The 57,671-nt window shown below is 39.5% G+C and carries 56 protein-coding genes and 1 pseudogene; 28 read left to right on the top strand and 29 right to left on the bottom strand.

Annotated elements, in window-relative coordinates; translation table 11 throughout:
- Positions 1-1,334: 1,334 nt before the first annotated feature.
- The 15 genes from F7731_RS17980 (at position 1,335) to F7731_RS18040 (ending at position 16,569) form a co-directional block, all read left to right on the top strand.
- Entirely contained in the window at positions 1,335-1,766 is a 432-nt protein-coding gene (locus F7731_RS17980) for a DUF4395 domain-containing protein (protein WP_151536188.1), read from the top strand.
- 293 nt (positions 1,767-2,059) lie between these two features.
- Positions 2,060-2,548 (top strand): DinB family protein, encoded by a 489-nt coding sequence (locus F7731_RS17985; protein ID WP_151536189.1) that lies wholly within the window; start codon positions 2,060-2,062, stop codon positions 2,546-2,548.
- A gap of 153 nt (positions 2,549-2,701) precedes the next feature.
- The gene (locus F7731_RS26565) at positions 2,702-2,848 is read left to right on the top strand and encodes a hypothetical protein (RefSeq protein WP_170289742.1); all 147 of its coding nucleotides are present in this window, start codon (positions 2,702-2,704) and stop codon (positions 2,846-2,848) included.
- A gap of 251 nt (positions 2,849-3,099) precedes the next feature.
- Complete coding sequence (locus F7731_RS17990) at positions 3,100-3,282, top strand: hypothetical protein (protein WP_151536190.1); 183 nt, start codon at positions 3,100-3,102, stop codon at positions 3,280-3,282.
- A 136-nt stretch (positions 3,283-3,418) separates the two neighbouring features.
- Positions 3,419-3,562 (top strand): hypothetical protein, encoded by a 144-nt coding sequence (locus F7731_RS26570; RefSeq protein ID WP_170289743.1) that lies wholly within the window; start codon positions 3,419-3,421, stop codon positions 3,560-3,562.
- Between the two features lie 723 nt (positions 3,563-4,285).
- Positions 4,286-5,455, top strand: a complete 1,170-nt coding sequence (locus F7731_RS17995) for a M20/M25/M40 family metallo-hydrolase (RefSeq protein ID WP_151536191.1) — start codon at positions 4,286-4,288, stop codon at positions 5,453-5,455.
- Positions 5,456-5,513: 58 nt separating this feature from the next.
- Entirely contained in the window at positions 5,514-7,088 is a 1,575-nt protein-coding gene (locus F7731_RS18000) for an ABC transporter substrate-binding protein (protein WP_151536192.1), read from the top strand.
- Between the two features lie 198 nt (positions 7,089-7,286).
- A complete protein-coding gene (locus tag F7731_RS18005) occupies positions 7,287-7,805 on the top strand; it encodes an aspartate dehydrogenase domain-containing protein (RefSeq protein WP_246197286.1) in 519 nt (172 codons plus the stop codon).
- A 556-nt stretch (positions 7,806-8,361) separates the two neighbouring features.
- Positions 8,362-10,998, top strand: a complete 2,637-nt coding sequence (locus F7731_RS18010; protein WP_151536194.1) for a M14 family zinc carboxypeptidase — start codon at positions 8,362-8,364, stop codon at positions 10,996-10,998.
- A 1,224-nt stretch (positions 10,999-12,222) separates the two neighbouring features.
- Positions 12,223-13,152 carry an ABC transporter ATP-binding protein gene (locus F7731_RS18015; protein ID WP_151536195.1) on the top strand — a complete coding sequence of 310 codons (930 nt, stop codon included), beginning with the start codon at positions 12,223-12,225 and terminating at the stop codon, positions 13,150-13,152.
- The gene (locus F7731_RS18020; RefSeq protein WP_151536294.1) at positions 13,152-14,252 is read left to right on the top strand and encodes an ABC transporter permease; all 1,101 of its coding nucleotides are present in this window, start codon (positions 13,152-13,154) and stop codon (positions 14,250-14,252) included. Before F7731_RS18015 ends, F7731_RS18020 begins: the two co-directional genes overlap by 1 nt.
- A gap of 53 nt (positions 14,253-14,305) precedes the next feature.
- Positions 14,306-14,740, top strand: a complete 435-nt coding sequence (locus F7731_RS18025) for a DUF6526 family protein (protein ID WP_151536196.1) — start codon at positions 14,306-14,308, stop codon at positions 14,738-14,740.
- 225 nt (positions 14,741-14,965) lie between these two features.
- Positions 14,966-15,241 carry a hypothetical protein gene (locus F7731_RS18030; RefSeq protein WP_151536197.1) on the top strand — a complete coding sequence of 92 codons (276 nt, stop codon included), beginning with the start codon at positions 14,966-14,968 and terminating at the stop codon, positions 15,239-15,241.
- Between the two features lie 152 nt (positions 15,242-15,393).
- Entirely contained in the window at positions 15,394-15,993 is a 600-nt protein-coding gene (locus F7731_RS18035) for a hypothetical protein (protein WP_151536198.1), read from the top strand.
- A gap of 390 nt (positions 15,994-16,383) precedes the next feature.
- Positions 16,384-16,569, top strand: coding sequence for a hypothetical protein (locus F7731_RS18040; RefSeq protein ID WP_151536199.1), 186 nt, complete (start codon positions 16,384-16,386; stop codon positions 16,567-16,569).
- 29 nt (positions 16,570-16,598) lie between these two features.
- On the opposite strand, the gene F7731_RS18045 is transcribed toward F7731_RS18040, so the two are convergent.
- The 5 genes and pseudogenes from F7731_RS18045 to F7731_RS18060 all read right to left on the bottom strand — a co-directional run bounded on the left by F7731_RS18045 (position 16,599) and on the right by F7731_RS18060 (position 20,397).
- Positions 16,599-17,549 carry a tyrosine-type recombinase/integrase gene (locus F7731_RS18045; protein ID WP_151536200.1) on the bottom strand — a complete coding sequence of 317 codons (951 nt, stop codon included), beginning with the start codon at positions 17,547-17,549 and terminating at the stop codon, positions 16,599-16,601.
- Positions 17,550-18,114: 565 nt separating this feature from the next.
- A complete protein-coding gene (locus F7731_RS27105; protein WP_281352569.1) occupies positions 18,115-18,246 on the bottom strand; it encodes a hypothetical protein in 132 nt (43 codons plus the stop codon).
- 65 nt (positions 18,247-18,311) lie between these two features.
- Entirely contained in the window at positions 18,312-19,082 is a 771-nt protein-coding gene (locus F7731_RS18050) for a hypothetical protein (protein WP_151536201.1), read from the bottom strand.
- 134 nt (positions 19,083-19,216) lie between these two features.
- Positions 19,217-19,480 (bottom strand): annotated as a pseudogene (locus tag F7731_RS18055) (alanine:cation symporter family protein); the annotation flags it as partial.
- Between the two features lie 65 nt (positions 19,481-19,545).
- Positions 19,546-20,397 (bottom strand): hypothetical protein, encoded by an 852-nt coding sequence (locus F7731_RS18060; protein ID WP_151536203.1) that lies wholly within the window; start codon positions 20,395-20,397, stop codon positions 19,546-19,548.
- Positions 20,398-20,448: 51 nt separating this feature from the next.
- On the opposite strand from F7731_RS18060, the gene F7731_RS18065 reads away from it, so the two are divergent.
- A complete protein-coding gene (locus F7731_RS18065) occupies positions 20,449-20,673 on the top strand; it encodes a hypothetical protein (RefSeq protein WP_151536204.1) in 225 nt (74 codons plus the stop codon).
- Position 20,674: 1 nt separating this feature from the next.
- Here F7731_RS18065 and F7731_RS18070 read toward each other — a convergent pair whose 3' ends face one another.
- The gene (locus F7731_RS18070) at positions 20,675-21,172 is read right to left on the bottom strand and encodes an Hsp20/alpha crystallin family protein (protein WP_151536205.1); all 498 of its coding nucleotides are present in this window, start codon (positions 21,170-21,172) and stop codon (positions 20,675-20,677) included.
- A gap of 72 nt (positions 21,173-21,244) precedes the next feature.
- Between F7731_RS18070 and F7731_RS18075 the strand changes: the two genes are divergently transcribed.
- Together F7731_RS18075 and F7731_RS18080 are read left to right on the top strand one after the other, a co-directional pair.
- Complete coding sequence (locus F7731_RS18075; RefSeq protein WP_151536206.1) at positions 21,245-21,484, top strand: hypothetical protein; 240 nt, start codon at positions 21,245-21,247, stop codon at positions 21,482-21,484.
- Positions 21,485-21,503: 19 nt separating this feature from the next.
- Positions 21,504-21,740: a hypothetical protein gene (locus F7731_RS18080; RefSeq protein ID WP_151536207.1), complete on the top strand. Its 237-nt coding sequence runs from the start codon at positions 21,504-21,506 to the stop codon at positions 21,738-21,740.
- A 56-nt stretch (positions 21,741-21,796) separates the two neighbouring features.
- On the opposite strand, the gene parC is transcribed toward F7731_RS18080, so the two are convergent.
- The 20 genes from parC to F7731_RS18180 form a co-directional block, all read right to left on the bottom strand.
- Positions 21,797-24,244: a DNA topoisomerase IV subunit A gene (gene parC / locus F7731_RS18085; protein ID WP_151536208.1), complete on the bottom strand. Its 2,448-nt coding sequence runs from the start codon at positions 24,242-24,244 to the stop codon at positions 21,797-21,799.
- Complete coding sequence (parE, locus tag F7731_RS18090) at positions 24,244-26,220, bottom strand: DNA topoisomerase IV subunit B (protein WP_151536209.1); 1,977 nt, start codon at positions 26,218-26,220, stop codon at positions 24,244-24,246. Before parE ends, parC begins: the two co-directional genes overlap by 1 nt.
- A gap of 302 nt (positions 26,221-26,522) precedes the next feature.
- Positions 26,523-26,936: a CoA-binding protein gene (locus F7731_RS18095; protein WP_151536210.1), complete on the bottom strand. Its 414-nt coding sequence runs from the start codon at positions 26,934-26,936 to the stop codon at positions 26,523-26,525.
- Positions 26,937-27,147: 211 nt separating this feature from the next.
- Positions 27,148-28,485, bottom strand: coding sequence for a 5'-deoxyadenosine deaminase (locus F7731_RS18100; RefSeq protein WP_151536211.1), 1,338 nt, complete (start codon positions 28,483-28,485; stop codon positions 27,148-27,150).
- Positions 28,482-29,651 carry a M20 family metallopeptidase gene (locus F7731_RS18105; RefSeq protein WP_151536212.1) on the bottom strand — a complete coding sequence of 390 codons (1,170 nt, stop codon included), beginning with the start codon at positions 29,649-29,651 and terminating at the stop codon, positions 28,482-28,484. Before F7731_RS18105 ends, F7731_RS18100 begins: the two co-directional genes overlap by 4 nt.
- Positions 29,651-30,274 carry a DUF1989 domain-containing protein gene (locus tag F7731_RS18110; protein WP_151536213.1) on the bottom strand — a complete coding sequence of 208 codons (624 nt, stop codon included), beginning with the start codon at positions 30,272-30,274 and terminating at the stop codon, positions 29,651-29,653. The genes F7731_RS18105 and F7731_RS18110 overlap by 1 nt, the downstream gene beginning before the upstream one ends.
- Before the next feature lie 17 nt (positions 30,275-30,291).
- The gene (locus tag F7731_RS18115) at positions 30,292-30,975 is read right to left on the bottom strand and encodes a cyclase family protein (protein ID WP_151536214.1); all 684 of its coding nucleotides are present in this window, start codon (positions 30,973-30,975) and stop codon (positions 30,292-30,294) included.
- A 22-nt stretch (positions 30,976-30,997) separates the two neighbouring features.
- A complete protein-coding gene (locus F7731_RS18120) occupies positions 30,998-32,806 on the bottom strand; it encodes an adenine deaminase (RefSeq protein ID WP_151536215.1) in 1,809 nt (602 codons plus the stop codon).
- A 3-nt stretch (positions 32,807-32,809) separates the two neighbouring features.
- The gene (locus F7731_RS18125; RefSeq protein ID WP_151536216.1) at positions 32,810-33,088 is read right to left on the bottom strand and encodes a EutN/CcmL family microcompartment protein; all 279 of its coding nucleotides are present in this window, start codon (positions 33,086-33,088) and stop codon (positions 32,810-32,812) included.
- A 14-nt stretch (positions 33,089-33,102) separates the two neighbouring features.
- The gene (locus F7731_RS18130) at positions 33,103-33,837 is read right to left on the bottom strand and encodes a hypothetical protein (protein WP_151536217.1); all 735 of its coding nucleotides are present in this window, start codon (positions 33,835-33,837) and stop codon (positions 33,103-33,105) included.
- Positions 33,838-33,839: 2 nt separating this feature from the next.
- Positions 33,840-34,127, bottom strand: coding sequence for a BMC domain-containing protein (locus tag F7731_RS18135; RefSeq protein ID WP_246197287.1), 288 nt, complete (start codon positions 34,125-34,127; stop codon positions 33,840-33,842).
- A gap of 21 nt (positions 34,128-34,148) precedes the next feature.
- Complete coding sequence (locus tag F7731_RS18140; protein ID WP_151536218.1) at positions 34,149-34,523, bottom strand: BMC domain-containing protein; 375 nt, start codon at positions 34,521-34,523, stop codon at positions 34,149-34,151.
- Positions 34,524-34,673: 150 nt separating this feature from the next.
- Positions 34,674-35,702 carry a hypothetical protein gene (locus F7731_RS18145; RefSeq protein ID WP_151536219.1) on the bottom strand — a complete coding sequence of 343 codons (1,029 nt, stop codon included), beginning with the start codon at positions 35,700-35,702 and terminating at the stop codon, positions 34,674-34,676.
- Between the two features lie 13 nt (positions 35,703-35,715).
- Positions 35,716-35,979 carry a BMC domain-containing protein gene (locus F7731_RS18150; RefSeq protein ID WP_151536220.1) on the bottom strand — a complete coding sequence of 88 codons (264 nt, stop codon included), beginning with the start codon at positions 35,977-35,979 and terminating at the stop codon, positions 35,716-35,718.
- Positions 35,980-36,012: 33 nt separating this feature from the next.
- On the bottom strand, positions 36,013-37,350 hold the full coding sequence (locus tag F7731_RS18155) for a UbiD family decarboxylase (RefSeq protein ID WP_151536221.1): 1,338 nt from the start codon (positions 37,348-37,350) through the stop codon (positions 36,013-36,015).
- Positions 37,347-37,937, bottom strand: coding sequence for a UbiX family flavin prenyltransferase (locus tag F7731_RS18160; protein ID WP_246197289.1), 591 nt, complete (start codon positions 37,935-37,937; stop codon positions 37,347-37,349). Before F7731_RS18160 ends, F7731_RS18155 begins: the two co-directional genes overlap by 4 nt.
- On the bottom strand, positions 37,930-38,520 hold the full coding sequence (locus tag F7731_RS18165; RefSeq protein WP_151536222.1) for a cysteine hydrolase family protein: 591 nt from the start codon (positions 38,518-38,520) through the stop codon (positions 37,930-37,932). Before F7731_RS18165 ends, F7731_RS18160 begins: the two co-directional genes overlap by 8 nt.
- A gap of 215 nt (positions 38,521-38,735) precedes the next feature.
- Positions 38,736-40,199: an allantoinase AllB gene (gene allB, locus F7731_RS18170; protein ID WP_151536223.1), complete on the bottom strand. Its 1,464-nt coding sequence runs from the start codon at positions 40,197-40,199 to the stop codon at positions 38,736-38,738.
- Positions 40,200-40,440: 241 nt separating this feature from the next.
- Positions 40,441-41,769, bottom strand: a complete 1,329-nt coding sequence (locus F7731_RS18175; protein ID WP_151536224.1) for a nucleobase:cation symporter-2 family protein — start codon at positions 41,767-41,769, stop codon at positions 40,441-40,443.
- A gap of 240 nt (positions 41,770-42,009) precedes the next feature.
- Positions 42,010-42,363: a Na-translocating system protein MpsC family protein gene (locus F7731_RS18180; RefSeq protein WP_151536225.1), complete on the bottom strand. Its 354-nt coding sequence runs from the start codon at positions 42,361-42,363 to the stop codon at positions 42,010-42,012.
- Positions 42,364-42,461: 98 nt separating this feature from the next.
- On the opposite strand from F7731_RS18180, the gene F7731_RS18185 reads away from it, so the two are divergent.
- The 8 genes from F7731_RS18185 (at position 42,462) to ade (ending at position 51,323) form a co-directional block, all read left to right on the top strand.
- On the top strand, positions 42,462-42,950 hold the full coding sequence (locus F7731_RS18185) for a (2Fe-2S)-binding protein (RefSeq protein WP_151536226.1): 489 nt from the start codon (positions 42,462-42,464) through the stop codon (positions 42,948-42,950).
- On the top strand, positions 42,947-43,585 hold the full coding sequence (locus tag F7731_RS18190; protein ID WP_151536227.1) for a nucleotidyltransferase family protein: 639 nt from the start codon (positions 42,947-42,949) through the stop codon (positions 43,583-43,585). The genes F7731_RS18185 and F7731_RS18190 overlap by 4 nt, the downstream gene beginning before the upstream one ends.
- Positions 43,572-44,447, top strand: a complete 876-nt coding sequence (locus tag F7731_RS18195; protein WP_151536228.1) for an FAD binding domain-containing protein — start codon at positions 43,572-43,574, stop codon at positions 44,445-44,447. Before F7731_RS18190 ends, F7731_RS18195 begins: the two co-directional genes overlap by 14 nt.
- Positions 44,444-46,753, top strand: coding sequence for a xanthine dehydrogenase family protein molybdopterin-binding subunit (locus F7731_RS18200; protein ID WP_151536229.1), 2,310 nt, complete (start codon positions 44,444-44,446; stop codon positions 46,751-46,753). The genes F7731_RS18195 and F7731_RS18200 overlap by 4 nt, the downstream gene beginning before the upstream one ends.
- 8 nt (positions 46,754-46,761) lie before the next feature.
- Positions 46,762-47,574 (top strand): XdhC family protein, encoded by an 813-nt coding sequence (locus F7731_RS18205; protein WP_151536230.1) that lies wholly within the window; start codon positions 46,762-46,764, stop codon positions 47,572-47,574.
- Positions 47,571-47,885 carry an XdhC family protein gene (locus tag F7731_RS18210; protein ID WP_151536231.1) on the top strand — a complete coding sequence of 105 codons (315 nt, stop codon included), beginning with the start codon at positions 47,571-47,573 and terminating at the stop codon, positions 47,883-47,885. The genes F7731_RS18205 and F7731_RS18210 overlap by 4 nt, the downstream gene beginning before the upstream one ends.
- Before the next feature lie 167 nt (positions 47,886-48,052).
- Positions 48,053-49,417, top strand: a complete 1,365-nt coding sequence (locus tag F7731_RS18215) for an NCS2 family permease (RefSeq protein WP_151536232.1) — start codon at positions 48,053-48,055, stop codon at positions 49,415-49,417.
- 160 nt (positions 49,418-49,577) lie between these two features.
- A complete protein-coding gene (ade, locus tag F7731_RS18220) occupies positions 49,578-51,323 on the top strand; it encodes an adenine deaminase (RefSeq protein ID WP_151536233.1) in 1,746 nt (581 codons plus the stop codon).
- Between the two features lie 40 nt (positions 51,324-51,363).
- Here the strand turns inward: ade and F7731_RS18225 are convergent, their stop codons facing one another.
- Positions 51,364-53,085 carry a glycosyl hydrolase family 18 protein gene (locus F7731_RS18225; RefSeq protein ID WP_151536234.1) on the bottom strand — a complete coding sequence of 574 codons (1,722 nt, stop codon included), beginning with the start codon at positions 53,083-53,085 and terminating at the stop codon, positions 51,364-51,366.
- 184 nt (positions 53,086-53,269) lie between these two features.
- On the opposite strand from F7731_RS18225, the gene plsY reads away from it, so the two are divergent.
- Both plsY and F7731_RS18235 read left to right on the top strand, forming a co-directional pair.
- Positions 53,270-53,854, top strand: coding sequence for a glycerol-3-phosphate 1-O-acyltransferase PlsY (plsY, locus tag F7731_RS18230; RefSeq protein ID WP_151536235.1), 585 nt, complete (start codon positions 53,270-53,272; stop codon positions 53,852-53,854).
- Between the two features lie 122 nt (positions 53,855-53,976).
- A complete protein-coding gene (locus F7731_RS18235) occupies positions 53,977-54,705 on the top strand; it encodes a sensor histidine kinase (protein ID WP_151536236.1) in 729 nt (242 codons plus the stop codon).
- A 479-nt stretch (positions 54,706-55,184) separates the two neighbouring features.
- Here F7731_RS18235 and F7731_RS18240 read toward each other — a convergent pair whose 3' ends face one another.
- Together F7731_RS18240 and F7731_RS18245 are read right to left on the bottom strand one after the other, a co-directional pair.
- Positions 55,185-56,123, bottom strand: coding sequence for an ATP-grasp domain-containing protein (locus tag F7731_RS18240; protein WP_151536237.1), 939 nt, complete (start codon positions 56,121-56,123; stop codon positions 55,185-55,187).
- 609 nt (positions 56,124-56,732) lie between these two features.
- Positions 56,733-57,170, bottom strand: a complete 438-nt coding sequence (locus F7731_RS18245; protein WP_151536238.1) for a GNAT family N-acetyltransferase — start codon at positions 57,168-57,170, stop codon at positions 56,733-56,735.
- Positions 57,171-57,671: the final 501 nt, after the last annotated feature.

The following is a 57,671-nucleotide window of genomic DNA, read 5'->3' on the forward strand; positions in this document are numbered from 1 at the left end:
AAGAAGAACATCGGAAAGCCGTATGAGGGAAAACTTCACGTACGGTTTGATGAGGGGAAACTGAAAGTAAAAGAGATAGCGTAAGCTATCCCTATGAAATCAGTTTTCTACTCTACTAACGAGCAGCATAGTGCAAGAAGGAGTATGAAATAAAGGATTAAATTTTCGTTTGCAAAAAATGCTGGATATAGTAGAGTACATTTGTTCAAATTAAAGAAAAAAGTTAGCGGATTAGAGTGAGATTATTGTTAAAAATTATAACTATTGGAATAATTTTAGTTGCATTAGCAGTTTACAGTTTCAGAACAGGATATCAATCTCCTTATGATATGTTATTTGGAATAGTTGTGGTGTTTTTATGGTTCGGGCTCGTTAGACTGTCACAAAAGAGTAAACTGTTCATGTTTTTTCAATTTATGATAGCGTGCATACTTTTTGTTTTTCTTGTAGGAGTTTTTATTTTAGTGACAATTAATTCTATCCGACATTCCAACATTTTAGGAATTATCGTTGGCATTTTGTTCGCCATCGTATTTGGTGTTTTGGGACGAGCCTTAATTGTGGAGCTATGGGTTAAATGGAGAAGTATGTGATTTTCGGTTCAGTAATTTGTTACGAAAGTTCTCAATAGAATCGGTCTAATGCCAAATTCTTTTTATGCTAAATGGCGCAAGAGTTAAAGATTGAGATCGCTGCGGCGATCTATTTGCTTGTTGTAATAACGGTGCAGTTTAGTTTAATAAAAATTTTTATGAAAAGATAAAATTATTCTTGCAGTATCTGTGATTACGAAGTTTTGAGAGAGGGTATTAATTAGTGTACAAAAAAAGAATATATCCAAACGATTAGTGCTTTGATGAAAATTTTAAAGCCAAATTTGAGTTTTACCATTTTTATTACACTTAGTTTATTAGGACCTCCCTTAAATCTTTTCCTTTTGCTATTTGGAAAGAAAAACTCATCATCCATTCCTTTTAATGCTTCTACCTGTTGTTTTTGTTTTCATCATTACTTGGATATGGATTGATTACGCGAAGGGTGTAGCACATTATGCTTTGATAACTGGCAAAACAGGAACAGTAATTCCTTATGTATTGTTTTTCAAGGGTTTGTAATTAATGCCAAACTGAAATGATAGAAGATTGCAAAGTAAATGTAGACGGCCGGATGTACGGAATTAAGGTTAGTCAAAAGGGTAAAGGAATCTTCAATAGTGTTTCTGCAAAACCTAAAGCACCAGCCCCGTCTTTATTATCTTTTTTTCTTAATAAAATAGAAAAATAGGAGTAAAATCAAAGTAAATCATACAAAAACGATAAAGGAAGGTTGAGTTGATGGAGAGTCAAGTACGTTCAGTTCCTCGTCCCCTTGTTCGAACAAACCAATGGTTTATTGTGGTGTTTGTCTTGCTTACTTGGATAACTAAGCAAGACTGGATCCTTGCAATCCCTTTATTAGCAGGTTTAATGAGCTTACTTTTTGGGTTTAATCCTGTGATGCGTTTAGCTAAGCTGTTTTTTAGAAAGCACCCATCACAATATATTCCTGAGGAATGGGATCAGCAGCAATTTAATCAAACGATTTCCGTCATTTGTCTCGCAGGAGGATTAATAAGCTTTCTATTAAATTGGAACATATTAGGTTATGTATTTACCATTATGGTTGCTGCAGCAGCATTTATTGCAATTTTGGGATTTTGCGTTGGCTGCTTTATAAGATATCAATGGAAACAATACCAATATAAAAGATCTCTGAGAAAATATTAAAATAGATGGAAATGGTTGAGGGCAGGAAATAAGATTCATTTCCTGTTCTTTTATATATTCGATAATACATAAACAATATGTAATTATAAATGACAATAAAGATGTTACTTTTACAATAAAGTTGTTTAAAAAATATGAGTCATTCTATTCAACAATCGGGCCAGATTGTGGAGTAAGGGAGGTAATCAGATGGTTCATCTCGAAATTGTAAGTTATGCAAAACAACACGCCGCAAATGAATATTGACCAAAGGGATTATCTATTAAAAGGGATAAGATTGGAGGGAATAGAAAATGGATGTAAGGACACTTTTGTTACAACAATGGGCAAGCTGCTTAGATAAAGAAGACTGGTTTCCACCACTTGAAAAAGTACTAGAGAATATTACTTTGGAACAGGCAATTTGGAAACCAGTTGAGGGGGCACATTCCATTTGGGAATTAGTTTGTCATTTACTTTTCTTTGAAAAGAGAATTCTGTTACGCTTTCTTGGTGAAACAGCAAATGAACCAAAGGCAGAAAATAATGACGCTACATATCGATTACCAACTGAGACCTTTCAAAATTGGAAGGAAACAAAACAAGAATACTTTTCTGTTCATCGTGAACTTGAAAAAATACTAGCAAAATCAGATCTAGAAGATTTGTATAGACCGATTCCTGATGACAATCCATTAGTGCTTGAACTGAAGAGTTTAGCAATGCACGACGCATATCATATTGGGCAAATTGTATTCCTAAGTAAAATGCAAGGAGCTTGGCCAGGGAAACGCAGCTTCTAAAAAAGCCTTTTTAGCTTTACAGTTATTCCTTTATAGGGCGCTTTTCTGAAATAAGGAAAGCGTCTTTCTTCAATAAAGGGCCATATTGAAGAATAACAAGTTGAGGTAATCGTAACGGTTTAAAATAATTGTATTGAAGAAGGAGGGATATGTATGTTCTTAAAAAGGTTTAACCGAACAGGAAAAATATTAGCCTTCATAGGAGTATGGGTTGCTGCTATTGGAATTACATTTAATAAGACGATAGGGGTTCCAAACAAAACATTCCAGAACTACTTGCGCCATTTTCAGTCCCTTTGATTGTAACAGGTATATTATTATTAATCGTATCGAATTTCTTCAAGGGAAAGTAAAGGCCAAACATAAAAGTCCTAATACCTTGTTCCAAAATCGGGCGCTTTTCTGTAATAAGGAAGGCGTCTTTCTTCATGAAAAGGGCCATTTAACGGAGTAATCTATTGTGAATAAAATGGAATTTTGAAATAATCGGTATAGAGTACAAGGACAGGTTAAACCAAAAATATCTTCTATAAAAGGGGGTAAGGATAAATATGGAATCATCAGCTTTAATGATAACGTTAATTTCTTCATTTATTCCATTTTTATTTTTAATAGCAATAATTGTTATTATTGGGTGGATATTTACGTTAAAAAAGACAAGTCAGAAACAGGTTGAACAAAATAATGAAATAATTGAGTTATTAAAGAAGATAAACGATAAACTTGAGGATTAATGACATTCAATTAAAGGGCGCAATTCTTGAAGAGGAATTGTGCCTTTTTCAGTAATCGGGCCAGATAATTGAATAACACTTGGTAATTAAATGGGATTTTAATTTAAATAAATATTGAGTTATTGGGAGTTAGAAGATGAAAAAGAAAAGAGAAAGACAGAACGGCTTTTTTAAAGAAATCCTAATTGAACTTAGGGAATCAATCTTATTTGAAGTGGCATGGAACATCTTAATGTTTATACCAAGAATGCTGCTTCGCTTAATAAAGAACATTTGGTGAATGGTTAGCCAAAATAGAGCTAACGGGTAGCTTTAGTTCAATAACGATCTTCAACAATCGGGCGCAATTCTTGAAGAGGAATTGTGCCTTTTAGACGCTTAGACTTGTAGTTAGTAATATAGCTGTACAGGGTACCAATATATATTTTAATCAGAATTTTGTTGATTCGTTAGAGGAAAAAGTAATAGTAATATTGTATTATTATTATTCATCCAACGGAGCTCATAGAATTTCTGTGAATTTAGACGAAGAATATTTTATTAATTTTACGGACAAAGAAAAAATGGAGTTATATATCAATCTATATTTAAAATTCGTGCTTTCTTCTATATGTAGAATCAATGTTTATAAAATGCTTTTAATCAAACTTTATTCCAAAGCTACACTTCTCTAACCAGGAGTCTGACAACAAAAAAGTATAAAAATTCAATGTATCAGAATAGCATTGAAGGAATTCGTTAGATGTGTAAAATATAATAATTTATATCTTTTGAATTGACACAATAATTAAATAGTTCTATATTTTAAGATGATATGGATTTTGGGCATGTTAATTTCGTAGAAAAATGTTTCTAGGTTCTTTTAAGAGTAAATAGTACTAGATTGATATATTGGTTTTAAAATAGCTCTTAAATGGTGAAAAACTATGGATGGCTGCGAGCTTCTTACCCAGATTGAGCACGAAACTAGACATTTGCTGAAATAAGAAAGGGGCGAGTTTCAATGACAGAGGCAAAAATTCTTATGGATTATATGGAGGAACATACAAACGAGTTTTTAGAAGTGTTAAAAGGAGCGGTGCTTCTAGAAACACCTACAGAGGGAGACAAGGAAGATCTAAAAAAATACCGAGATTATTTTGCAAAGATTTTCTCCGATATAGGTTTTAAGTGCAGTGTCATCCCAAGCAACGACAGCCGCTATGGCGACCATTTGTTAATGGAATTAGGCAATGGAGATGAGCAGGTGCTGTTTGTAGGTCATTACGATACTGTTTATGAAAAGGGTGCATTTGGTGAGCTGTGGAGGCATGAGGGAACAAAGGTATGGGGCCCGGGTGTTCTTGATATGAAGGGCGGAGATGTTCAAGTCTATTTGGTAGCCAAAGCCCTCAAAGAGATGAATCTGCTTCCTAAAAACAAAAAAATTGTCTTTTTCCTAAATTCGGATGAAGAGGCTGGAAGTTATTCATCACATATGCACTATAAAGAGCTTGCAAAAAAGAGTAAGGCTGCATTTGTGATGGAGAGCACAAGAGGCGATTATGTAGGTGGCTTAAAAATTGGCCGCTATGGCAGAGGCAACTATACATTTGTTGCGGAAGGAAAACCAGCGCATTCCGGTCAGGAGCCTGAAAATGCTGAAAGCGGTTTAAAGGAGCTTGCGCAGCAGGCAGTTTATCTAGAAGGTCTTACAGACTTGGATAAGGGCGTGACTGTTGCTTGCACATGTTTAAAAAGCGGCAATGCTGGCTGGCCAACGGTTCCCTGCGATGGAGAACTTACAATAGATGCAAGATTTTCATCAGTAGAGATGGCCGAAGAATATGACAAGCTTTTTAAAAATCTTAGGCCATTTAACCCTAAGGTGAAAATTACGACAAAGGGCGGCATAGAAAAACCGCCTTTTGATGAAAATGACCCTAAACACAGAGCTCTTTATGAAATGGCAAAAAAAGTAGGAAACGAGTTTGGTATGGATATGAGGGGTATTATTACAAGAGGCGGCAGCGATGGTAATTTTACAGCATCTGTTGGCTGCCCTACACTTGACGGCTTAGGAATGAGCGGAGATTTTGTACATCAGCCTGGCAAGGAATATATAAATACAGACCATATTGCCATCCGAAGCGCTTTTGTTGCACGCATGGTTCTTGAGGTTTTAAGAGATTAAAAATTAAACGTGCTACGATTAAAAAGAAAGAGTATGTAAGAAAAAGGGAGGAAAAAGAATGGGTAAGAAAAATTGGGGCTTTCTTGCAATGGTTTCATTGCTGATGATCTTGGCATTAGCCGGATGCAGTGGCCGTGAAAGCGGAAATGAAGAAAAGGCAAGCACAGAGCCAAAATTAAGCAAGGAATTAAAAGTGGCATTTAACGCCCAGCCGGCGACACTAGATAATCATATTAACTCTAATACAGCCACACTAGAGGTTTCACGGAATATTTTTGAAAAGCTTTTTGAATTTGATTCAAAGTATAAAGTTGTACCGATGCTCGCGGAATCAGCAGAGGAAAGTGAAGATGGAAAAACGGTCACTTTCCACTTAAGAAAAGGAGTCAAGTTTCATAACGGTAAGGAAATGAAGGCTGAAGATGTAGTAGCTTCATTAAATAGATGGCAGAGTGTTTCCAGTAAGGGGAAGACAATCCTTAAGGATGCAAAGTTTTCGGAAATTGATGAGTATACTGTTGAATTAAAACTGCCAAATAGAATATATGGTTTGCTATCAATGTTTGCGGATGTGACACAATCGGCGATCATCATGCCTAAGGAAATTGCCGAAGAAGCTGGAACAAACGCTGTAACCGAGTACATTGGAACAGGACCATTTAAATTTGAGGAATGGGTGAAAGATCAATACATTCATCTGACAAAGTTTGAGGATTATACTCCAATGGATCTGCCTTCAGATGGATTATCTGGAAAAAAAGAAGCATTAGTGAATGATGTTTATTTTTACATCGTGCCAGATAGTACAACAAGAATTGCAGGTTTGCAGACGGGAGAATACGATATAGGAACCGAGATTCCTCGTGAAGCTTATGATCAAATTGCAAACGCGCCAAATTTGGAATATGATAATCCAATTAAAGGTGCTGTAAATATGATCATGAATAAGAAAGAGGGCGTATTCTCAAATATTAAAATTAGACAGGCTGTTAATGCAGCTCTTGATTTGGATAGTATTTTAATGGGGGCATACAGCAACGAAAAATTTTACCGTTTGGAAAGCAGTTGGATGCTTAAAGAACAAGCGGAATGGTACTCTGAGGCAGGTAAGGAAAAATATAACTTAAAGGATCCTGAACTGGCAAAGAGCCTTTTGAAAGAGGCAGGCTATGACGGAACTCCTGTCAGATTATTGACGAGCCGAGACTATGATTATATGTATAATTCAGCAATCATTATAGCTGAGCAACTGAAAAATATTGGTATGGTAGTAGATTTACAGGTTTATGAATGGGCGACAATCGTTGAAAAACGGGGGAAACCTGAAGGCTGGGATGCATTTGTTGCAGCAGCGCCTTCTTTCCCAACGCCAACTCAAATATTATGGCTAGGATCCGATTGGCCTGGATGGACAGATGATCCAAAAATTGAGGATTTAATGGGTAAAATCGATGGTGCCGCAACTCAAGAAGAAGCCTTTGCTGCTTGGGATGAACTACAAGGCTATTTATATGAGTATCTTCCAACGATTAAAATTGGTGACACCTATCTTTTTGTCGCTTATTCAGATAAGGTTAAGAATTTTAGGAATCAGGATGGGATCATCCTGTGGAATACTTCAAAAGAAGAATAAATGATCTATTGTAAAATCATAACTACCTGTATTCATTCACGGGTGGTTATGATTTTATTAGTTATTGCTGAAACAGAATTGAAAAACAGATAAATGGTTTATAATCATTCAGATTTTCAAAAGTTCTTCCAACATTGAGTATATTGGATTTCCGTTAAGAACCCTGATAAAGTAAACCGAAATAAGGAAAAATATTGGTTGTCGGAGTCTAACTTTGGTGTGAAATTGTTTACTGACCTCAACGAATTTCTTGATTCAAAGATCGATATTGTTGTAGAGACAGCGAACATAGATGCAGTGAAAACTTTATTGCCATCTGTGATTAAGAAAAAGGATACAGTGTTAATCAGTGTTGGTGCACTTGCAGATGAAGCACTGCTGACAGAAATAAGTCATCTTTTTAATGAGTATAAGAATGCTGTTCACTTGCCGTCTGGTGCAATAGGCGGTTTGGACTTATTGCAAAATGCACACGCCCTTGGCACAGTTACAAGTGTTTCGTTGACAACTCGGAAACCTGCTAGTCCGCTCATTGAGGAAGCTATCGATGAAGCGAAGGTTGTATTTGAAGGGGAAGCGATTGATGCCATTAAGCAATTTCCTAAAAACATGAATGTCTCTATAATAGAGATAAGTAAGGTAAACACTACTACATCAATGTGTCTGCGATCACCACTCAAACCACGTGGAGAGTGTGGCGAGGATAGAGAGAAATAGGCTGAAATCAAAGAGTTTGAAGGGTTTTAAGTAAATATTGATGTGTGTTTTATGTTCCCTCAGTCTGAATAGTTTGAGGGAGCTTTCCTTTAGGAGGTCTAACTATTCCATGAAATTGACAGAATATTTACAAGAGTTAAATAATACAGTATACTGTCCTTATTCTGCTAAAAGTTTGTCTACTATACAATTCGGGTTATACGGGATATGTGTAAGAAATCATCTTTTAGTAGTAAAAAAGATTAGGAGTTGGTGTTATTAGGATAATTAATGATAATTCATAGCAAAAGGATATTGCCTGAGTAATCCCTTGAATTCGAACATCTCGTCCTTCTCATCATTCGCCTCCCTTAAAGTTTATTGCTTTAAGGGTGTTAATTTGTTGGCCTGTCAAGTGACCAGATGACTCCGTTCCACTGGCCCGATGTTTCCGGAATGCTGTCCGGATGTTGTTGGAATAAATTTCTCAGGGGGTGATGGTATAAAGCGATGCTCCTAAATAAATATGTAGCCGTAAACCACTAAGCAAGAAAGTTAATTCAGGAGGTGGAGTATTTTGAAGGGATTCAGTAAAAACACGAAACTAAAAGTATTTTTAACCTCTCTATTGATTATTTCGTTGGCCTTCCCCACAGTGTTTGCAACTGCTAATAATACTACCGCAGAGCAAGTACCTTTTGTTAAAACGCCAGGGACTTTTCCCATCGTTGAGGTAACGGTTACGGGATTGGAAGCGCTGGAAGCTTTGTTCGCCGAGGAACTTGATCTTGACATCTTGGGTTATGACAATGACGGCGACGAATTTACAGCGACAATTCAGATTCACAAGAATGAGTTGGAGTATTTTGAAGCCAACAATATTTCCTATGAGGTTGTTGATGACGGGACATGGATATTTGAAAAACCGGTATCCAAAGGCAGTAAGAGTGCGAAGAGCGTTATGAGCGCTAGTCCGGAAGGGCAGCCGATTCCGGGTCTTCCGGAAAGGGCAAACGCAAGCCCTACTGTGAATTCCCCTCTTCCTCTGCCGATCACCACCACCATTGAACCTGATGCTGTGTTCAATCCGACAGGCGTCTCGTTTAATAAACGGTGGGGCTTCCCGGATCGCCTCGGCTACCGGACGGTGACTGAGTTCTATGCTGAAATGAACTATCTGGCCGCGAAGTATCCGGAGCTTGTTAAACTGCATAAGTATGGCGTGTCGTTTGAAGGGGTGCCACTAATGGCGCTGGAAATCAGCAATAATCCCGGCGGCAATGATGGAAGGCCTGCCACGCTGCATCAAGCCGGCAACCACGCCAGGGAGTATAACACTAGTGAGCTTGCTATGAATCTTGGCTGGTATCTCCTTACCAAGTATGGTGAATCAGGGCATGAGGAAGTAACAAAAATTCTCGACACGACCTCCGTCTGGATTTTGCCTATGACAAACCCGGACGGTGTCCATTGGGATATGCGCAATAGCCCGGGATCCTGGCGCTACAATAGGAACAATTATGCGGGAACCGAACACAACCCGGATGGCACAATAATCGGCGGCGTTGATCTGAACAGAAACTATGCTTACGGTTGGGGCAGCATCAACGGTTCGCAAAGCTTTTTCGGGCAGGGGAACTTCCGCGGCGGGGCGCCTTTGAGCGAGCCTGAAATAATGGCCGTCAGCGAAGTTTTAAGATCTAATATGGTTGTCTCATCCCTCAGCGGGCACTCTTTCCCGAATGGGAATGGGCAGCTAGTCGTCTACCCATGGGCCTTCGTCCTCAACACTCATAGCTATGAAGATACCCGGGAGCTGCCTATTCAAATTACCGATACGGTTAGTGTTAAAGATTTAGGGCGCAGGCAAGGCAACTATAATCTTTATTCCGATGAATTCACGAACGGAATGTACGCCTACAGCGGTGAAAGCTTGGATTATAAGTTAGGCGCCTTAAGAACTTTGGGTTTCCTGTATGAGTTCGGCAGGACCCTTTTGCCGAAATACACCGGCGCGGACCAGTATTATGCCGTAGCGCCATATAAGGATGAATATTTCGATGAGCCAAGAGAATTCCTGCTAACTTATCCTACAGAGGCTAATGCGGCAGGAGCAGGCGCTCCCTCAACCGATATCAGTGCTCAACCCGTCTTTTTGAATGCGCCGTACGACGGAGGTTATGGCAGGAGCCGTTATACCACGGTTGAGCAAGTCAATGCGCTCGGCGCCGAGTTGGACGGTAAAATTCTGGTGACCACGAGAGCGAACGCAAACAATGATAATGCCGCGATAGCCATAGCCGCACAGAACCTCGGTGCGGTTGGTGTCATCATGGTTGATGAAAATGCTTTCCCGCATGGTTACGGATACCGCCATTATAATCCGAACCTCGGCAACGGCACGACGGCTGGCGTCAATCGGCCCGCTGATGTAAGGATTCCGGTCGCGGGCACTTCCAAGCCGTATGTTAGGGAACTGAACGAAAGGATAGGTTCCGGCAAATTGACGATTAAAAGCACTACGACTAACCAGGAGTCCATGGTATGGACGTTTGAAAGAAATATCGGCGCCTTTATGGAAAATATGTCCTTTGCGGAAGAATTTTCCTCCCATATCAAAGGCAAGATAACCGACAAAGCTGGCCGACTGGTTCCGGAAGCTACTCTTAAACTGGAAAAGGAAGTAGTCAGCCCACTTATCGAAGGCAATACCGGCCTCAATGAGGAGGCAACGCGGGATCGTATAACTCAAAGCGGCGAATTTAGGCAACAACAGACGGCTGTTTACGAAGTAAAAGGCGGTGTATACGACTGGTCGGTCACGCCTTCCAAGCAGTTAGACAATCCGCTGCTACATGGAACGCCAATCGTTGACGAAGGATATACCATTACCGTCTCCGCCCCCGGCAAAAAAAGCATCACAAAAGAAAATGTAAAAATTGCATCCTATCAGTCGACCATTGAATTAGATTTCGAATTGCAGAGTTTGCCGAAAGAGACGGGAGCATCGGCTTTCGTAACGAAACTCAAGGGCAATCAGAACGACCTAACGATAACCGTTACGGAAAAATATACCGATGGCCATGTAAATGTTATTGAAGAAACCATCAGAATCAACAACAACGCGGCTGGTACTTATGAAGTCGGCGATAACCTGGTCTATGTGGACACCAAGGGCGATACCCAGATTCGCGCCTGTTACGTGGTTAAATAGATTTAGTGCAAAGCAATGCGAAACATTTTTTGCAGGGGCGGGTGGGCCGGCCTGTCGGAAAACAGAAGAGTCTAGGCGGCCCGACGCTTCCCCTAAGTAATGCCTTTAACTTGGTAAACAAGCACATGTCCATTTTCAAATAGAACCCAAACTTTGACACACATCCAAAGGCCGTTGTTATCAGCGGTCTTTGGTATTTTTTATGCCCCAAAATATAATGATCAGGCTAAATTTTATGTCACTTAATATCCCAGTAAAAGATCCATTGTGAAATGTTACACTTAAACTAACGAAGCAGGTTAGTTGTGCGAAATGTTTCTAGCTTAAATTGAGGATGGTTACATCACTCTGGTAAAGGCTAGACAGTTCCTCTCGGAACTGAAGGGTTATATCGAAGAATCAAATGATAGGGTAACGTCTTGAAGGGTTCTCTCTTAGTCGAATAGCACAGGATTTAGTAAGAAAAATAGTGTTATAAGCTCGGCAAAAAGGCGTGAGAATTTACCGTAACAGGTTAAGCTGACGAAAGCCTACCCGATGGGGTGGTGTAAATCATGATGCTTGAGTTGAATGAATATGGTGAGAATGCAAATAAACCTATAATAAAAGGTTAAGCTGACGAACTTCCGAATGTACGGGTCTAAACCTGCAATACATAGAAATGTGTATATCACCAAATTGTGAGGTTAGATGTGGATGAGTAAAAATAGCTAATATGAAAATCCATGATACGTTACAGGCGTATGAATGCTAACAGGCTTACAGGAAGCACCTAAGTTCATTCTACAATAGATATAATTCAACGTTGTAAGCTGATAACGTGGAGGACTTACTTCCGATGAACCGTTGGCAAGGAAAGCATTAATGAGAATAGTTACTGTATAACTTGCCTTAATATCAGTGAAAGTGGTGGCACAGTACCAATGAAATGTTTAACCCACATGGAGGGATAGCCACTAGACTAATTGTCAGGGGAGACCCCGCAGGAGCGTTAGCGACGAAGAGGCTCCCCGACCGCCCGCGGAAAGCGAGTGCCTGCAGCGGAAATCAACAGCTACATTTAAAACAGCCAAAAATAATAAAGATGGAGTTGATTTCGAGATCAACTCCTTTTGCTTTGTCAGAAATGTAACGATGATCAATTGATAAATATTGACAAAAGCAGTTCCGGAATTCTATATTTAACCATATATAATTGGGTAGAAAAGATCTGGAGTGTGGGAGATGAATTCTGAGAAAGAGATCATTAAAGTTCAGAACCTTGTGAAAAAATATGGTGATTTTACAGCGGTAAACGGGATCGAGTTTCAAGTGAAGAAAGGAGAAGTTTTCGGCTTGCTTGGTCCGAATGGTGCTGGCAAAACAACGACATTAGAAATGTTGGTTGGGCTTAGGAAACCAGATGATGGAACGGCGTTTATTGATGGATTTGATATCATTCGTGAATTAAATAAGATAAAAGAAGTGATCGGTGTTCAGCTCCAATCCACATCCCTTTTTGAGCTACTAACAGTGAAAGAAATATTACACTTATATGCCAGTTTCTACAATAAACAAGTGTCTATTCCTGCATTAATCAAAGATATGCTTCTGACCGATAAATCGAAGAATCGCATCAAAAGTTTATCAGGCGGACAAAAACAAAGATTAGCGATTGCATTAGCACTTGTACACGATCCAAAGATTATTTTTTTGGATGAGCCGACAACAGGACTTGATCCCCAGGCTAGAAGAACACTATGGGATATTATTATTCGCCTAAAAGAAAGAGGAAAAACGATTGTTTTAACGACTCATTATATGGACGAAGCACATGTCTTATGTGACCGAATTGCCATTATGGATCAAGGTCAGCTCATTGCCTTAGACACCCCTTCTTTGCTTGTTAAAAACCTGCAATCAGATAGTGCGGTAGAGTTTCGTTTTCAAGATGAATCCCTTGAAGTGGATTTAAAGGGAATCGAAGGAGTCAAGCAAGTTGGAAATCATAAAGACACTTATGTCCTTTACACTGATGATTTGCAAACCACCTTAACGCGCTTGATTCAGACGGCCTCCGACAAAAACCTCAAATTAGTAGATCTGCAGACACGTACAGCTACCCTAGAAGATGTGTTTATACACATGACAGGAAGGAGGTTACGTGAAGGATGATGAGAGCATACAGGCAACTAACTCTATCGCAATTACGCATTTTTCTTCGTAATCGACAAGTCTTATTTTGGACGTTAGCCTTTCCAATTTTTCTCATGATCATGTTAGGCTCATTTTTAGGAAACGGAAATGGAATGTCTGTATCGATTGGGGTAGTGGATCAAGATCAATCTAATCAGTCGAAACAATTAATAGATATCTTAATTCAAAACGAAGCCATACAGTTGGAAAAAGAAAATAATAAAGAAGAGGCATTTAAGCAATTAAAAAAAGGTGATCTTCATGTCGTCATTGTCATTCCAGAAGGATACGAATCTTTTTTGAACAATAAACCAATAGATTCACAGCCCTTCACTCTACCTGTTTACTTTAATGAAACCAATTTTGCAGTTTCTCAAGTCGGTATCCAGTTAGTAAATGGGGCAGTAGATGGAATTAGTAAAGCAAAGGTTGATTATGTTCCAGTCGTTGTTACCGATGCGAAGGGAATAGAAGCGCTAAACTTAAAATATATTGATTTCTTAGTTCCTGGGATCGTCGCGATGATGATTATGAGCAACAACATGAATGGGGTCGCAGGGCAAATTGCCGCTTGGAGAGAACGCGGGATTTTAAGAAGAATGCAAGGAACTACATTAAAAGCATCAACCTTTATTGCTGCACAAATTACCGCAAGATTAGTATTAAATGGTTTGCAAGCACTCATTGTTTTAGGAGTTGCCCATCTCATTTTTGACATTGAAGTTCGAGGATCGTGGCTTACTTTGATCAGCTTTGTCATCCTAGGAACGTTAGCATTTATGGCAATTGGATTCATCATTGCAGGCATTGCAAAAACACCGGAAAGTGCTGCACCTATTGCCGGATTTCTTTCCTTTCCAATGCTGTTCTTAGGAGGCGTATTTTTTCCGATTAAAGACATGCCGGAATTTCTTCAGCCGATTGTTCAAACCTTACCGATTGCACATTTAAGCCACGCACTTCGAGAAACGATGAATGTCGGAGCATCGTTTATAAGTTTAGGGACAGAGGCACTGATTCTAGGCGGCTGGCTCATAGGAGCATTTATTGTTGCTAGCTATACGTTTAAATGGGAATAGGGAAAAGGAAAATCGAATAAATTGAATAACAGGAAGATAAAAAGGAGGAAGAAATGAATAAACAAGATTATAAAACACATACACGAATGCATCCGATTTATCATTATGTTTTAACGGTATTAGTATTAGGTACTTTAGTAGCTGCCATTGTTCAAATGGTTCGATCCATAAATGATGGAGCAAACATTCTACAAGCAATGATTCTATTTTTGCTCATGATCATTATTGTCATAATCGCAGCTCTTGTGAGATTTTATCCATTAAAAGCTCAAGATCGTGCCATACGCGCGGAGGAAAACCTACGTCATTATGTATTAACTGGGGAATTATTAGACCGGAAACTAAGTATGGCGCAAGTGGTAGCTTTACGTTTTGCAGATGATAATGAATTTCCCGGACTTAGTAAAAAAACTGCTGCGGAAAATTTAAAGCCGGATGAGATAAAGAAAGCAATCGTAAATTGGCGAGCTGATATGAATAGAGTTTAATTGATTGTAGAACACGTCAAGTAGAATAAATAAGGCCAAACCCATGATCATCACCTAGACAATAAGCCCGCTCTGTCCACACAGGAGCGGGTTTAACAATTCCTATCATTCATCATGAATATATTAACCTAAACTTAGCTAATCACCGTTAATAAGGAGCTGACAATCGTATTGATCAATACAAGATATCTCAAAGAATTAAAAATGATCATAGAGAGTCTAGGAGTGGATTTAGATCGAAACATCACATATAAAGGTTATTATTTATCCATTAGAGAGTTTATCATTTCCATCTGCATTCGTGATAAAGACATGATGTTCTTGATAAACCTGAAGCACATAAGACATAAAGCAACCATGATATGGTATCTAAATAGAGCTATTACTCAAACCATTAAAGAAACGTTAAAAGAGAACCCTAAATACGCGGAATTCTATAAGAATAAACTTAAGAAAGAGAAAAGAACTGAAGTTTTCGGAATCAACGGAGAAACGATTTAAGAGTTGTTTCGGAGAATATGCCGGAGTTCTATTTCCGAACAGGAGCGGGTACTAAGGTGGTTTTTCGATGACACCTAAAAGGTAAACATCTCCCAAATATAGAATACTGTAAATATAGAACAGTTAAGCTATAAAAAGGGGGAAATTAACATTTGACCATTCATCTAATTAGCTATCGACCGATCATTCATAACAAAAAAGGAAGCAATGTAGCACAATCAAATAGCATACATAATTATGTATATAATAGCATTAGACGTGAACCTGATTTCGAAAAACCTCTCCCGGGCATTTCTTCATTATGCAGAAATGGACAGGTTGCTCCTCACTTGAAGGTAGGGGATACAGTTGTCTATATGAGGATAAATGGTAGACATTATCAAACGTTAAAAGAACATCACAGATGTTTGGTTGCTGTAATGGAGGTTATCCATGTATTTCAAGATCATAAAATCGCAGCTGCCTGTTATCAGCAAAGCGGAATTGTTACTCCCTATAATTGCATCAATAAAAATAATCCACCTTTAGATAGCCAATATACAGCTATGGATTCAAAGGAAGTTAGGTATGCTGAAGCAGAATACATAAAGCGTTCTCGTCAAAATAGTCAATATGTAGTTTGTAAGCCCTTTGCAGGTTATCCTGAATTAAATTCTCCTTCCTATCTTTTCGATAGAGATTTAAATCAAATATTAATGCCCAAAAAGAAACTTTTTCTTAGAGGAAGAAGGAAAATCACACAAAAAAATTAACTGACATCATCAATGCCGATCATACATATTAAAAAGAACCAGCTCCTGTAACGTACATAAAGCTCATTTTAAGCCTTTTACAAGAACTGAATAGAAAAGGCTTTAGAAGGGGAAAAAGACTCAATAAAAGAGATCAGAAGAAGGATAGAAGAAAAGTAACAGAAGAACCTCACAGGCGAATTTCGGAACAGAGGAGCGGGTGAGAAGGTTTTTTGTTAATTGTTCGTGTTTAATGATTTCAGTCGAGTGTCCAGTCCGTGTGAAAGACGCACTTCTTGTAATTAAACACGAAAGTTACTCTGTAATTTCCACTTGATTATTCGTTTATTCATCTATACAAATCAGACTACAATTGAACAAGAAATAGAAGAGGGGGTAGAGCTGCTTAAAATGAAGGGGGAGAAAACCCTTGCTAATTCTGATAAGAATTGGGTCGAGGCCCTACATAACTCTGAAAAAGAAGCTCCATCCAATCATTTAAATATGATTTCCCAGGATGAATTTCTCCAAATTATGAAGGTCAACAAAGCAGTCGCAATGGCATTACTTGAGCAAAATCTTGTAATTTCTGAATAAAAAAGCTACCCATTTAGGTAGCTTTTCTCTTATGAAAATCGAAACGAATCAATGGCTTTCTTTTTCGATTCAAAATCAATATGCGTGTAAACCTGTGTAGTAGCCAAGGATTCATGTCCTAGAAGTTCTTGTAACGTTCTTAAATCCACCTTTTCTTGAGGCGTATATGAGACGTTCCCATATTCGTCTACTTTCTCTGCTTTTACTTGCTGCAATAACAAGGTAGCAAACGTATGCCGCAGATGGTGCAGTGAAAAGCGGCGGGGAGGGAGGCCTGCCTTTTTCAGGACCTCCTTAAAGATTAGATGAAGCCCCCTTGGATTGAGTACCTTTCCATTTTTATTTAGGAAAATGGGCTCCTGGGGATGTGTCTGGTATTCCTTTAAAGACTCTTTGTGTTTCTTTAATAAGGGCAGCATCATGGAATGAAGCGGGAGCAGGCGCTCTTTTTTTCCTTTACCAAAAATGAGAACCGTTCCATTATAAAAATCGATTTGTTCCCAAGTGAGATCCACCAGTTCTTGTCGCCGTATTCCGGTTGTTGCCAGCAGCTTAAACATCGTTTCATTTCGAAGAGCAAGAGGATGTGACTCATGCTCAAGGAAAGAAAACAGCTTTTTGAGTTCTTCCATATTCATATAAACCGGAAGTTTGGAATCCGATTTTGGAGCCTTAATTCCGGCCATAAAATCGGATGTCATCAGCTGTTCTTTTAAACAATAACTGCAAAATGACTTTAAACTAGAAATTCGGCGCTGCATAGTTCTCGACTTACTTTTGTAATTCAACATCTGATCCTGAACAAAACGCCGAACGATCGATGAATTTAGGTCCGAAAGGTCTGTAGAACGCTTATGTTTCTCAAGGAAATAGCGAAAGACCGTTAAGTCATATTCATAGCTTCGAATCGTGTTTGATGAATAATTTTGTTCGACCTCTAGATACAGTAAAAAATCATCCATTGCTTGCTGGTAGTGCATGTGTACGACCTCCAAATGTTTTATTATTTGGACGTACCCAAGAATTATTATCCCGAACCTAATGGTTATGAGGACGGCAGAGGAAATTATCAAGACCGTCCCATACATTATCGTCAAGTTGCGAGGGAGAACTTCCTGATAATGTTTATTATGTGAAGTTGAGAGGTTAGTTATCGTTCTGTTAAGGATTTTTCCTAGTTTACATAATATATATTATAGGAAGTTATAAAATAAAATTTAATTTCGTCTCAAATGATAAGTATACTTGAGATAGTGAGACGAAACAACAAAAGCAACATTTCTAATTGCGAATTCAATTGAAAATTTACTACGCAGTATTTATTAAAAAAAATAATATTGCGTAGTTACTCTAATTATTCTTAGTTTCTTTTAATTACAAATATCTCTACTGATTATTATTGTGAATCAATTTAATTCGCTATTTTTTCCTTTTTATCATGAATCCTTCCATTAAAACCCACAATTTAGTTTACATAATAATATTATCTCCACCAACCTTTATTATGTTTTAAAAACAGATACACAATTATGCGCCTGTTAAGTTTCATTCACTATTTTGAGTGCTATTAAAGAAATCTGCATTCTCATTTCTTTTTTCAGGCTGCTTCTTACCTTTCCCCATTTTTCCATCCGTTTCATAACTCATGTTTAATTTTTGCTCATTTTTATTTTTCATCCCGCCACTCCTTTGCTCTTAATCGTGCGTTTTAATCAAACTTTTTGCCTTTTCCACCAAAAAGCTTATCGCTTTTTCATGCTTGGATTTGTTTCCATCACTCTCGTATTCTTTAATGTCCATTTTCCGTTTTCATAAATCCATAGTGACTCAATAATGGCGATTCCGTCAGCATGATAAGCACCGCTAACAGCTTGGGTTCCTTTTAATCCATATTGCTTACCTGATATTTGTACAGGCTTTAATAAAGAATATGGATCAACCATTAGTTCAGTGGGCTCACTTAGTTTGCCATTTTGATAAAGCCCCGTCTTTTCATAATCTTTCGCACGGTTGCTTAAGTTAAACGTATATGATTCCCCTGTTTCTTGTATAGTAATAGATGCTTTATATCCATCGAGAAATTGACTGTTAATGACAAGCGGATCTGGAACGGATAAATAAGTTAAAGTTGAATTTTTAGCTGTATATAAATAATGCTTGGTTATTCCTCCGCTGCCACCAGTATCAACAGCTACGAAAATATCTTTAAGACCGTCATGGTTGAGGTCAATATAGTCTGCGCGCGGATTGAAACCTCCGTCGAAATTGATTGTTAAAGATTTTTTATTTGTTGTTTTAATCTCCATCTCAATTTCTTTTAAAAATTCGGTTCCTTCCTCATAAGGCAATCCCTTAATAATGATTAAATCTTTTTTTCCATCACCAGTAATATCCACTTTTTCTTTTGAAATCGTTTGCCATTTATTATCGTTTTCATCTGCATACACACCTGTCAGGGCTGACATCGATAAAAAAAAGAATGCGGCTAATGCAAAAACCATTTCTTTTTTCACTTATTTACCCTCCCTAAAACTTCTATTAACATTCATTTTGTCCAGTTTTAGGAAATACATGTAAATTTTTATAAAGGTCCACTCTTCTCCATAACAAAAAACCCCTCATCAATAGGACAAGGGGTAAAAAATAATTAAGCTTTATTCTTCTTCAATAATTCTTCTTTTATTTCCCAGCACTCAACGCCGTCTGAACCTGGAATGGAGTCCGCATAGAAGACTGGATCCTTTCCTTGATTACGCTGTGCCCTGTAGCCTTTTAATGCTGTAAAAGCAACATTTCCAAGCATGACGATCGCAATTAAATTGATTAATGCCATGATGCCCATAAATAAATCGGCAAGATTCCAAAGAATTTTCAAATCGACGGCTACACCGAAAATAACCATTTCGACAACTGCAAGACTATAATTCTACACTTTCAATAATATACCAGGAGGATAATTAATAGACAAGAAACTTATTAATCCTCTTCGCTCTCTTCCTCAATTGGAATTTCTGTAAAGGAAATAGGCTCATCAGATGAAGATTCAGCTTCCTCAGATGACTCCCCTACAGCTTGTTCACTTTTTTGGCTTTCCTTATCCTCTTTTATTTTTGTTAAGTCTTTCAAGTCTTCTTTAAGCTGATCAGACACCTCTTTCGGCATCACTTCTCTTCCATAGGTTGCTCCAATATTGAGGGCCCCACTCAAATCTTTAATGCCTAGCTGGGCAAAATTATTATTTTGCTCATATTTATCTAAATAAAATTTATCGATGCGAATTTCTTTAATGACAACCGCTTGTTCATCTTTTTTCTTGTTATCTTGAATTTCTGCAAGCTTTTCTTCTAATGCATCAAGTCTCTCAAGCATCGCCATTTCTCTATCATTTTGCAAGGAGATTTTTCCTTCCAAATCATGGATATACGCTAAAAGAGCAGCAATCTTTTCCTCCTCGTCTGCAATATACGCTTCAGACTCTTTAGCATCAGAATCAGTGAGTATTTTTTTCTCGAGTTCATATATATAGGTTGATAAATAATCAACCTTTTCAAAATAGGGATCTATTTTCCTTAATAACGAAGCTTCAACCGATTGCAATTCCTTGGAAAAATCGGAATTTTTTTGTCTTGAAAAACCATTCGTCTTCTTATCTTTTGACATTTCCTCCTTCCATTTAAGAAGCGGATAGATTTTTTCTTCTAGCTTTGCCAATCTGTTCACACGAACCTCAAGGGCGTTAAGCTTTAAATACCTATTTTCGAGTTCAGCAATTTTCTTATTTAAGTTCTCATTATTTTGATTTTGGTTGAATAATCCTTTTATAGGCATATGATTATCCTCACATTTTATTTAATATTTTTCCAAAGGAGGAATAGGAAATTGAAGGATCGAACAAACATTAACATTCAAGGCGTAAAAATTAATAGCGTCGATCGGTATTCAAGAATCTCGGTTAGTTCCACGATGCAAATTGGTAATCATGTGAAAAATCACCGTGTGGAAGGCTTTGGCGAACATAATGGAGACCGAGGATTTTTTCAAAATCCGCAGTGGGGCATCGAGGATTCCGACTTCTTTGATACACAGTCAGAGAAAAAGGGATAAATTACTCGATCGGCACTGTTTCTTCTTGTATGTATAGCCTTTTATAAGTTAGAGTTAGCAGTCCGTTTTGAAACTTTGCTTTAATTTGATTGGAGTCTGTCGGTTCCGGCAAGTCAATAATTCTCTGAAACGCGCCTTGATTTCTTTCTTGAACAATGGCTTGGCCACTGACGATCGGGGAAGATGTCCCTTTTAATAACAATTTATTTCCGGAAACTGATACTTGAAGATCCTCTTTTTTATATCCAGCTAAATCGGCTAGAACAATGATCTCAAGATCGGTCATATATATATCTATAGAGGGAAATTTTGAATTATACGGACGCCGCCCTAATGAATTTGCCCCTGCATTCGGACCGGGGCCGGCAGAGGAGCCCATATCCATATTTTCTTTCATAAATTGGTTAAAGGAGGATTGATCAAGCATCCCATTCCAAAAATCGCCTGATTGATATTTCCGGGCTACTTCCATCCACTGTTTTAATTTTTCGAAATCCATGCTCGGTCCCTCCTTTCTAAAAATCATAAAGTGACTCATTCTGAATATAGTTCGATAAGGAGGTGAACTCCATTGGCAGGTGCATCTATTAACATTAATATTTTTCTTTTGAAAATTAATTCCTTTGAAAACTGTTCTGCAGTAAATGTTGGACAAAATTTAATGGCTGACTGGAATAATTCCGATAAAAAGACGATGGGATATGGGCAAAACATGGGAGATGATAGCTGTTTCTTCGGTACACAGAGCAGTGTGGATGATCGCGATCTCATTGATAGCCCATCATCATTTGAAAAGATTTTCTTACCGTAAAAAAACTGGAGGTGGAACAATGGGTATTTTTGGTCCTGTATTCGTGAACTTACTTGTTTTTAAAGTAAACGCCATAGACCGTGGATCAGCATTAAGTCTAGGTCCGAATCAGCATGTTGACTCCTTTTTATCTAATAAACAAAATTTGGGGTTTGGTGAGGAGAATGGTGATTTTTGTGTGACGAATTTGCCAATGGTGTTGTTGAATGATTCAGATTTGAACGATACAAATTCTGTGAAAGTCAGTGCGATTTAAAGATATTTATATTACACATAAAAATCCCTGCTATCCAATTTAGCAGGGATTTCTGTCTATTTTGCGCTCTCATTCGTTCCTTGTATTGCTTCTTGTTTCCAAACTTCCTTTACTTGTCCGCTTTCTCCCTCATCCATAATGAACGAGCCATTCGAATAGCGATCATTAAATCGAATACTTGAGGCTGCTGCCGTTTCAATGACACCCTTTTCGCTTTCAATGAAAATCGTATCATTTTCTCTTGTAACGAGTGAGCCAATAATTCGATGAGGATTTGCTTTCAGCTCTCTTAACATGACAACACCGCGTTTTGCTCGCGAGGTTCGCTCAAATTCACTTAATTTCATTTTCTTGATCGCCCCGCGTTGGGTAACGATGACGACTGCCTGCTCTTTATCATTTTCGATGATTTCTCCTCCAATGACGAAATCATCATCCTTCAGATTGATACCCTTCACCCCAGCCGCTCTCGTTCCAACAATATTTACTTCTTCTTCTTGAAACCTCAGAGCATAGCCATTATGGGTAGAAATAAATAATTCTTTCGAGCCGTCAGTTTCATGTACATTTACTACTTCATCATCATCTTTTAAATTAATGGCCACAAGCGGCTTTGAATAGCGTTGTGCTTGATAATGCTTAAGTTCAGTCTTTTTCGCCATTCCATTTTTCGTGACAAAAAGTAAGAATGTCTCTTTTTCAAAATCCTTAATTGGAATCGCTTTAATGATTGATTCCTCTCCGTCAATTGGAATTATATTCGCAATATGCTGGCCAAGATCCTTCCAGCGAATATCAGGAAGCTGATGGACTGGACAATATAAATAATTGCCTTTATTCGTGAACAACATTAAGACATCTGTTGTATTCATTTCTAATTGAGCGAGAATGCGGTCTGAATCCTTCATGCCGAAATCTTGCCCGTTCGATGCCGTGTAGGACCTTAAACTTGTCCGCTTCACATAGCCTTCCTTCGTGACTGTGACAATCACATCCTCATTGGCGATAAGGACTTCTAAATTGATTTTTATTTCTTCAATCTCGTCTTCAATTACCGTTCGACGATTGTCTGAAAAACGCTTTTTCACATCTTTCAGTTCTTTCTGAATGACAGAAAGCAGTTTTTTCTCACTTTCGAGGATTAACGAAAGCTCAGCGATTTTCTTCGATAACTCTTCCGCTTCAGCCTGTAATGCTGTAATATCAGTATTCGTTAAGCGGTAGAGCTGTAATGAGACAATTGCTTCAGCTTGTGCCTCGGTAAAAGCGAATTTTGCTATTAAATTATCCTTTGCATCTCGTTTGTCCTTTGAAGCTCTAATAGCAGCGATCACTTCATCTAAAATGGAAAGTGCTTTCATCAAGCCTTCGACAATATGTTGTCTTGCCTGTGCTTTCTCCAAATCAAATGCTGTTCTTCTCGTTACAACCTCTTTCCGATGCTGAATATAGGCATCCAAAAGCTCACGCAATCCCATAAGTTTTGGATGTCTGTCATAAATAGCTACCATATTGAAATTATACGGAACCTGTAAGTCGCTATTTTTGTACAAATAATGAAGAACACCTTCAGGATCAGCGTCTTTTTTTAGTTCAACAACTATCCTTAAGCCTGTACGATCGGTTTCATCACGAACTTCGGCAATCCCTTCTAATTTTCGATCCAACCTAAATTCATCGATTTTCTTAACGAGATTCGCCTTATTTACATCAAATGGAATTTCTGTAATAACAATTTGCTTTTTTCCGCCGCGGATTTCTTCAATTTCCGTTTTTCCACGGATTATTATTTTCCCTTTACCAGTTTCGTAAGCTTTCTTAATGCCTTCGACTCCTTGAATGATTCCTCCTGTCGGAAAATCAGGGCCTTTCACATACTTCATTAAATCGTCCACTGAACAATTCGGGTTCTCTAAGCGGTGGATCACGCCGTCAATTACTTCATTTAAATGATGAGGAGGAATCTCCGTCGCATAACCAGCCGATATCCCAGTCGAACCATTGACTAAAAGGTTTGGGAACATTGCAGGTAAGACGGTAGGCTCTTCCGAAGTATCATCAAAGTTCGGAACGAAATCAACGGTCCGCTTTTCAATATCCTTCAGTAATTCAGAAGAAATTGCGGACAGTCTTGCTTCTGTATAACGCATCGCTGCCGGAGGGTCACCGTCAATGCTTCCGTTATTTCCATGCATTTCAACGAGCAGATTTCGCAGCTTCCATTCCTGGCTCATCCGAACCATTGCATCGTAAACGGAAGTATCACCATGGGGGTGATAGTTCCCAATCACGTTTCCGACGGTTTTGGCTGATTTCCTGAAGCCTTTCTCCTGTGTATTTCCTTCCACATGCATCGCATATAAAATTCTGCGCTGAACAGGCTTCAAACCATCCCGCGCATCCGGGAGGGCTCGCTCCTGAATAATATATTTACTGTAGCGGCCAAATCGATCACCAAGAACATCTTCAAGAGGGAGATCTTTAAATTTCTCTGCAAAAGTCATTATTCAATCTCCTCCTCCATAACTGAAATATTTTCATTTTCTAGTATACTTGCATCCTCTTCTAATCCGAAGGCCACATTTGATTCAATCCATTTACGGCGTGGCTCCACTTTATCGCCCATTAATGTTGTCACTCGGCGTTCAGCCCGAGCAGCGTCATCTATTCTTACACGAATTAACGTTCGCGTTTCAGGATTCATCGTTGTATCCCAAAGCTGATCAGCATTCATTTCTCCGAGTCCTTTATAGCGTTGAAGCATATAGCCTTTTCCGACCTTTTTAATCGCACCTTGTAAATCATCTTCGCTCCACGCGTACTCAATGACCTCTTTTTTGCCTGTTCCTCGGCTAACTTTATATAGTGGCGGAAGCGCAATAAAAATTTTCCCAGCATCAAGAAGCGGCTTCATATAGCGATAAAAGAATGTAAGAAGGAGAACTTGAATATGGGCACCATCTGTATCAGCATCCGTCATAATGACCACTTTATCGTAATTAACGTCCTCGATTGTAAAATCCGCTCCAACTCCAGCACCAACAGCATGAATAATCGTATTGATTTCTTCATTTTTGAAAATATCCTGGAGCTTTGCTTTTTCTGTATTAATGACTTTACCACGTAAAGGAAGGATAGCTTGAAATCGTCTATCTCGCCCCTGCTTAGCGGATCCGCCAGCAGAGTCTCCTTCAACTAAATATAATTCATTCTTTTGCGGATTGCGTGATTGCGCAGGTGTGAGTTTTCCCGAAAGAACACCTTCAGAACGCTTTCTTTTCTTTCCGCTCCGAGCATCTTCGCGAGCCTTTCGAGCCGCTTCTCTTGCTTGATAAGCTTTGATTGCCTTTTTAATCAGCAAAGAACTAACGTTCGGGTTTTCTTCGAGAAAATAAGATAAATGCTCTGATACGACAGCATCTACCGATGATCTTGCCTCACTAGTCCCAAGCTTGCCTTTCGTCTGTCCTTCAAACTGTAGCAAATCCTCTGGAACTCGAACAGAAACGATGGCTGTAAACCCTTCTCGTATGTCAGCCCCGTCGAGATTTTTATCTTTTTCTTTCAGAAGGCCAACCTTTCTAGCATACTCATTAAAAATGCGCGTCATCGCTGTTTTCGAGCCAGCTTCATGAGTTCCGCCATCTTTCGTGCGCACATTATTGACGAATGAGAGGACATTCTCAGAATAGCCATCATTAAATTGAAAGGCAAAATCTACCTCAATCCCATTTTGCTCACCTTCAAAGCTAACGACAGGATGTAATACGTCCTTTTCTTCGTTTAAATATTCCACAAAGGCTTCAATTCCATTTTTATAATGAAAGCTTTCCTGAATGCCGTTACGTTCGTCAACAATTTCTATTTTCATCCCTTTTAACAAGAAGGCTGATTCACGGAGACGCTCACATAATGTGTCATAATTATATGTGGTAGAAGAAAAAATCGTAGGATCCGGTTTAAAATGGATGGTTGTCCCAGTTTGATTAGTTTTTCCGATTTTTTCGAGGGTCGTTACTGGTTTGCCGCCATTTTCAAAGCGCTGCTCATAAACGATGCCATCCCTTTTAATTTTAACGACTAGCATTTCAGAGAGGGCATTTACAACAGAAGCTCCAACCCCATGTAGGCCTCCGCTCGTTTTATAGCCGCCTTGACCAAATTTTCCGCCGGCATGCAGGACGGTTAATATCACTTCAGGAGTCGGTTTCCCCATGCGATGCATTCCCGTAGGCATTCCGCGTCCTTTATCTGTTACACTAATTGAATTGTCTTTATGTATTTTGACAATGATTTGATCGCCGTAGCCAGCCAATGCTTCATCGACTGCATTATCGACAATTTCATATACAAGATGGTGAAGACCCCTTGCATCTGTACTTCCAATGTACATTCCAGGGCGCTTTCTCACTGCTTCAAGCCCTTCGAGTACTTGTATGGCATCATCATTGTAGTCAAATGCATTCTGATTTCTTGCCACAAACATACCCCTTTCATTACTGCAAAAAAAAATTGCTAAAAAAGTATTCTTCATCAAGAAACAATCTTGATTATACATCCATCTTACTAATTCGTCTAAAAAATATTTAATCCTCTTTATAATAGAGAAAATCAAGACTAAGAACAAATGTTTGTTTAATGTATATTACCACATTTTGATGAAGTGTCTATGTTTTATTGTATCTTTTTATTCAGTTTTGGCAAATGAGTTTTTATTTACAGGCCATTAAAAAGGAGCACGATAAAAAATGAGACCTTGAAAAAGATCTCATTTCTTAAGCCTTATTTAGTTAAAGCATGCTCAACTTTTATGCAGCGATCCATTACTACTGTATAGCCCTTTTCCTTTAAAAATTCATAAGCATCCTCGTTAATGCAGCCAAGCTGTGACCAAAAAACATCTGCATCGATTTCTGCAAAATCTTTCGCAACAAATGGCAAATGATCTGAACGGCGGAATACGTTCACGATATCGACATGTCCTTCAATTTCTTTTAAGCTTTTGACAGCCTTTACACCGAGCACTTCATCAACAGTTGGGTTAACAGGAATAATTTCATAGCCTGCATCCTGCATCGCTTTTGATACCATATATGAAGTTCTTTCTGGATTCCCGCTTAAACCTACAACGGCGATTCTTTTTGCCTTTTTTAAAATTACACCGAGCTCATCTCGGCTTGGGATTTCAATTGCCATAAATAGCCCTCCATCATTATAGTCTATCTTAATATTACAGAAAAACTAGTTTTATTACTAATATTTAGGCTGAATGAAGGAGGGGAAATTTAATTTAAAGAGGCTTTATTAAATAATATTTAATGTCAACACAGCACTATGCATACATGTTCTCGAATGTTTTCGTCCCGAATAAAACCCGTTCACATGCACGCATAAGGCTAAAATATACTTAATATAAAATTGTTTCTAATCGTTTTACTAATCGTTTGATCGATTTATTTGATTCCTTTAATACAATCTCTTTATCAATTGTATTCATCCGTCTATTTTCCATCACGATTTTTCCATTGACAATTGTCGTTTCTACATCAGCTCTCGTTGCGGAATAGACAATTCGAGAGATCGGATCAAGATCAAAGGAAGGATAGACGTGGAAATCATTCAAGTTTAAAATGGCTAAATCAGCTTTTTTACCAGCCACAATACTGCCAATTTCTTGCTCCATTCCAACCGCTTTCGCACCGCCGATAGTAGCCATGCGAAAAACAGTTCTCGCATTCATCGCAGTCGGACCATTGGCAGGCTTTTGAATGAGAGCAGCAAGCCTCATTTCATTAAACATATCTAAATTATTATTGCAAGGGGCACCGTCCGCTCCGAGACTCACATGTGCGTGTGAATCTAATAGAGAGGGAATTTCTGCTATGCCCGAGGCTAACTTCAAATTGGAACCTGGGCAATGGCTGACCTTTACACCCCGCTCCTTAATGATTCTCTTTTCTTCATCATCCAGCCATATGCAATGGGCCAAAATTAGCCGTTCATTCGCAAGACCGAGGTGATCTAAATAGACAACATTTCTCATTCCATGTTCACGTTCGACGATCATTATTTCAGTAGCATTTTCAGACGCATGGGTATGCACTTTTACATCGTATTTTTTTGATAAATCTCTTACGTTCGTCAATAATTCCTCTGTACAAGAAACAACAAACCGCGGGCAAAAAGCATACTGAACTCTGCCACTGTCATGATTATGCCATTTTTCTAATAAATCGACGCTTTGCTGAATAGATTCTTTTGTGTTTTCTCTTAATAGAACGGGTACTTCAAGACCTTTATCCATCATGACTTTTCCTGCTAAAGCTCGAATCCCGCTCTCTGCAATGGCCTTAAAGGCTGATTCCGTATGATGGACAGTCTCCATATCCACTACGGTAGTCGTTCCGCTTTGTAAAAGCTCACCAATGCCGAGGAGGGCTGAATAATAAATAGATTCCTCATCATGAGATGCTTCCAGCGGCCATATTTTTTGCTTCAGCCAATCCATTAATTCAAGATCATCGGCCTGTCCTCTGAATAATGTTTGGCAAAGGTGAATATGAGTTTGAATAAATCCAGGGATAACCGTCCGACCGGAAGCATCAATCACTTTACTTGCTACGTAGGGAAGTTGATGACCAATTTCAGCAATGCGGTCATCAATAATATAAATATCGCCGTGAAAGATTTCTTCTTTTGCATTCATCGTAATTATTTCAGCATTTTTGATGAGAATGCTGTTCATTTTACTCCACCCCGTAATGAACTGGACATGTCAATAGACTTTTTGCCGTATGAAAGTATTAATGATTTATAAAAGGCAATCGCTTTTCGATATGCAGAAATACTTACCCATTCGTTCGGCTGATGAGCCAGTTTCTCATCTCCTGGCCCATAGATCAAGGTTGGAATTTCACTGCGTGGATTCAATACTGCCGCATCTGTATAATACGATACACCCGAGCAATTCGATCTTTCTTCATTTTTTATCGCTAAAGCACATTGAATAATATCTTCAGATGGTGATGTCAAAATAGCCGGTCGGTCTAAAACCTTCGCAATTTTAAACCTGCAAATTTCGTTATCCTTGGCAAGCTGAATTAATCTTTTGCTCAGCTCATTTATTAATTGGTCATGTGCTTGAGGAGGAACGGTGCGGATATCCACGCGAAGTGTACATCTGTCTGGAATGACATTCGTTTGAATCCCGCCTTCAATCATCGTAACTGCTAAGCTGCTGCTTCCGAGCGGCTCCTTCTCCATTTTCCACTTAGCTTTGAAGGAATCTAAAACTTTTATCACATGGACCATATGATCAACCGCATTCATCCCTTGCTCAGGCATCGATCCATGAGCTGTCTTTCCGTACGTTGTAATTTCTAGCCAAAGAGCGCCTTTATGGCCAACGACGACCTTTTCATTTGTTGGCTCACCGATTACAAGAGCATCGATCCTTCTTTCTCCGTTTCCATCAAGAAATGCTCTAGCTCCGCAGCTATCGACTTCTTCGCCTGCCGTTGCCAAAAAGGTAATCGTTGCTGGAGGAGCCTGCCCCTCTAAAACTAATGACTCAAGAGCTAAAAACATCGCTGCTAATCCGCTTTTCATGTCAGAAGCCCCTCTACCATACATACGCTCTCCTACTATTTCGCCCGAAAAAGGGCCATAGTCCCATTTCGCCTCTCCTGGTAAGACCGTATCCATATGCCCGCAAAGGATTAGTTGCTTTTCACTTTGCCCTTTCAGCGTCACTTCAAAATTACTGCGATTTTCTTCGAGATAAGTCATTTTAAAAGGGATGCCTTTCGTTTTGCACCGTTCAATAAAAATTTCTGTCACATTATTCTCGTTGCCAGGCGGATTGGAGCTATTAATCTTTAGAAGCGCTTGCAGGAATTGAATGTCATCCATCAGTCTCCCTCCAGGATTTGCATTTTTAATGATGTAACCTTCCAGCCGTTTACAGGAGCCATGTCTTGTGAACATGTTGTACAGGCAATCACGACATCGTCTAACGCTTTCAATCTTACATAATCTCCTGGTTTTGAAAGAGGCTCTTCAATCACATAGTCCCCTTGATCATCGAGAACATTATTCATAAATAGATTAATAGGATCTGGGACAATCGCAGGATGTATATTAAATTTTTTAAGAGCCGTTGCTAAATTATCATGACAATTCGGATGATCTTCTTTGCCGAAATCGATTTTATAGCGGTAATAATCACATGCGGGGAAGAAGATATCATGAACACCTACTGTATCTTCAATGAGCTGCATAAGCGGACGGCGCCGATTGCTATATAATAAATCGCCTTTTTTCAGACGAATGCTGCTTAATGAGGCCCTCATATGAACGGGAGATACAAATTCTTGTGGATCGGCATGATTGAAGCAAACAAAATCGCCTACTTGCTTTCCTTCAAGATCAATAATGATCAGTTCTTCTCCTTTTCGTACGCAAGCGCTTCTGCCTTCATACGGAGGGATAATGATCTCTTCACGAATCTTTTCCCTTTTAAAAATTTCTTTCACCGACATCACCTCCATTATTACTCAATGAAAACTGCTACTGCCCGAATAGGGGAGCCTGTGCCATTTCGTATCCGAAGCGGCAACCCGAAATATAAGAACCGCATCCCGGCAATTTGATCGAGATTACAAAGATTCTCCGTATTTGTCAGGCCATACTCTCGGCAAATTAAATGACCAGAGTACTTCGGGTCATCGGGGTGGTCGATTGCTGGTGCATCAATGCCGATATTGACGACCCCTTTTTCGGCTAGCCACTTTGCTGCCTCGTAATCAAGACCCGTATACGCTGTTAGCCATTGATTTGTTCCATACGAACGATTAAAATGCCCTGTATAAAGGAGTACAATATCACCCTTTTCAATAAATTGGCCGGAATTCGCAAGTGCCTCCTCAAGATCGCGGCTTGTAATATAACGCTCAACAGGGACATGCGAAACATCAAGGCAGACGGCTGGACCGTAAAAATACTCCAACGGCATTTCGTCAATGTATTTCCCATTTGGATCATACTCATAGGTAGCATCACTATGGGTAGGGCCGTGCTCGTTAATAATTAAATTATTCGTGGCAAATGGGAAACCGATTTTTTTTTCGGATTCTTCATGCGTAATGTTCGTAAAAATCATTGTCGAGGGATGAAGGGGGAATACCGGCATTCCATGATAAATTTCCTGTGTTAAATCGACTAATTTGACTCCCATGCTCTTTCCCTCCTGCTATGTTTTAAATAATCGTCGGGATGACCTCAAATTTATCAACATCAATTAAGCCCATATCCGTAATCTTCCATTTCGGACTCGTCACGAGTGACCAGAAAGATAGGTGCATGAACGGTACTTCCATTCCGCAACCAAGCTCATCTTTCGCAAGCCGTGATAATTCATCGACCTTCTCGCTCATTTCTTTGCCTGTCAATTCATCTGTCATTAAGCCGCCAATCCGGAGCGGTAAATCACCTACAACCTTGCTGTCCTTAATCATGGCAATTCCGCCGTCCATGGCAATGACACGATTTACAGCTGTTACCATATCTTCATAATTCGTCCCGGTCACAATAATATTATGAGTATCATGGGCAACACTCTCGGCGATTGCCCCGTATTTTAAGTCAAAGCCGTGAATGAATGTTTTCCCAACCTTTCCTGTTCGGCCGTGCCGCTCCACGACGAGCAATGGCAAGACGTCCTGCTGCAAACACGGCTGCACAATTCCGTCTTTGACATTTAACGTATATTCCCCTTCAGCCGTTAAATTTTGAAAGGGAATCGCTTCGATCGCCCTCACCTTTGCCCGGCTGCCGCTTGCTTTTATAAGCAATTCATCCTTTGTTACGGCCTTTCGCTTTATCGATTTCTTCACGCTTTCGGGATAAATATATGGGGCAATTTCAATCATAAGCTCCCCTTTTTCCGCCGCTTTTTTGCCAGCTAAATAAACTTGATCGATCGTCATACTCATTAAATCGCTAATGACCGCAATATCTGCTCTTTTCCCTGGTGCGATGACGCCTACGTCTTTAAAGCCGAAGTGGGTCGCAGGGTTAATCGTTGCCATTTGAATCGCTTCAACAGGATCAATCCCTTCGGCAATCGTTCTGCGTACGATATCATTCATATGTCCGTATTTCAGAAGGTCAGCGGGCACCATATCATCGGAAACGAGAATCGCCCGTCGAGAATCGAGACCATCTTCTGTAATCGCACGAATACATTCCGCCATATTTCGTTGAGAGGAGCCTTCCCTCATAAACACACTGACGCCATAGCGAAGCTTTTCAACCATTTCTTCCTTTGTCGTCGTTTCATGGCAGGAGACATGTGTCCCGCCACTTATAATATGAGCCGCAAGCTCCTTACCGAATAATCCAGGCGCATTCCCCTCTACCGTTTTTCCAATGCTGTTCGCGTACGATACAGCAGCAACTAAATCATCAATTAATTCTGGCGCATGCTGATAAACAGGCTGAATATTACTGAAGCTTTGGATTTCGCCAATTCCTTGCACATAGGGATCATTTAATAAGTCTTTCATATCCTTTGCTGAAACATCATAACCGGAAGTTTCCAGTCCGGGTGCATCAGGGACCGCACATGGGACGGTAAAAAGAATCCGATTCGGCAATGTCTTTGCTTCCTCTATCATCGCCTTCATCCCTTGAACGCCCAATACATTTCCAATCTCATGCGGATCACCGATGAGCGTTGTTGTGCCTGTAGGAATCGACAGCTTTGAAAACTCCGTACACGTCAGCATCGCACTTTCAAAATGCATATGAGAATCAATAAATCCTGGACTAATAAATTTCCCCCGCACATCTTCAATTGTCGTTTTTGGACCGATTAAATCCTTTGCATCCCCAACCATTAAAATATATGGTCCTTTAATGGCTACATCTGCCTCATAGATTTCACGAGTAATGACATTGATGAAATAACCGCCTCTTAACACAATGTCCGCATAAAGATTCGGATTTAATAACACATCTATTAATTTTCGATATTGAATCGCTTCTTTTATTTTGAGAGCGTCCACTGATTACCCTCCTAACATCGTTCCTTCTAAACTATCAATAATTCCAATGATGGCAGCATCTATTGGTGCATCTTTATTCCTTATCGCTCTTGCAGCCATACTCCCTGACACGTAAATCACTCTTTCTCCGATGCCAGCGCCGACAGTATCGACGGCAATGATGGGGTTTTGTAAAACTTGTCCATCTAACCCGATCGGCTGCGTAATTAATAGCTTCGTCCCAACTAAATTTTCATCTTTTCTCGTAGCGGTTATCCGGCCAACCACTATGCCCATTTGCATAAAGGATCGTCCCCTTAATCTATAATCAATTCAATTTTTAGTTCTTTAGCCAAATCATGTGCAAGCGGTGTAATGATTGCCTTTTCTCGTATATTAATAACTTGCTGTCCAGTCTGCTGGAGATAGCGAATGGTTTCCGCTGTCACAATTGTTTTCTTCGTCGGATTATTTTTAAGAGGTTGGATACTATCCTCTTCATGAATGAGTTGAATACCCATCGCTTTTAACTGTGCCATTTGATCATGCAGTTTTCTTTTTACATGCAGTGAGCTTTGATCCATTCCTTCAAGCCTCCAAAGCTGGTGATGCGGATCGATCCCAAGCTTTAATCCGACTACTTTTTTCCCCTTCAGTAAGCTTTGAAGAATGAGGCGGACATATGGTCTTTGTTCGTTTAATGAAAGAATATCTGCTGCGAGAGAAAAAGAAAGGATCGGAAGAAAAATGATGTCTGCCTGATTATTTACTAGCAGCTGTTGAGATTGAATCCAATCATCGTTACAAGTCAGTTCAATAAGTTTATTTTTAGAAAAATATTCAAAAAGACTTTCCTCAGCAGCCATGCGAATGATAAAAGGCTGATGTATTAAGCGTTGTAAATATAAAAGTCCTGGTTCCATTCCAATCAAATGAGAGGTTAGTAGAGCCAGGACATATGGACGTTTCTGCAGGCTCTTGCCATTGCTGTTCCGATTGGAGAGCTCGTGCAGAGTGTTTGCTGCCATGACACTCTGCCTATTTGAGCTCATCTTTATTCACCGATCTTTTTAGATAATAATGCTCTTTCTACTTCACTGTGCGGTCTTGGAATAACGTGTACGGATACAAGCTCTCCAACGCGGCTAGCTGCCTCCGCTCCTGCATCTGTAGCTGCTTTCACAGCCCCGACATCGCCTCTAACCATGACGGTAACAAGTCCGAAACCAACTTTCTCATAGCCGCAAATTTCCACATTTGCTGCCTTCACCATTGCATCAGCTGCCTCAACGGCCCCGACTAAGCCTTTCGTTTCGACTAACCCTAATGCTTCACCCATCATTCTCTTTCCTCCTAAAGTGAATTAATTTGATTGATCATCTTTTTCTAAACTATTAAGCTCATTTTTCGCAGTGTCTTCCGTTGGCTGTGTAATTAATGATTTCTCTTCAAGCTGAAAGTGAGGGAGCAGCTTGCTCGCCACCTCGCTGTGAGCTCTTGGAATCACATGAGAAGAGATGACTGTCCCTACACGATCAGCCGCATCATTTCCTGCTTCTACAGCTGATTTTACAGCGGCTACATCTCCGCTAAAGTGAATTGTTACGCCAAGATAGCCGCTTACACCTATCACTTTTTCTATTCCTACTATCTCTACATCTGCTGCCTTTACTGCAGCGTCAGCAGCAGAAACAGCAGTTAAATAGCCAACCGTTTCAATTAATCCTAGTGCATGCAATTCTATGGCCTCCCATTCAAATGCGCCTTGGCATATTTGCGCCCAGATTTTATCGAGCTATGCTCGATAAATTTCCCTTTAAAATCTGAGGCATCCGCCGGAGGCTTTAACTTTATTCAGCATTGATTTGAATCCCCAATAAATTGAATACTAAGTAGCGTTCATCTCACCACGTATAATAGTGGCAGACTTCGGCTGAATGAAGTTAAATAATCGTGCTGCTTGGATTTGTAATTCTTCAGACGCTTTGGAGATACATTCAAAGTTTCCATATAGAAGCAAATAATTTTTCTCGATTGCATAGCCAAAATGATCATTTGGCGCACTTTTAAAATAACAATCCAACAGGAGAATAGCTGAATAATGGTCAATCCCTTCAAGAACTGCTGCACCGTCTACACTTGTTTTTAAATTTAACTGCTTTGTCAGCCATGGGCTTGGGGATTGTACTTTATAGGTTTGTATTTGTTTGACGGAATGTTTGGAAAGCTTTTGAAACAATGTTTGAACGGCTTTAGTCAGTCTCTCTGAATCTTCTTCGTATAATTCAAGAACAAAACCATCTTTGCTCTCTTTTTCCCATGTTAAGCTATACTTCAGTGCGGGAAATTCTCTTAACATATCATTAATATGAAATAACTGGCCAATGGCTGATTGTTCTGATGTAATCACGCCGATCGCGTGCGATTTTAATGATCGTTGAAAGGAATCTCGCAGTTTCGCATGTAAACTTGAGAAGATCCATGCTTTTATTCCGTTATTTGATTGTCCGATCAATTGACTTTCTTCTATTCTATTAATGTTCTTGGTGGCAGTTGGTTCTGGATTTACTGTCTGCTTTCCTTGTACAAGTGAAATCGTTTGAAGCTTTGAAAGTGAATGAATGATATTCTCTTTTGATGTGTGCGTATTTTTACTTACATGTTTATTCAGTGCAGAATTCATTGGATGAGAAGAGGGATTAACCGGTAATCCAGCTAGTCTTTTTTGGATGTTCCTTTGCTGATAATTGGGCCGGCTGATGCCTTGAATGGTTTGTATCTCATTATTTTTGGCTGTTGGCTGTACCGTAGATCTCGAATAAATATATTTTGTTTCTTCGCCAAAAAGTGGATTCTCCCTCGGCTTTTTTGCTGGCTTTAACACTTCTTGGACGATATTCTTCATAAATTCTGACAAGCTTCATCACCACCTAAAGAATCTTAGCAAGCTCTGAATGCGGACGAGGAATGACATTAAAGGAGATAAGCTCTCCGCCAGTTCTGCTATTAGCCATTTTCCCGACCTCAACCGCTGCAGTGACAGCTGCTACATCACCTTCGACAATGATAGTCACTAAACCAGAACCTACACGTTTTAAATCAACAAGGCTGACATTTGCTGCTTTAGCCATAGAATCTAGCGCTTCAATTGCCGCAGTTAATCCTCTCGTTTCAATCATTCCGATCGCTTTCATTCTTCACCCCTCCCTTTTCAAAATAAAAATGTTTTATAAATAATCTTCAAGATTCACTCGAATTGGTACGGATGTTCTTCTAAACATTTCCTCTTGGCCTAAAGTGTATGTCGCATCAATGCCCATTTTATCGGAAACGCCTCGTAAATTATGTGAGGATTCGAGAGGGGATCCTTTCGCACCTTGTACGATAAAAATATCGCTTCCTGCCTGAACACGTGTTGCAATGGCCCATTCCACATCCTCTGGATCAAAAATATCAACATCATCGTTAACGACTACGACATGCTTTAAATCTTTATCACTGGCAAATGCTGCGAGTGCGGCTTGCTTGCCATCCCCTTCAGATTTTTTCTCAATTTGAATGACTGCATGGTAGCGGGCAACCCCACCCATAGGAATATGTACTCCTTTAATATTGGGAACAACTTGCCTAACTGTGCTTAATAATGTCGCTTCACGGACGAGCGCCATTGGCAGTCTTTCTTCATAGCTTGAAGGAAAAATCGTCTGGTTGATCGCGTTATTCCGATACGTTACTGCAGAAATTTCAACGACTGGCTGCGGAGAACGGAAGCCATAATAGCCGGCTAATTCGCCAAATGGACCTTCCATTTCACGTTCATGCGGAAGCATCCTGCCTTCAAAGACAATCTCCGCTTCAGCGAGGACTTCTAAATCAACTGTTTTGCAGCGGACGACATCTAAGGATTGTCCTAGCAAGGCACCTGCGACGTTCAGTTTATCTGTATGGTAAAGGTGAGTGCTAATTTGCGAGCTTAATACGATCGCTGGAACGACACCAAACATGACGGCAACTTCCATTGACTCACCAAGCTTTTCATAGTAAGAATATTGGTCTAATAATTCTGGAGACGTAATTAGAATATTTGTCCGATTTCCGCCCAAGTACTGCATTCTTCTAATCGATGTATATCTTTTTTTCCCTGATAGGTCTTTAACCACTAATATGCCAGATACATAATAAGCACCAGAATCTTCTGCATGAAAGGATGGAATAGGAAAAAGATCAGCTAAATCGAAATCACCAGTGACTAAATTTTCTTGTACAGGACCCGTTTCTTTTAAAATTGTCGGAATCGGGTTAATAATGGAATCAATAATTTTTGGAATGAGTTGTGAGGAAGGAATGCCTAAGCTATCGGCAACAAGCTTACGGTCACCGCCGAGTCCAGCCGCCATGGCTGATTGATACCCTTTTACTTTTTCAAAGAGGAAGGGCTGCTTCCCATTTTTAGTCTTAACAACAGCTCCTAGTTCATAGCGGGGATCAACCTCCTTTTTAATACGATATAAGAGTCCCCTGTTTTCCCAGTCGTCTAATAATGCTCTCATCGTAACTGGATTCATGAATGTTCTCCCCACCTTTCCAGTATTTGATGGTCAATGTCAAGCATGTCTAAAACCTTCGCAACCATAAAGCTAGCAAGCTCCCAAATCTCTGTAGGCTTGTGGTAAAAACCTGGAGAGGCTGGCATGATACATGCACCAGCTTCAGCGAGGGAAGTCATATTCTTAAGGTGAATTAAGTTAAAAGGGGCTTCTCTCGGAACGATAATAAAATCTCTTCTTTCTTTCAAAATTACACTTGCCGCCCGACTAAGCAGCGTATCTCCGACTCCATTGGCAATAGCACCAAGTGTATTCATTGAACATGGAACAATCACCATTCCATCTGTTAAATAGGAGCCGCTTGCAATGGAAGCAAATAAATTTTTATTGCTATGGATAGTGGCGTATTCTTTCAGGTTCTCCATCGACACGCCGCACTCGAATTGCATAACTTTTTCTCCCATCTCTGTTACAATTAAGTGCGTTTCAATGTTTAATTGATGAAGGGTGCGAATCAAAGTATAAGCATACAATGATCCGCTAGCCCCTGTAATACCCACTAAAATTCTTCTTTTTCGCTTGCTAGCTAAATGGACGTTAGACAACTGTTTCATCTTGGGAGAATTTTATTTTTGCTGCCTCTTTATATTCTTCTGTTGTCATAATTTCACCGAAAATATTAATATCTCTTAATCCAGACACATGCATATCATCATCTTGAGAAGCCGTACCATCAGAGATGCAGATTACATGATATCCGTGGTAGAGGGCATCGGACGCGGTACTGCGCACACACACATTGGTCCAAACACCCGTTAATACGACTGTATCAATCTCCTCTTCTCTTAAAAACAGATCGAAATCTGTGAAGCTAAATGCACTATGTCTTCTTTTTTGGACAACATAGTCGCCTTTATCTTCTTCTGGCTGTAGCTCTGGAATGAATTGTGATCCCCATGTACCTTTTACGGCATGAACAGGTCTCACGCGGAAATCCCTGTCATTTTTACGATGAGCTTCCTGAACATGAACAACTTGGATGTTTTGATCATGAGCAAAATCAATAAGCTCTCTAATTTTCGGAACAATTTCTTCCCCGTTTTTACAGCGGAGGGTCGCTTTCTCGCCAATGAAATCATTCAGCATATCAATTACTACGACACAATGCTTTTTTCCTTTCAATTCCACTGATTGATCATCCTTTGCAAAATTTTTGTTTTACTAGTTTATGAATTTTCCCTTTAATTGAGGGTTTGTTATTATTAATTAGCCATATGCGTTCATGTGAACGGGTTTTATGCGATATGAAACGCGAGTGAACATGCATGCATATGGCGGATAGAAACTGAGTCTTCTTACTAAAGAATATTAGATTCCTTGAATTATATTACTTTCTGCTAGATTTAATTTTGTGAAACAGCTTCCTTCGATTCTACTTTTACCGCTTCATATTTCTCGTACTTCAATGTTCTTTCAAGGCGCTGGATGCTTTGACGCGGCACATACTCGCCATATCCTGCCTGGCCTACAATTCCGCCATTATCCTCATCGAACACTAGCGTTCCACGGATGACCGTTTGCACCGGTTTTCCTTTTAACTTCATACCATGCAATGGATTATATTTGGCCATGGATTCTGTTTTCTGCTCATCAATGACATACTCGCGGTCTAGATCAATAATCGTGAAGTCGGCATCACTGCCAATTTCCATCGAACCTTTTTTCGGATAGATGCCATAATGGATGGCAGCATTACGGCTCGTTACTTCAACAAAGCGTGATAAAGATAAACGTCCTTTATTTAACCCTTCACTTACTAAAATTGGAACCATCGTTTCTACTCCAGGTATGCCAGGGAAGGTATTCCAAATCGTTGAGCCTGGGAACTCTTTTTCCGTAGCAATTTCGTAAGGAGCATGGTCTGTACCTACAAAATCAATCGTTCCATCTGCAAGTGCTTGCCAATGCGATTCATTGTCCTCTTTTCCGCGTAATGGCGGAGCAATTTTGGCAAATGAACCCCGTTCTGACATTGAATCTTGCGCGTTAAGAACAAGATAATGCGGGCAAGTCTCAGCTGTTACCTTCACACCGCGTTTTTTCGCTGCCTTAACAAGTTCAACCCCTTCCTTCGAAGTCATATGCACGACATGGACCCTAGCATCCGTCGCCTCTGCAAAACTAATAATTAATTGAATGGCCACTTTTTCAGCCAGGACTGAACGTGCCTCTGCCCATGCCGGACCGTCTAGGCGTCCCTCTTTTTCTAGCTTTTGGGAGTAAAAAGTACAAATATCATAGTTTTCAGCATGTACACCGATTGGCAATCCTGTTTTTGCCACATGTGTAAAAATCTCTAGCATTTCCGCATCGGAAACCTTCGGGAAAGTTGGAACGGAAGGAGTCATATACACTTTGAAAGCTACTACCCCTTCTTCTATTTGCGGATAAATATTATCAACCCAGCCTTCGCGGGCATCTTCACCTGTCATTCCTCCCCAGAAGCAATAATCGATAAAGGCTTGGTCACGGATCGGCCCAATTTTCTTGTGAAAGCTTTCGCGGTCCCGGACGGAAGGTTTACTGCAACATGGCATATCAATAATAGTTGTCAAACCCCCAGCAGCTGCTGAACGGCTCCCTGTTGCAAACGTTTCTCGATGGGTAAATCCAGGATCCATAAAATGTGTATGCGGATCAATGCAGCCAGGAACAACTAATTTCCCCCCGACATCAATGACTTTTGCAGCATTAACTAAACTAATATCATTTAAGAAGCCGGCGATTTTTCCATCTTTCACAAGAATATTTGTTAATACTTGACGATCCCCTTGTGGAATATTGGCATTTTTAATAATTAAATCCATAGATTCTACCCCTTCTACAATTTATTTCTGCTTCTCATAGGCAGATGTTAATTATCCAAATCAAATTCGCCTTGGCGAATATGCGCGCCCAGATTTTTATCGAGCTTGCTCGATAATGTCCTTAAAAAATCTGAGGCATCCGCCGGAGGCTTAATTTGATTCAGCTAAGGTTTTCCCCTTCCGAATTGAATGCCCATCTGTATCTATTTTTATTACCTATTGAAGCTAGAGTTTTGCTGAATCAAATTAAATCTATTGAATGGTCACTATTCAATTGATTAACTTGGTCATTTTTAGATATATTTAAGTCTTTATAATTAAAGACCACATTTAATAAAATTGCTGTCACACTTCCTAAAACAATTCCGTTTTCAACTAGTAAACGAATGCTTGTTGGGAGACTGCCAAATATCGCAGGAACAACCGCTGAACCTAATCCTATCCCCACGGAACAAGCAATAATTAATAGATTTTCATTTTTGCTAAAATCTACGGCTGACAGCATTCTGACTCCCGAAGAGATCACCATGCCAAACATCGGAATCATCGCTCCTCCTAAAACAGCCGTTGGGATGATCGTAGTTAGAGCAGCAACTTTAGGCAATAAACCTAAAATCATCAAAATAACGCCAGCAGAGATGACGACATTTCTCGTTTTGACCTTTGTTAAAGCAACAAGCCCAACGTTTTGCGAAAATGATGTATATGGAAATGCGTTAAAGATTCCTCCAATAATGACAGCGAGCCCTTCAGCTCTTAATCCCTTTTTTATATCTTTAGATTCAAGCTTTCGATCACAAATATCGCCTAATGCAAGAAAAACGCCAGTGGATTCGATCATACTGACAATAGCAACAAGCGTCATCATAAGGATGGCGGAAACATTAAAGGTTGGAATACCGAAGTAAAATGGCTGAACAATATGAAACCAGGAGGCATTAGCAACGTCGGTAAAGCTGACCATTCCCATAAAATACGCGGCAATCGTCCCTGCCACGAGAGAAAGTAAGACAGAAATGGCTCTCATATACCCTTTAAAAAATCGATTCATCAAGATGATAAGAATCAATGTAAAACATGCTAAAAATAGATTTTGCGGGCTGCCGAAATCTGGGGAACCCAGTCCGCCGGCAGCGTTATTCATCGCGACTGGAATTAATGACACTCCTATAATAGTAACGACAGATCCCGTTACAACTGGCGGGAAAAAACGCATGATTTTACTCATAAACTGGGACAGTATCATAACAATAATTCCGGAAACAATGATGGCACCATAAATCGCGGTGATTCCTTGCAATTGGCCAATGGCAATCATCGGCCCAACCGCTGTAAACGTACACCCTAATATGACAGGCAATTTAATTCCAAAATGCTTACCGCCAACGACCTGCAATAATGTAGCAATCCCACAAGTAAATAAGTCAATTGAGATTAAATAAGCAAGCTGCTGAGCATTTAATCCAATCGCAGGTCCGACGATTAATGGAACAATCACTGCTCCCGCGTACATGGCTAATACATGCTGAAATCCCAAAGTCCCAACTTTTACTGGATTTAGCTTTTCCATGATGAGCCCCCCAATTTTAGAGTTTGCTTCGTTCATTCAATAACATCATCCCTTGTTCATCACCTCCCAAATTGAAATTAGTATATAAAAAAACCGCAGTAATAGAACACATCTTCAAAAAAGATGCTCTACTACTGCGGTTTCAAAAAACTTCCGTTCAACAAAAGCTAAAGGAACCGCTTCCAAAATGGTTTAAGATCGCCCGCGCATAGCACAGCTCTCCCAAACAAAATTGAACGCCTAATATTCATTGAAATAAATAATGGTACATGCCTCTTCACTATCAGGATCGTAATCTCTTAAAATGCTTTTCACTTTTAAATGCAAAGTATCTTCAATCTGCCCTTTAAATAACGATTTAAATTCAACAATTAATGCTGAATCAACCGATAAGATCAGATGATGAAAGTTTTTGCTTAGCGTTTGCAATGTTTGTACCCTTTTATGCTGAGCGAAAACAATGACTCTGTCATCAAAAATTTCAATTCGCTGTTTCTTTACACCGACACCATGAATTTCTTGATTCACTCGATTATAAAGATGGGCAATATCCTTTTTTAATGATTGCTGGGTATACATCGAAATAATAGACATATTTTCCTCCTGTTAGTCACTATATTAAACAAAACCCATTTCCATGCCAATGATATTGTCTGGATATTTAGACTCAGTAGTAAATCGGAGGGATAAGGATGAAAACCATTACCTTTACAATTAACGGGTCTCCTACTTCAGTCACATGCCCCCCTGCGAAAACTTTGCTAGCTGTAATAAGGGAGGACTTATTTTTAACAGCTAGTAAGGAATGCTGCGGGAAAGGTGAATGCGGTTCCTGTTCAGTACTATTAAATGGCGAGGTTGTCTGCTCCTGTTTAATACTTGCCGCTCAAGTAGAAAATCAACACATTACAACTTGTGAAGGAATCGGCTTAACGGCGAATATGGATATTATACAAAAATCTTTTGTTGAAGAAGGTGCAACCCAATGTGGATACTGTACACCTGGAATCATCGTTGCTGCACGGGCATACCTAAATGAAATAAATGAGGTACCTTCTATTGATGAAATCAAAACAGCACTTGGAGGAAATTTATGCCGCTGTACGGGCTACACAAAAATTATTAAAGCCATTCAAACTGCTGCTGAGAAAGAATTGAACCGGGATATAACGGAGCAATGAAAGTTTCTGCGATAGTATTATCAGCTGGGCAATCCACGCGCATGCAGCCGCTCCCCCATAAAGGACTGATTCCATGGGAGGGAACAACATTATTCGAACATCAGCTTCAAGTGCTGCTAAAGTGTGTAATCTCCGAAATCATCGTCGTCGTTGGCTATATGGCTGATGTATTTAAACAAAAATCAAAGGCTTACCCCGTAAAAATCGTGAATAATGAAAACTATGAACTAGGAAAATGCTCATCTATTATTAAAGGTCTCCAGTCCATTGTTCACTCTACGGAACTCATCTTAATTACTGCTGTTGACCAGCCGACAGATGTAAATATTGTTAACCGGCTCATTCAATCACTTCAAAACTCCCAAAGTCCGATAGCTATCCCGATCTATAAAGGAAAAAGAGGTCACCCCATTCTTTTTTCGGCAAACATTATCAATGAGCTTCTCTCCATACAGGAAGAGACACTAGGATTACGCAAGATAATCCGAAAATATGAAAAGCAAATCACTGAAGTTGTCATAGAAAGTCCCCTTATTAAACTTAATATTAACTCTCCAGGAGACTATGAACAGGCTCAATCTTTGTTTAGAAATTCACAATTCGAATATAGGAGGTCTCTTCATGCTGGTTTCTGAAATAGACGTTGTATCACCGCTAACGTTAAATGAATGCCTAGCCATCCTCTCAAATGAAGAAACGAATACGAGAATAATAGCTGGCGGGACAGATGCGGTCGTTCGTATGAAGGATGGAAAATGGCTTCCCGAAAAATGGATCAATATAAATGGTCTCACAGAATTGCGTTACATAATAGAAAGAGACGGCCAAATCCATATTGGACCATTAACGACCCATTCTGATATTATCCACTCCTCCCTTCTACAAAAAAAAGCAGATGTACTCGTTGAGGCCTCACGTGAAGTGGGCGCGATTCAAATGCAAAATATAGGAACAATTGGCGGAAATATCGGGACTGCCTCGCCTGCTGGAGACACCATCCCTGCTCTATATGTACTCAATGCAGTACTCGAGCTTCGTTCATTAACGAATACACGGTTAGTCCCGATTGAGGAATTTTTTATCGGGCCGGGCAAAACGGTTTTAAAGCAAAACGAAATGATTACAAACATCATCATTCAGCCGCAAAGTGAAAACGAGATTGGGATTTTTCAAAAGCTTGGACCAAGAAAAGCTCAGTCCATCTCTATTGTGAATGTCGCTATCTCTTTATTAATGGGTGAAGGCCATCAAGTGGTAAAAGGAAAAATAGCCTTCGGTTCTGTTGGGCCAACGATCATTAGAGCAAAAAAATGCGAATCGATCATGACATTAGGTCCTTTAACAGATGAACTGATTCAAAACATTGCTAAGATCGCCTGGAAAGAAGTCATGCCTATTACGGATGTAAGGGCAACAGCTAAATATCGGCGCGATATGGCAAGTGCACTTTTAGAGCGTGGACTTTATCGCCTAATGAGGAGGTGGGAAAATAAATGAAACGATTAAATGAACAAAGCTTGAATTGGGTAGGTAAAAGAGTGAAAAGAATTGATGGACCCGAAAAGGTCACTGGGGAATTAAAGTATATGACGGATTATCATTTTGACAATATGGTATGGGGAAAAGTGCTGCGGGCAAAATTTCCCCATGCAAAAATAAAGTCAATTAACACCGACAAAGCCGTCAAGCTCCCTGGGGTAGTCCGTGTATTAACTCATAAAGATATTCCCGGGTTTAACGGGTTTGGCATTGTAATTCCTGACCAGCCAGTTCTTTGTTCAGATATCGTTCGCTGCACAGGTGATGCCGTCGCCTTAGTTGCAGCCGAAACGGAAGAAATTGCTGAATTAGCTCTTGAATTGATAGAAATAGTATACGAGCCGCTTGAAGTCGTGATAGATGCCGAAAAAGCAATGACAGAATCAGCCCCACAACTCCATCCAGACGGCAATATTCATAGTCATGTCGTGATAAAAAATGGGGACACAGAAAAAGCCTTTGCCGAGGCGGATATTATCGTCGAGAACACCTTCTTTTCCCCTCGACAAATGCACGCTTTTATTGAAACAGAAGGCGGCTGGGGCGTTATGGATGATGAGGGGTTCATCACGATCCGCTGCCCTGGACAGTACGCCCATCGCGACCGGATGCAAATTGCCCGTGCCCTCGCCTATAATCCTGAACGTATTAGAGTCATTTCAAGTCCGATTGGCGGTGCCTTCGGCGGCAAGGATGAAATTACTGTGCAAATTTACCTCGCTCTCCTTTCAATGCATACAAATGGCCGCCCGGTAAAAATTCATCTCAGCCGCGAAGAGTCCGTTTTAGCGGGAATTAAACGACATCCGTTTAAAGTGTGTATGAAAACAGCTGCCAAAAAAGATGGAACATTAATTGCCAATGAAGTGAGAGCGGTTGCTGATACTGGCGCCTATGCCTCCCTCGGCGGTGCGGTCATTGCCCTTGCCATTGAGCATTCTTGCGGACCATACAAAATCCCAAACGTTAACCTCGAGGGCTTTTGTGTGTATACAAACAACGGGATTGCTGGCGCCTTCAGAGGCTTTGGCGTCAATCAAGTGTGTATGGGAATTGAAACACATATGGATATGATTGCTGAAAAGCTTGGAATGGACCCAATTGAAATTAGGAAGAAAAATGTTTACCACCAAGGCGAAGTTTCTAGCTTAGGCCATGTCGTCAAATCGAGTGTAGGTACATTCAAAACATTGGAAACAGCAGAAAACTGTGATCTTTGGATGAACCGTGAAAAATATAAAAATGAGGTAAGCGAGCCTTGGAAAAAACGCGGGGTTGCACTTGCAACATCTTTTCATGGGATCGGCATGGGGATCGGATTGCCCGACTACGGAGCCGCTTCCATTGAACTCCTACCAAACGGCAAATTTTTAGTCGCTGTCGGCTGTGAGGAAATTGGCGGGGGCAATAGTACAGCATATGCCCAAGTAGCTGCAGAACTGCTCAATTGTGATATTCAGTTCATTAAAATTGTCCAGGGAGATACTTTTCGTACTTTGGATGGCGGTACAGTCACAGCATCCCGCTCTACTTATACCGGGGGCAGAGCAGTCGCAACAGCGGCACCCAATATGATCAAGCTTCTAACTGAAGCCGCCGCTGAAATACTTGACGTTCCTCTATCTGCAGTCGAAGTAATACAAAATGGTCTGGCCACTAACGATCAAAACCTAACCTATCAAGCGATTTTCAATTATCTTTATGAACATCATCGACAAACAAAGGTGGAAGGACATTTTATTCTGCCAAAGGAAAAAGTCGAAATTCAAGGTTCAGGCGGGGCCCCCCACCATTTATACGGTTACTTAACCCATGTCGTGATGGTTGAAGTCGATACACTGACAGGGGAAACTGATGTCCTTCGCGTCGTATCCATTCCCGATGCAGGAAAGGTGATTAACCCACAAGGACTAGAAGGCCAGGCTGAAGGCGGAGCCGTAATGGGGATTGGCTACACATTGTATGAAGATGTCATTATCGAAAACGGTTTTCATCAAACGAAAAATTTCACCGACTATATTATCCCGACCATTAGAGAAACACCTTTGATTGAAACATTTCCTGTTGAAGATACCCCTGAACAATCAGGTCCTTTCGGGGCTAAAGGAATTGGCGAAGTCGTGATGATTCCCATTATAGCCGCCATTATGTCAGCTATTTATGATGCGACAGGAGCGAGAATCTATCACCTGCCTGCCACACCTGAAAGAATTTTTAACGCCTTAAAAGAATTAAAAAAACAGAAAGCCAATTCCTCTAGGTGATATAAATGATGAATGAAAGCTTATTTGATAGATTAAAAAATTCGCTGGAACAGCCAAAAGATGTGTTTCTAATTACTATTACTGGACATTCTAACAATCTCTTTATTGGAGAAAAAGCACTGTTATGGCCGAATGGGGATTTTTTCACAGAGTCTCCCCTCCCCGCTTACTTTCATAGTAAAATTTTTGAAAGCTGTGAAAAGCTCATTAGGAGAAAGAAAACTGGGTTGATCAACTTTGTTTTTGACGGAATCGAAATTGAATGCTTTGCAGAATATTTTCCGATTCCCATTCATTTAATTGTAGCGGGAGCTGGTCATGTATGTGAGCCAGTAGTAGATATGGGAAAAATGCTTGGGTTTTATGTCACTGTTATTGATGATCGAAGTGAATTTGCAAACAGGAGACGGTTTCCACATGCGGATGAAGTTTGTTGTCAATCGTATATTGAATATTTCCGCCATGTAAAGATAACTGATCAATCGTATATTCTTCTTCTAACTAGGGGACATAAATACGATGTGTTAAGTTTACAAGAGCTGCTTAATCGGAAAGAAAAAGCAGCCTATATTGGCATGATTGGCAGCCGACGGCGAATTTCTGGTGTATTCAACGAACTATTACGTGACTTTCCCGAAGACAGCCTTGATTGTCTATATACTCCTGTTGGACTAGATTTAGGAGCGGAAACACCTGCTGAAATTGCGGTTAGTATAATGGCTGAATTGTTAAAAGTGAAAAATCAAACGTCGGGCAGCTCGTTAAGCAGCCAAATTCGGGAGTATGCCAAATTAGGATTTCGTGAGGGGGCTGCAAAATGAAACAGTTAGAGATGATTAAAAGAACATTGGTGATTAGGAAAGGAGGTGAGAAGGCTGCCCTTGCCACCATTATCCGCACAAAAGGCTCAACGCCAAGAAAAGCAGGAAGTAAAATGATCATTTTCCCATGCGGAAAAATTGAAGGCACGATTGGAGGTGGCTGCGGAGAAGCGGAAGTAATTGAAAAAGGGATGGAAGTCATTCAGACGAATAAACCAACTAAATATGTTGTCGATCTGACGAAGGGGCTCTTCTATGAAGATGGCGGTATTTGCGGCGGCGTGATGGATGTTTTTATTGAACCATTGTAATGCAAAGCTTTTTGAGAATTTGGGGTTTAGCGTCTGCTTTAAAACTTGCATGTAAAATGTCATCGGCTTTATTTCACTGCGCTGGTGATTACTCCGTACATCAAGGCCTGCTCAACAAATCCGATGACGATTTTGGATTACACATAAAAAGTTAGGAGTGAGTCATCATGTCCATGACTGAAAAAGGCTTAGAGTCGAACCTCCCGCCTACTAGAAATAACCTTTTGGAAAGGATGTTCAAACTAACAGAAAGGAAGACAAATGTAAGAACGGAAATTCTCGCTGGTATTACGTCATTTTTAACGATGAGCTATATCATTTTCGTCAACCCAGCTATTTTAGCGGATGCAGGAATTCCTAAGGAAGCTGCCCTTGCCGCCACGATTTATGCGAGTGTCTTCTGTACAATACTAATGGCCTTGTGGGCAAATTACCCCGTCGCTGTTGCACCTGGTATGGGCTTAAATGCTTTTTTTGCCTACACGGTTGTTCTTGGTCAGGGACTTTCATGGCAAACAGCACTTGGTGCCGTCTTTATTTCAGGGGTTGTGTTTTTGATTTTGACTGTTACTGGGATCCGTCAAAAAATCGTTGATGGTGTGCCCGAGGTATTAAAATCAGCGATCGCTGTCGGGATCGGTTTATTTATCGCCTTTATCGGCTTAAAAAACGCCGAGCTTGTTGTTGCAAATGAAGCTACATTTGTTTCCTTGGGCGATATTACAAGCGCTGGACCTCTATTGGCATTATTGGGATTAATTGTCGCAGCTATTTTAATGGCCAAACGTGTCAAAGGTGCGCTCCTCATTAGTATTTTAGCTACAAGTATTATTGCGATGATTGTTGGTTTTATTAGCTTTCCAAAATCTATAAGTGATATCGCTTCATTCAATTTTCCTAGCATGTCTGAGACCTTCCTAGCAATGGACATAATGGGTGCGGTCGGATATGGAATCCTTTCTGTTATATTCTCATTCACGATTGTCGAATTATTTGATAACTTAGCCACATTAATTGGATTAACGAAAAAAGCTGGCTTGACTGATGAAAATGGCAAAATCGTCAATCTCGACCGAGCATTACAAGCGGATGCCATCGGTACGATGGCAAGTGCTGCTTTCGGAAGTACGGCATTAAATGCTTATGTTGAAAACGCAACCGGTATTTCTGAAGGCGGAAGGACTGGTCTTACCGCATTAACGGCTGGTATTTTATTCTTCTTGTCGTTAATTTTCGCCCCGTTAATTGTATTCATCCCTTCTGTTGCAACTGCACCGATCTTAATTCTAGTTGGAGCTTTAATGATAAGTGAAATTAGACAGATAAGTTTTGATGATTTTACAGATGTCATCCCCGTGTTTTTAACGATTGTTTTAATGCCGCTGACCTTCAGCATCGCACAAGGATTAGCCTTCGGGTTCATTTCTTATACACTCTTAAAACTGCTAACTGGAAAAAGATCGCAAATTCATTGGATTATGTATATTGTAAGTATTGCCTTTATCATTAACTTTATTTTGGGCGGTCACTAATTTTCATAGTGTTTGATTCGTTTGCCTGATAAGATATAGATGACTAGGAGCAATTGAGAATAGGCGATTCGCTCCTAGTATTATATTTTGTTAATTTTTATTGATCCACAAATGGAAAAATCGAAATTTTTAAAAGAGAGAAAAAAAGGCGGGGTCCAGATTGAAGCAAACTATGGAACAGTTAAAAAGAAGAATTGATGTGGCAGCTAAACGAATACCTGCCGATCTTATCATAAAAAACGGAAACATTGTCAATGTATTTACAAGAGAAATAATCATAGATCATATTGCGATTGTGGACGGGTTTATTGCGGGGATTGGGGATTACGAGGGGAAAGAAACGATCGATGCTACTGGAAAATATATTATTCCTGGCTTGATTGATGGGCATGTTCATATCGAATCAGCAATGGTGACACCTGCAGAGTTTGCCAATGTCGTTCTTCCGCATGGAGTAACGACTGTCATTGCGGATCCGCATGAAATCGCCAATGTCAGCGGAATTGAAGGCATTGAATTTATGCTGAATGCTTCGGAAGGAATTCCTTTAGACGTCTTCTTAATGCTGCCATCATGTGTTCCGGCCACACCTTTTGAAAATGCGGGGGCAAAACTTGGGGCAAAACAGCTCGAACCGCTCTACAATCACCCGAGGGTCCTCGGACTTGGAGAAGTAATGGACTTCCCGTCTGTTAGTCAAAATGATGAAAACATGCTCAATAAACTTGTGGATGCAAGTTTAAAAGGAAAATGCATTGACGGGCATGCAGCAGGGATTGATTCGGATGGCATCAACGTCTATATGTCAGCAGGAATTAAAACCGATCATGAATGTGTAACGGCGGAAGAAGCGTTAGACCGTTTACGAAAAGGCATGTATGTCATGTTGCGTGAAGGTTCGGCAGCGAAAGACTTAATTGCCCTTTTGAAGGCAGTGAATGAAAATAACGCACGCAGATGTTTATTCGTCACAGATGATAAACATCTTGACGAACTGATCTGTGAAGGTAGCATCGATTACAACGTAAAATTAGCGATAAAGGAAGGTCTCGATCCCCTGCTCGCCATTCAAATCGCAACCTTAAATGCAGCAGAATGCTTCGGATTAAAAACAAAGGGTGCCATCGCTCCTGGATATGAAGCTGATCTTTTAGTTGTAAGCGATTTGAAAACAATGGATATAGAGAAGGTTTATAAAGGCGGAAAGCTCGCAGCAGCAAATGGTAAAGTAGTTTCCGAAACGCATTCACTTGTAACTCCTGTCCCTTCTATTACGAATAGCGTGAACATCAATTCCATTTCAATTAACCAACTGCAAATAAATATCCAAGATGGTAATAAGGCAAATATTATCGGGATTATTCCGAATATGATCGTTACAAAGCACCTCAATGAAGAAGTCGATACTAAAAATGGCCATTTTCAGTACAATACAAGCAAAGATCAATTGAAAATGGCAGTGGTTGAGAGGCATAAAATGACTGGAAACATAGGCCTAGGAATTATTAAAGGATTAGGCATCAAAAATGGAGCGATTGCTTCAACTGTTGCCCATGATTCTCATAATATTGTTGCGGCTGGAACATCGGATGAAGATCTAATCAAGGCAATCCAATTGACAGCAGAAATGAAAGGCGGACTTGTCATTGTTCAAGATGGGAATATGCTTTCCTCCCTATCATTGCCGATCGCTGGGTTAATATCTGATCAGCCAGCACAAATGGTCAATGAGAAGCTAGCTGAGTTAAATGACGCTTTGGTGAAAATCGGCTGCACAATGGAGTTTAATCCATTTGTCACTTTGTCCTTTATGGCACTTCCGGTTATTCCGGAGCTGAAGCTTACTGATATTGGGTTATTTGATGTGAAGTCGTTTAAACATATTAGCGTTGAAAATATGCAGTAGAATAAAAAGATGGTTTGCTTTTTACAGCAAACCACCTTTTTTACTTTTTCGTCAACGTTTTATTTCCTAACGAAAGAGAAGCCCATGCCGAATCATCTGCAAAATACCGGGACCAGCTGGCGACACCGGCTAAATCATATTTTAATGCAAGATCTGCACGTTTTCTTAATGAAAGATCGTCTTCTAGCCAAATTTTATAAGTCGTTTGTTCATCGGCAAAATATTTTTCAGCATAATTTTGTCCACTTGCTGCATCGTAAACAGGAGTTAATTCGTTTTCTTTCAGCCATTGCTTCACTTTTCCCATGGAAAGTGCCTTAGAGGAAACTTCACCAGTGTCTTTTTCTTCCCAAAGCCTTGCATATAAAGGCACACCTAAAATCAACTTTTCATTTGGTACAACCTCTAGCAGCCTTTTTAGATTTTCTTCCACCCATGGGAGACTTGCAACACTACCCGCTATTGGAGATGTTCCCCAGTGCTCGTCATAGGCCATAACCACCAAATAATCAACCAGATTGGCAAGCTTTTCCCTTTCGTAAAAGGCAGACCAGTTGCCGCTAGTTGAAATAAAGGTAATATCCATGGAGACGACGAGACCAGCCTCATGAAAATATGGCATTGCTTCGCGCACAAATTGTGTGATTAGAGGTCCATCCTCTGGATTCACGTTTTCAATATCGAGATTGATTCCGTTCAATTTATAAGTTTGACTAAAATGCAAAAGTTGGCGAATCATTTTCTGTCTCGTTTCGAAGTTTTTGAATGCCTCATGAGTTAAGGCTGGTTCAAAGGCGTTGGAGAATAATCCCCAAATTTGATAGCCTTGCTTTTGAGACCATTCAACAAAATTCAGAGAGCCAAGATTTTTAATGCCCCCATCACTATCACCTAACTCAAACCATGTAGGTGAAATAACATTCACCCCAGGCATAACTGGAATTTTTGCTATGTCTGGATTTTTGGAATAAACCGCTTCCCAAGTAAGCTGGATGGGGCCGTCAATGACAGGAGCTTTTACTTCTTCTTGATTGCGGTGAATGGCAATCGATTCAGATTCGCCTTGCTTGATAAAATCCTTTTTCATATAGCCTGCCACTCCATTTTCTTTTCTGACAAAATAGTAGTCTTCTTTCTCTCCTTCTATAAAAAGATTCTCTCCATTCATCACTTGTTCAGTATAGGGCGTTTGTAAACTAGCATCTATTCTTAAACGAAGCTTTTTTTCATGTACATTTTGGTTTGTCACTTTTGCATGATGAATCGTCTGACCATCTTTCTTCACCCAAATGGCATTTGTTCCTGGCATGATGGAATATTCAATTGGATAATAGGAGAGCAGCGGATCCAGTGCCAAATACATTTTATTGTCCTTCATCGTAAATACGGAAAAATGCAATTGAACTGGTTCTTCATTTACATAATACGTAAGCGAATCTGATGGCATCTGTACAACCTTGTTTTTGGTCGTTATTATTATGGAATTAGATTTCTCATCAAATGTGATGGTATCATCGAAATGTTCTTTTAAGAAGGAAATCGGAACATACACACTATTCCCTTCCTGTATTGCATTTCCCGCTTGGGTTCCTTCAAATAAAATCGGATATTCCCCATGAAAATAGGATTCCTTCTGCTTTGACGCAAATGGATATAATATTAGTAAAATACTAGAAATAATTAAGCAAAAAGCAAACAAAAGACCACCAATAATCCACTTCTTTGAAAGAGGTTTTTGTTTGTGATATTCAATTCGAGCCATTCTATTTCCCCCTTAATGTCTATCGTATCGAAAAACACATGGAATGGAAAGGTGTTTTAGTGGAAATAGCCTTCTTATATTCACCAAGCATCTTTATAATGAAAGTTTTTTCCTGATTGACATGGCGTGATTTATAAAAAACGTGATACAATTATAAAGAGTTATTATTTGAAGGAGAATTTTCATGGTAATAGACGGAATAATTATTGTCATAGCATATTTACTCGGTTCGATTCCATCAGGGCTAATTATTGGAAAAGCCTTTTACGGGGTCGATATTCGTGAACATGGAAGCGGAAACTTAGGAGGAACGAACACTTTTCGAACATTAGGCGTTAAAGCGGGAATGGCTGTCACGATTGCTGATATATTAAAAGGGACAGCTGCAGTGCTACTATCCATTTTATTAGAACCTGGAATTCATCCGCTGATTGCGGGAATCTTTGCTGTAATCGGCCATATGTACCCGATATTTGCTGGATTCAAAGGCGGAAAAGCTGTCGCAACGTCAGGCGGTGTCTTGTTAGGATATGCAGCCCCAATGTTCATCATAATTATTTTGGTTTTCTTTGCTTGCCTATACATAACGAAGTATGTTTCACTTTCTTCCATGCTTGCGGCTCTAGTTTCTGTTATTTATGCTTGCGTCATTAGAGATCTTCCTCTAATCATTGTAACCTCATTGCTCGCATTTTTTGTCATCTATAGGCATCGTGCAAATATTAGACGGATAGTGAACAAAACAGAACCAAAAATTAAATGGCTATAAAAAACAGCGGATTTTCTAATTCCCGCTGTTTTTTTATTTCGGTAAAAAAAATACAATTCTATACATAATCCGCTTTATTTCGTCATAGTTTAGATTGAAGTTAATTTTTGGGGTGATGAAGTATGCTTTCAATTGAAAATAATAGAAATCAAACCGATGAGGAAATTCAAGATATTCCTAGACAAACTGAATCTATGACATCCGCTACTGAGCTTGCACATGAAATTAGAAATCCATTAACAGCAGTTAAGGGTTTTATACAGTTATTAAAGCCTCATCTAATCGAAATTGGCAAAGAACAATATGCAGATCTAGCCATCGAAGAAATAAATCGGGCTAACGATCTACTCTTTGACTTTTTAAACACTTCTAAATCACAAAATACAAAAACAGAGGTTCCCTTGAACAAACTATTAGAAAACATGGCTATGCTTTATCAAATGAATAAAATTCAAATTGACGTTTCGTTGTCTATTAGAAATCCAACTGTATTAGCAAATGAAAGGCAATTAAAGCAAGTGCTAGCAAATGTCATTAAGAATGCGATTGAGGCCGCCCCCCAAGATGTTGGACGAATCACCCTTTCCTCAGATTATAATGATTCTTCTGCCTTTATTATTATTGAAGATAACGGAACTGGCATGACAAAGCAAGAAATGCAAAACTTATTTACACCTTTCTATTCATCGAAGGACACTGGCACAGGGATTGGCTTGCCGATTTGCAAAAAAATAATTGAGGAGCATGGTGGAAGCGTGCAGATTAGCAGTTTGGAAGGGAAAGGAACAATGTTTAAAATTGAATTGCCAATTTATAAGAGAAAGACTGACTGTTCAGACTACATAGAGTAGAAATGTGGATGCTTTAGCAGATAAAACTTCTGAATATAGAACAATGACATGGAGTTCCTTAAAAATAGTGACTGGAAACTAGTATATCAGGACCGAGTTCCAGTTAATGTAATTAGAACAATAAAAGATGAAATTGGAAATTATGTATTCTCCATATTCGGTAATGGAAAAGACCTATCTCTAGCCATCCCTCTTGTTTAAGTGCAAATGGCCTTTAACATAAAGAAAGAGCGTAATTCACGCTGAAGAATTGCGCCCTGTAATGGAATAACTTAAATTTCACTTAACGGGTTCTAAATCCAAAAGAAAAACCGAAATCCCTTCTATATTATGATAGGAAATTCCGGTTCATCTTTTTTATAAACAGTTCAACTTTATTTCAAAGCCACAATGGGCTCATTCTGAACCCTTTTGTCGACAATCTGAGCAGCAGGAAAAAAACTGCAGGAACCGCGTCCCCGTGGTTACTGCGGTCAAAATTATATTCTCTCCAAAGCTTCTCCAAGAAATTTTGCAAGCTCGAGCATTCCGTATTTTTCCGCTTTTGCTTCCGCGTCTGAATTGTAGTTTGTGTTTGTATTGACGTCATACGTAAAAATTTCACCAGCGGCATTTTTTACAAATTCAATGCCGGCAACATCAATTTTAACTGCCTTCAGAAAAGCTTCATAGCGTTCGATTAAATCACGATCGACATCTTCTACAATTTCGAACTTAGGTCTTACTTCTACTTCTTCACCTACAGGACAAAATAGGTCGCCAATTTGACACACATCTGCTGGACATAGCTCAAATCCTTCTGACGTATCGACCCTTACAGAATAAACGTATTTGCCACCTACAAACTCAGCTCTTGTAATATAGGAATCTGGTGATTGGATATACTCCTGGATAAGCGTAATTCCATCTACAGGCTCTTCAAATGCAGGACTATTGACATGTAATTTCAATGATTCTACAGTTTGGAACAATTTGACTCCAAGTCCTTTACCAGCCCGATTATGTTTAGTAATAAATGGGGCTGTTCCTAGCTTTTCAGCAGCTTCTATAATTTGATCGCGGCCCACTGCACCAATTGTTTTTGGAGTTCGAATTCCACTCGCTTCAAGCGCTGTATATTGTTTAATTTTGCTAAGTTCAAGACGTAATGCATTACTACTATTAAAAACAGTTCGATTATGGAATTCAAGCCAATCAAGAATTCCACCCGTCAACTCAGGTGCAAATCGGTGATCTCTTGTGTGAGAGGACGCGCTCATACGATTATAAAATACCCCTTCTGGCGGTACCGAAGTTAAATCGATGATCCCTTTATCAAGGTGCCATGCCTCATATGGTAGGTTTAATTCATCCAATCGCTTTGTTAAATGTGAGGTCCAATCATCATTTTCATGGATAATGTATATTTTTTTAGCCATATCAAACGTCTCCTTCATTTTCGTTTTTTAAAATATTAACCTAGTCACCACTTAATCTTTGAATAACATATGTTAATCTGCACCGTTACTTTAAGTACAAAATTTAACAATCTCTCCTAAACTTTAACATAGATATCTAGGTATTGTTCAACAATATGACCCTAAAATGAAAATAAGCGCTAATCCTTTTTTTCCGGATAAGCGCCCTATAATGGAAGAAGAAGTTTCTTAATTAAAACTATCTCTTTCACAAACAATACTCTATCTTGATTTGGTCCATCCTAGTCTGTATTGACGAAAACACCATCAATACCAAGGTTGTATTTGTAAAATGGTCAAAAATAATTTCGTAACATATCAGACATTTTCCTTCCGCCCCACCACTCATTAATTACTGGAGATATTGCATAGTAGTCTGACCCTTTCGCAAAACGTATTTCCATCTTTAATCACCTTTGATTATGTACAATACAACGCAATTCATTCATAGAATTGCAGGATTTAATGATGACTCTTTTTTCACCTATTGTAGAATAGTGCCATACAGCTGAAGATAATTACTTAAATCTTATTCAAGATAAGCACCTGTTAGTTCAGTAAAAAAACATGCTATAAATTTTTTCTAAATGAAAAACACCATTTATCGTAATTAAATTTTTCTTCGTAGAATCTGTGGGCATCTATTCTTTGGACTCCCGATTCTAAAGCCACATATTCTGCCCCATTTTCTATCGCCCAATTATGAATATATTTTAATAGTCTTTCTCCATATCCACGGGATCGGTGAGAAGCATCTGTTACCAAATCATATATAAAAACATGACGTTTACTATAAAAATTCACCCTCAAGCTTAAGCCAGCTAAAGCCACAATATTATTATCAGCAAATAATGCAAATAGACGATATCCATCTTCTTTCATCTCATTAAGCAAATCAAGGTATGTCCCTTCCACCAAATCTGAACGAAGCTGCTTCATAATCGGGAAGGCATCTTTCCACTGTACCGTAGTTGTTAATTCGATAATCTTCTCTGTTGAAACTCTCATCATTAATCCTCCGTTAATTCCTATTAGGTTCATGTTCTACAAAAAATTAAAAATCCCTCCATTTAACCTCTAAATAGTCTCCTGGTTTAGCATTCCTTCAGATTCTCACCTATTTATTCATATAAACATCCAGTTTTCTTTAAAGGTGTTTCAATTAAATGGCCCTTTTACTTAGATTTCTAACTGCAAAAAAGAAACATGTAGCTCCAATGAATCTTAAAAAGAAATTACCTATGTAATTGTTATCAATTGTAATAGCCATAAGTGAACTACCTATCAATAATAGATAAAAACCGTATAATTTCCTCATTTTTTCTCCTCTTGTTTTTGATTTATCTTTCTTATCTTTCCTTCAACTATCCTTCCCTCTCGTTTAAGCACAATCTTTCACAAACACCATACTTGCATTACCATAAGTAGTGAATTTTTCTTGATATTCTTCCTCCTTAAATTGCCTTTACATAAAGAAAGAGCGTAATTCTCGTTGCAGAATTGCGCCCT

This window comes from Cytobacillus depressus (genome assembly GCF_008923245.1).
GTDB lineage: Bacteria > Bacillota > Bacilli > Bacillales > Cytobacillaceae > Cytobacillus > Cytobacillus depressus.

Bases quoted from the DNA above. Each gene is read 5' to 3' on its own strand.
- F7731_RS17995 (WP_151536191.1), top strand. From the start codon at position 4,286: ATGACAGAGGCAAAAATTCTTATGGATTATATGGAGGAACATACAAAC.
- F7731_RS18205 (WP_151536230.1), top strand. From the start codon at position 46,762: ATGAATGAAAGCTTATTTGATAGATTAAAAAATTCGCTGGAACAGCCA.
- F7731_RS18020 (WP_151536294.1), top strand. From the start codon at position 13,152: ATGAGAGCATACAGGCAACTAACTCTATCGCAATTACGCATTTTTCTT.
- F7731_RS18115 (WP_151536214.1), bottom strand. From the start codon at position 30,975: ATGGGAGTCAAATTAGTCGATTTAACACAGGAAATTTATCATGGAATG.
- F7731_RS18190 (WP_151536227.1), top strand. From the start codon at position 42,947: ATGAAAGTTTCTGCGATAGTATTATCAGCTGGGCAATCCACGCGCATG.
- allB (WP_151536223.1), bottom strand. From the start codon at position 40,199: ATGGATTTAATTATTAAAAATGCCAATATTCCACAAGGGGATCGTCAA.
- F7731_RS18025 (WP_151536196.1), top strand. From the start codon at position 14,306: ATGAATAAACAAGATTATAAAACACATACACGAATGCATCCGATTTAT.
- F7731_RS18015 (WP_151536195.1), top strand. From the start codon at position 12,223: ATGAATTCTGAGAAAGAGATCATTAAAGTTCAGAACCTTGTGAAAAAA.
- F7731_RS17985 (WP_151536189.1), top strand. From the start codon at position 2,060: ATGGATGTAAGGACACTTTTGTTACAACAATGGGCAAGCTGCTTAGAT.
- F7731_RS18125 (WP_151536216.1), bottom strand. From the start codon at position 33,088: ATGCAAATGGGCATAGTGGTTGGCCGGATAACCGCTACGAGAAAAGAT.
- F7731_RS18040 (WP_151536199.1), top strand. From the start codon at position 16,384: ATGAAGGGGGAGAAAACCCTTGCTAATTCTGATAAGAATTGGGTCGAG.
- F7731_RS18215 (WP_151536232.1), top strand. From the start codon at position 48,053: ATGTCCATGACTGAAAAAGGCTTAGAGTCGAACCTCCCGCCTACTAGA.
- F7731_RS18150 (WP_151536220.1), bottom strand. From the start codon at position 35,979: ATGAAAGCGATCGGAATGATTGAAACGAGAGGATTAACTGCGGCAATT.
- F7731_RS18130 (WP_151536217.1), bottom strand. From the start codon at position 33,837: ATGAGCTCAAATAGGCAGAGTGTCATGGCAGCAAACACTCTGCACGAG.
- F7731_RS18225 (WP_151536234.1), bottom strand. From the start codon at position 53,085: ATGGCTCGAATTGAATATCACAAACAAAAACCTCTTTCAAAGAAGTGG.
- plsY (WP_151536235.1), top strand. From the start codon at position 53,270: ATGGTAATAGACGGAATAATTATTGTCATAGCATATTTACTCGGTTCG.
- F7731_RS26565 (WP_170289742.1), top strand. From the start codon at position 2,702: ATGTTCTTAAAAAGGTTTAACCGAACAGGAAAAATATTAGCCTTCATA.
- F7731_RS18080 (WP_151536207.1), top strand. From the start codon at position 21,504: ATGGGTATTTTTGGTCCTGTATTCGTGAACTTACTTGTTTTTAAAGTA.
- F7731_RS18155 (WP_151536221.1), bottom strand. From the start codon at position 37,350: ATGAATCCAGTTACGATGAGAGCATTATTAGACGACTGGGAAAACAGG.
- F7731_RS18240 (WP_151536237.1), bottom strand. From the start codon at position 56,123: ATGGCTAAAAAAATATACATTATCCATGAAAATGATGATTGGACCTCA.
- F7731_RS18200 (WP_151536229.1), top strand. From the start codon at position 44,444: ATGAAACGATTAAATGAACAAAGCTTGAATTGGGTAGGTAAAAGAGTG.
- F7731_RS18195 (WP_151536228.1), top strand. From the start codon at position 43,572: ATGCTGGTTTCTGAAATAGACGTTGTATCACCGCTAACGTTAAATGAA.
- F7731_RS18095 (WP_151536210.1), bottom strand. From the start codon at position 26,936: ATGGCAATTGAAATCCCAAGCCGAGATGAGCTCGGTGTAATTTTAAAA.
- F7731_RS18045 (WP_151536200.1), bottom strand. From the start codon at position 17,549: ATGCACTACCAGCAAGCAATGGATGATTTTTTACTGTATCTAGAGGTC.
- F7731_RS18135 (WP_246197287.1), bottom strand. From the start codon at position 34,127: ATGATGGGTGAAGCATTAGGGTTAGTCGAAACGAAAGGCTTAGTCGGG.
- F7731_RS17980 (WP_151536188.1), top strand. From the start codon at position 1,335: ATGGAGAGTCAAGTACGTTCAGTTCCTCGTCCCCTTGTTCGAACAAAC.
- F7731_RS18105 (WP_151536212.1), bottom strand. From the start codon at position 29,651: ATGGATGACATTCAATTCCTGCAAGCGCTTCTAAAGATTAATAGCTCC.
- F7731_RS18100 (WP_151536211.1), bottom strand. From the start codon at position 28,485: ATGAACAGCATTCTCATCAAAAATGCTGAAATAATTACGATGAATGCA.
- F7731_RS18235 (WP_151536236.1), top strand. From the start codon at position 53,977: ATGCTTTCAATTGAAAATAATAGAAATCAAACCGATGAGGAAATTCAA.
- F7731_RS17990 (WP_151536190.1), top strand. From the start codon at position 3,100: ATGGAATCATCAGCTTTAATGATAACGTTAATTTCTTCATTTATTCCA.
- F7731_RS18000 (WP_151536192.1), top strand. From the start codon at position 5,514: ATGGGTAAGAAAAATTGGGGCTTTCTTGCAATGGTTTCATTGCTGATG.
- F7731_RS27105 (WP_281352569.1), bottom strand. From the start codon at position 18,246: ATGAAAAATAAAAATGAGCAAAAATTAAACATGAGTTATGAAACGGAT.
- F7731_RS18060 (WP_151536203.1), bottom strand. From the start codon at position 20,397: ATGCCTATAAAAGGATTATTCAACCAAAATCAAAATAATGAGAACTTA.
- F7731_RS18185 (WP_151536226.1), top strand. From the start codon at position 42,462: ATGAAAACCATTACCTTTACAATTAACGGGTCTCCTACTTCAGTCACA.
- F7731_RS26570 (WP_170289743.1), top strand. From the start codon at position 3,419: ATGAAAAAGAAAAGAGAAAGACAGAACGGCTTTTTTAAAGAAATCCTA.
- F7731_RS18070 (WP_151536205.1), bottom strand. From the start codon at position 21,172: ATGGATTTCGAAAAATTAAAACAGTGGATGGAAGTAGCCCGGAAATAT.
- F7731_RS18245 (WP_151536238.1), bottom strand. From the start codon at position 57,170: ATGAGAGTTTCAACAGAGAAGATTATCGAATTAACAACTACGGTACAG.
- F7731_RS18210 (WP_151536231.1), top strand. From the start codon at position 47,571: ATGAAACAGTTAGAGATGATTAAAAGAACATTGGTGATTAGGAAAGGA.
- F7731_RS18175 (WP_151536224.1), bottom strand. From the start codon at position 41,769: ATGGAAAAGCTAAATCCAGTAAAAGTTGGGACTTTGGGATTTCAGCAT.
- F7731_RS18180 (WP_151536225.1), bottom strand. From the start codon at position 42,363: ATGTCTATTATTTCGATGTATACCCAGCAATCATTAAAAAAGGATATT.
- parC (WP_151536208.1), bottom strand. From the start codon at position 24,244: ATGACTTTTGCAGAGAAATTTAAAGATCTCCCTCTTGAAGATGTTCTT.